We start from the raw sequence: 56720 nt of genomic DNA, 5'->3' as shown, positions 1-56720 counted from the left end.
AACTCAGTTCTCCCGTGGGGGTGGCCACCTGGGCAGCATCAAAATCGCGAGCCGCTAGAACCAGACTCACCACAACCAAAATCAGCATCGCAGGCACTGCTAGCCGACTGAGCCAATCAATAGCCCGGTAGCCAATATAGGCCGTAGCGCAAAAGCCATAGTTAAAAATCAGCACCAAAAGGCCATAGAGCCAAGGACTATCAGGCAGATTGAGCAGCTCTACCAAGACTTGAACCACAACGGCTGTCGCAAATGCGTACCAGCCGATTTGGGTAAACCCCATGACGAAATCTACCCAGCGTGAGCCAATATCCCCGAAACTAAAGCGAGCCATTAAAACCGTCGTTAAACCGCTTTTAGCCGCAATGTAACCCAAAGCAGCGCAATAAAGACCCAAAAGGGCATTGCCCAGCAAAATCACGCTGAGGATGCCCGAAAAGCTAAAAGCAGGGCCAATAGCACCGCCAGCAAACAGCGTTGTGGAAGTAAGCGCAAACCCTATGAGCAAAAGCGTTAGCGACCAGATTGGTTTACGCGCCTCGGTGGGAACGGCACTCAGGGGATAGTCTTGACCTGCTTGCGTGCGATCGACCAACTGAGCGTCTACGGTATACGTCATCGTGCAGTGCGTCCTTATCCTAAGTAAGCTTGTTTACTTAATAAGGCGCTTCCCCAATGGCGACAGTATCGTAGGTGACGAGGAATCTATTCAGGTTGGAACTTAACGCTAAGAAGGTTTGGTGAGCTGCCGATCCGGACAAGGAGAGGGGGACTGCCAGCCATAAGGATGCATGGCGCAAACCAGCAGGTGGCGACTCTCTTTGCTGGTACCGTAGCTGACGCCGTGATAGTTGAGACAGCCCAGGCAGGCTTTGGGCCGAGAAGAACCTGATTCAGTAAAACCCACTTGCGATCGCAAAATTTGTAGCTTACTTTGCAGCCGATGCCACTGAGCGTACCTTTTTTTTCTTAACAGGTAATTGGCTTTACTAAACACTTCGTCGGCATTCATTGTGGCTTCGCTCCCTGGCCTTGTAGTTCTAGCGTAACCAGGATTTGAGCGATCGCATAGAGCAGCTTCATGGGGGCAAAAATTTGCTCACAGACTGAGAACCTTGCGGAACCAAGCGATCGCCCTACCGACCCAAATCTGAAAACAGATATACCCCTTGAGAAAACTTAATTAATTGTTAACAGATATCTAGGCTGAGGATGTTTTGCTATATTCGGACACAGTTTAGGTCAGGGCTAGCTGAAGCTAAGTGAATGGCGGTTGACGTTTTCTCTAAAAATCAGCCGCTTCAGGCTCAATTTCACCCAAACTTAATGGGTTTGGATGGTTTATCCAAAAAATGGTTAACTTTCAGGAATTAGTCTGTGTTCCTCTGAATTAAGTCAAGAACATACCCATTTACTACTGAGATAGCGATGTTCGAACCGATTGCAGCAGGCATTGTCGCATTCGTATTGTTTGTCTGGTCTGTCGAAATGCTGGGCGGGGGCGAAAAACAAGGGAAACCCGGTTGGCTACCCTTGCCAACCTGGCTATTTAGCAAACCCAAAAAGCCACCTGCGACCGAAGAAGCCTTTGGCAAAGCCTTTAAAGCCATCATCAAAGAAGCAATCAACGATGCTAAAGGTGGCAAATAGAGTATGCGGCGGCTCCAGCCCCAAGCAGCCTCAAATATCAGGTTCAGCGCTGAAGCTTCATCAGCCTCAAGGTTTGCCAACACTGGCAATAGCCTGCTCTAGCTGAGCAAGCAAGGTTTGAAACTCTGCTTCAGTCTGTAGCCCCTTAACTTCGATCGCCTGAGTCTGATCTGCAATCAGCAGCATTGGCTCAGGCGATCGCAAATATAAGAGTGTGTCCACCTCAGCGGTTTTAAGCTGAGCCATTTGGCGGCGATTGAGGCAAAAAGACAGCCGTTTGGCATTGATATAGAAATGCTCTTCCTGACTAATTTCTAGCCCTTTCCCCAAAACTAAGCCAAAAGCGATCGCCACCTCTAACCAATCGAGCCACTCTGGGCTAAGCCCTCTCAAGGAGGGTAAGAAAATCACTACTGGCGAATTGGCTTGTAGCCAGATCTGATGCAGCAGTTCGCCTGTTTGCGCCATAAACTTGGTCGTCAGAACGACAAAAAGTAAAAATCCTGACTGTTGCAGCGCTTCTTTCAGCATGCGCCAAGCACTACCCAAATTCCAGCGGACGAAAATATGCCACTGCTGCTGCTGCTGCCGTTGATGAATAGTATTAGCGCTCTGCTGCGGTTGCAGCCGCGTCTGAGTGGTTAATGGCTCTGCCGCATATCTGCTTTGGCCTTGACTATGGGCAAAAATAACGGGGATATCGTGTAGATAGTGAGCCAGCTTGCGGGCTGCTTTCAAAGCGGTTAGCGCCGATTGTTTCTCAAAAACGAGGTACTGAGTGCGATCGCGTAAGACAATATTTCCCTGCCAGATATAAGTCAACGTTTCTTTAAAGGCACCCCCGCGAACCTGCTGCCGTTTGATCAAAATATAATCTACTTGCGATCGCCGAAACTTGGCTTGCTCAGCAGTTTGCTGACGCCTCTGCACAACAACTTCGAGTTCGTCGTCTGCCTTCTCAGCCACGGCAACTTGCTGGTAAGTTTGTCCGCAAAAGTACTGCTGCTTAGCAAAACCAACGTCAAACCACCACAACAATCCGAAGCCAATAAAAAGCCAGTGGTCAAAATCTCGCAGATAGTAAAACAGCAAAGATAAAACGGCAAAAATCAGCAAAAGCAGCAAACTGGTGAGTGTGTTGCTGTAGCGTCGTCCTTTTACCAACTCATCCCACATCAGCCCTAAAAGCAGGTCGTAAGCCAACTGAAAAACTCGTTTGACCTGAACTAAAGGCCAAATAAACTGAGCATAGGGCTGGCGTTCTAGCTGATACAGCCGCCCTTGCAAAATGGGTTTAGAAGAGGGGGCAGACATGAGGTGGGTGCCAAGACTTATGCTTAAGTTGCCCGCTAACTAGCGATCGCCTGACGACTGGCCAAAACTATTAAGCTTCTTTGAGAGTCAGCTTCACCTGAGCCGGGTCAAGCCTTAGCTGCAAATGGGTGCCGTAAGTAATATCAGGAATTTTTGGAGCCAGCACCTCAATCAAAGAAGCGGGTTGAAAATGCCGGACTTTAGTTTCGGGATGAGGATAGTAAACCAAGCCGCTGTAGACGTTTTCCGCAAAACTAAGCTGGCAATCGCAAAATGAAAAAGTTTCAGGCGGACACAGTTCCGTCCAGCGAACATGGGGAAACTGATAGGCCGGTGATTTCAGCGCTAAGTGATAGGGAGCAATCGAGAGGTTGAGCGTCGCCGGATGGTAAACGCTAATATCGAGGCCCCGTTCTTGAAAAGCTGGCGTTTGCAGCGCAATAGTACCGGCTGGATAAGGGCTATCAGTAGCCGCTCCAGAGGCAACCTGGTGTCCAGCAATGACAACCCCTTCAACCTGCAACCAGTTCATAGCTCAGCCATAGCGATTAGTCAAAAGATCCGGAAAGAGATGGCTTGACTTTGAAGCCAAATTTATTGGCAAAGCCAGTCTTTTATATTTTCTCAGAAATCTACCTATGGCTTACACCGCAGAAAGTATTCGGAGCCGCCGTCGCAATCGTTTGCGGCAAAAATCAGCCTATCGTCCCCCCAGCAATGGCAAGCCTGAACGCTTAGACTCTGGGGGAGGACGTTAAATCTTCACGGGCAGATCTCGTTACGCTCATACATTCACCGTAGGGTAGAGACTAGACGGAGATGATGAGCTGTCACGGCTAAAGGTCGCTCTGCTGGCTTAACAGCATTGGCGCTGCCAGCTAGTCGCACGCGTCTCTGACAACAGTTGACGACTAGATAGGTTTAGCAGCCATGACAATTGAATTTGGCCGAGAGATCTGTGGTTATCTACCAGCCGCAGAACGACGCGAGTGGTTGGTGACTAATGGCATAGGTGGCTATGCGGCTGGCACTGTGGCAGGGCTACTGACGCGACGTTACCACGGCCTTTTGGTAGCGGCGCTGAAGCCGCCTCTAGGTCGTACCTTGTTAGTGACCAAGGCCGATGAAACCATCCTTTATGACGGTCGCTTGTATCCGCTCTATGTCAATCGCTGGGGAGACGGTAGCCTTAATCCCCGTGGCGATCGCTTACTAGAAAGCTTTCATTTAGAAGGTACGCTTCCAGTTTGGCGATTTGCCTGTGGGGATGCTTTGCTCGACAAGCAAATCTGGATGCCACCAGGGGAAAATACAACCTATGTCCGCTATTGCTTACATCGAGCCAGTCAGCCCCTCACCCTATCGCTAAAAGTACTGGTAAACTACCGCGACTATCACGGAGATACGCAGGCCAAAGGCTGGCAGATGGCGATCGCACCTGTTTCTCATGGGCTAAGAATTCAAGCCTTCGCTACAGCCGTCCCCTTCTACCTCTTCTGCGATCGCGCTCATCTACAACCGACTCACCAATGGCACTATCGCTTTGACTTGGCTTTAGAGCGCTACCGGGGCTTGCGCGATCAAGAAGATCATTTACAGGTGGCAACAGTTGAGGTGCTTTTAGCGCCAAACGAGTCAATCACGCTCATTGCCAGTACGGCAGCCAATGCCTGCTTAGAAGCTGAAGCTGTTTTGGCTCAGCGTCGCACATACGAACAAAACCTCATTGATCGCTGGCAGAGCAGCTCATCGTCGAGCGCTCAATCAGCCCCGGATTGGATTGGTCAACTGGTGCTATCGGCGGATCAGTTTATCGTTGAGCGCTCGGCTGATAGCCCTGGTAGCGGCCAAACCCTAATCGCTGGCTATCCTTGGTTTGGGGATTGGGGACGCGACACAATGATTAGCTTACCCGGTCTGACGCTAACCACCGGACGCCCAGACGTAGCCGCAGCCATTTTGAGAACGTTTGCTCGCTATATCGATCAAGGCATGTTACCCAACCGCTTTCCCGATAGAGGAGAAACACCCGAATACAATACCGTTGATGCAACCCTTTGGTATTTTGAAGCGGTACGGCTTTACTACGAAGCAACGGCAGATGCGGCACTGCTTGAGCAGATCTTTCCGGTGCTGGCTGAAATTATTGACTGGCATTGCCGGGGCACACGCTACAACATCCATTTGGATACTGACGGTTTACTCTACGCTGGAGAAGAGGGTGTCCAGCTCACCTGGATGGACGCCAAGGTGGACGATTGGGTGGTTACGCCACGTATCGGTAAGCCAGTAGAAATCAACGCCCTGTGGTACAGCGCTGTGCAAACAATGGTTCAATTTGCCCAGGCTCTAGGCCAGCCAGCCAAAGATTATGCGGCGATCGCCACGCGTATTCAAGCCCAGTTCAACCGCTTTTGGCACGAATCTGGTGGGCACTGCTACGACTTGATTGATGGCCCTGATGGCGACGATGCCAGCCTCCGCCCCAATCAAATTTTTGCAGTGGCACTGCCGCTAGCAGCCGGACGCCATGTTCCCCCATTGTTAACAGCGGCTCGGCAGAAGCAGGTTGTTGATGCTTGTGGACGAGCTTTATTGACTTCCTACGGCCTGCGATCGCTGGCCCCCCATCACGCTAACTATCACGGACAATATGGCGGCGATCGCTATCAGCGAGATGGCGCTTACCACCAGGGTACTGTTTGGGGTTGGCTACTCGGACCTTTTGCCCTGGCTCACTTCAACGTATACGGCGATCGCCAGCAGGCACGAACTTTTTTAGAGCCAATGGCTCATCACCTGCATGACCACGGGATAGGTAGCCTGAGTGAAATTTTTGACGGCGATCCACCTTTTACTCCACGCGGTTGCCCCGCCCAGGCTTGGAGCGTAGCTGAGGTTTTGCGGGCTTGGTCTGCTTTAACCTAAGTATCTGGTTCAATCAGCTCGGCAAAACCTACAGAATACTTAGACGACTAGCAGCATATTCCAACACATAGGTAAGGTAAAAATACTTAAGCAAAAAATCCGTACTGATGCTGATAGGGCTTGAAGATATGGCTGTGCCAAACTCGTAGTGTTGTTGCATGGACTTGGTTGCAAATGTTACTTTACTTTACGCCTGCGTTGCTAACCTTTACAGTCGCATCTCAGGCGCTCTTAGCCGACGAAGAGTCCAAGTTTCAAGTTTCTAGCTGGATGTTTTTGGTTGCGATCGCTGTGTTGTGGCCAGTAACGCTGCCTTGCATTGTGCGAAAAAAGCTCAGCCAGCGATTCGCTAAGGTAGAAGAACAGGTTGAATATATGTGGATTCGGGTATCTGACAGCTCAGATCAAGCGTTTTTGTCAAGCGTAGATGAATGCTTGGAATGCAGCCAGTAGGCAAGCCTTGCTGGTGTTGAGCGATTGCCGCTACATTTGATAAATTTCGCCACTATCGGAATGAATGTCGTCAACCAGGCAGGCTGACGAGTTTGGCTAGCAACTTAAATATCTCAGCGAGAAAGCTTGGGGTTGCTACGACTTGCCTGGAGCGTTAGCTTTTAAGAGTCGTCTGGAAGAGAGCTAGCGGCTGTAAATTGTATAGCGGTAGCCGCTAGCGTTGAGACACTTCAATTGCTGCGAACTGTTGACAGAAAACCTTTCATTTTGTTTTCTGCCTTTAGCAATAGCGCCTGCGGCAATGCCTGCCAACAGGGCAATTGATAGAGACATCTCGGTTAAACCCAAGCCAAACTCAGGGCTAGGAAGCTGGTAAACCAGAAGGCGCTACCAGAAACACTATATCGATGGAGTTTATGAAACTGGAGTCACCTAAGCCCCCTAGCCCCCAAAACGGGCGATCGCCAGCAGCTTCTCCCCCCATCCTTTCCCTATTTAAAAAAATCACTTCGCCTGATGTGATCGCGCCCGTCGGGGTTGGCATCTGTGTTTTGCTGATTTGGGAAACCGTTGTGCAGGTAATGCAAATTCCGGCTTACCTGTTGCCGGGGCCGTTTTTGGTGCTGCAAACGCTGATTGCCGAATGGCCTCAGCTCTTTCCATCCCTGCTGATAACGCTGCAAATTACCGTCGTGGCTTTTATAGCAGCCGTTATTTCAGGTCTATTCATTGCTGTCCTATTTACCCAAAGTAAATGGATTGAGCGCAGCCTGTTTCCCTATGCTGTTGTTTTACAAACAACGCCTATTGTGGCGATCGCGCCGATTATTATCATCTGGTTCAAAAACAACACCTTCGCGGCTTTGGTAGTTTGTGCCTGGATTGTTGCTTTTTTCCCCATCGTTTCAAATACCACTTTAGGCTTAAACAGCGCCGATCATTCACTGCAAAACCTGTTTGAGCTTTATGGCGCTAATCGCTGGCAAACGCTATGGTACCTGCGATTGCCCAGTGCTATGCCCTATTTCCTCGGCGGTTTGCGTATCAGTGGCGGTTTGGCGTTAATTGGGGCTGTGGTTGCTGAATTTGTTGCGGGTACTGGGGGAGCCCGTTCGGGCATTGCCTATCAAATTTTGATGTCAAGCTACAACCTGCAAATTCCCCGTATGTTTGCCGCCCTACTGCTGACGACCGGGTTAGGCATCATCACGTTTGTCGGCCTGACGCTGTTGTCGGACAGCTTGCTAAGCCACTGGCACGAAAGTGCAACTAGTCGGGAAAACTAAGCTCGATCGGATTCAAAAGGCCAATAGCTTGTTGGCTCGTTGGGCAATTCAGGTTTTATAAAGATTCGTCAGGCGATCGCCGCAGCTTCAGTAAACTTGCTGATCCAGCTTTTCCGGTCGGTGGCTAAAACCTTGCCTAAAAGTTTGACTCTGAGTAAAACTTAGGTAAAGATACCGCCCCTTTTGGCCAGAAGAATCTGATTCAATGCACTTTAGAGACAGCCTGTGTAGTCTTATCGGCTATTCAGTAAGTGTTTTAACCTGATCTAGCTAGCATTCAGCCAACCCGTTTTACTTTATCTTCAAGACGCCAATGACTCATGTAACCAACCCAATGGACTATCAGCTCCATGTCCAGGGGTCAGCGTGCATTATTCGGCTACCCGTCTCCTTTACTGTCCTCAAAGCAGCGGCCTTCAAAAAATGGTTTCAAACGCTGCCTGAGCAATATCCTCAAACAGAGCAGATGGTGCTTGATCTTAGTGAAACGACATTTATTGATAGCAGTGGCATTGGGGCTTTGGTAATTTGCCGACGGCTTTGTCAAGCCCACAACAGTCGGTTAATTTTGAGGGACGTTTCAGCCCAAGTCATGATGGCCTTATCCGTTACCGATCTGGGCCAAATTTTCACCATAGAGAGCAGCGCTCCTCTGCAAAGCAAGCCTATATCTCTTCCTGCCTCTAGTCAGCTTCTAGCGACTCATCCTTCGGTGACATCGCGGGCCAAGCGGCTAATGGATATTGTAGGGGCGATCGTGGGTTTAGGGATTACAGCAGTCTTGTTTGTTCCCATTGCGATCGCCATCAAGCTAGACAACAACGGCCCAATTTTCTTCGGCCAGGTGCGCTGTTCCTGGATGGGGAAGCGATTTCGTATCTGGAAGTTTCGCTCGATGGTGACGAACGCGGAAGCGCTCAAGCATCAGGTCAAAAATCAGTTAGAAGGCCCTTTATTCAAAAACGAAAACGACCCGCGCATCACTCGGGTTGGTCGGTTTTTGCGCAAGACGAGCTTAGATGAGCTACCTCAGTTCTGGAATGTGCTGAAAGGAGAAATGAGTTTGGTCGGTACGCGCCCGCCCACACCAGATGAGTTAGAAAATTACGAAGTTCCAGAATGGCAGCGTTTAGATGTTAAACCAGGCATGACGGGAGAATGGCAGGTCAACGGCAGATCTAGCATCAAAAAATTTGAAGACGTCATTCGTCTGGATTTGCGCTATCAGGAAAACTGGAGCTTGCTGTACGATGTCAAGCTGATTTTGAAGACAGTTTTGGTTTTGTTTTCTAAAAAAGCAGGGGCTTCCTAACAGCCAAATCTTTTTGCTCCATCCAAACCAATACGCCAGAGGTTGTCCCTTTAGCGTACTGGCTTGAACCAGATCTCAACAGCAGTCAAGCTGGCTGGCGGTTACAGGCAGTTATAGCTATAAGCACCAGCGTTGAGACACTGCAACTAGCTAAAAGCCACTAAACAGAAAAGCTTTCTATCTGCCCTTAGCTACAGCAGTCAGCCCTCTATCTGGCCAGGGTTGGCAGTGTCGCTAGCCTAGTTCTCTGACATCGGCAACACATCCATTGATCGCCGCTGTAACCACCATAGCCGGACTCATCAGCAAAGTTCTGCCAGAGGAAGAACCCTGACGTCCCTTAAAATTTCGGTTAGAAGAAGAAGCGCTCAGTTGCCGTCCCTGCAGCTTGTCAGGATTCATCGCCAAACACATCGAACAGCCAGGTTCACGCCACTCAAACCCAGCCGCCAAAAAGACTTGGTCTAGCCCTTCGGCTTCGGCTTGTTGCTTCACTCTTTCTGAACCTGGTACCACAAAAGCTTTAACGCCTGCAGCCACATGCCGCCCTTGAGCAAACCTAGCAGCTTCTCTTAAATCGCTGATGCGACCATTGGTGCAACTCCCGACAAAGCAAACATCTACAGGGGTTCCCTTAATCGGCTGACCTGGCTGCAAATCCATGTAGCGATAGGCTTCTTCTGCAATCGGGCGTTCATCTTGCGGTAATTCTGTTAGCGTGGGGACGAATTCATTCACCGCAATCCCTTGTCCAGGCGTGATCCCCCACGTTACCGTTGGGGCAATTTCGGCGGCATCAAATACCACAACATCGTCATACTCAGCATCAACGTCACTCCGTAAACTGCGCCACCAGTCAACAGCTTGTTGCCAGTCGGTGCCTTTAGGAGCAAAATCACGCCCTTCTAAATAAGCAAAAGTTACTTCATCAGGGTTGATATAACCACAACGAGCGCCACCCTCGATCGCCATGTTACAGACGGTCATGCGCTCTTCCATCGACATTTGCTCAAAGGTGGTGCCTGCAAATTCATAGGCATAGCCTACGCCACCTTTTACCCCTAATTTGCGGATGATGTGTAAAACGACATCCTTGGCATAAACGCCGGGGCTTAATGCGCCATTGACCTCAACTCGTCGCACCTTTAGTTTGGCGAGCGCTAGGGTTTGAGAGGCCAGAACGTCGCGTACTTGGCTGGTACCAATGCCAAAAGCGATCGCGCCAAAAGCTCCGTGGGTAGACGTATGGCTATCGCCACAGGCAATCGTCATTCCTGGCTGAGTTAGCCCCTGTTCGGGAGCAATCACATGGACAATACCTTGATTACCAGAACCAACGTTGTAAAAGGTAATCTGATTTTCCTGACTGTTGCGCTCAAGGGCTACCATCATTTCTTCTGCCAACGTATCGGCAAAAGGACGAGCCTGATTCTCGGTAGGAACAATGTGATCAACCGTGGCAACAGTGCGCTCTGGAAATAACACCTTGAGACCCCGCTCTCTCAGCATGGCAAAGGCTTGAGGGCTGGTGACTTCATGAATTAAGTGAAGTCCAATAAATAGCTGTGTTTGTCCGGATGGCAGTTGACTGACCGTATGAAGATGCCAAACCTTATCGAAGAGAGTGCCTTTGCTCATAATCAAACGTAAGAGCGGTAACCTGTGCTACTTTGCAAATTTTTATTGTAGCCCAAAGGTTTAGAGGTTATTCAGCAAGACAGCTTACTGGCTCAGTTGCCGTTGACCTTGCTGATACCACTTGTCGAACAAGGCTTCTAGCGGGGGGTGAGTGCCGCGAATTTGATCGACGACCTGCTTGGCCCAGTTGAGATAGGCTAACTGCCGCTCCCTCGACCAGGTGCTTGGCGGGGCGATCGCGATATCTCGGATATTGGCAATTTTATCGGCTAGCTTGATTAGCTTAGCGCGATCGCTGAGTGCAGCAGCATGATCTATCTGCTGTTGTTTACGTTCGCTTTTTGGCAAAGATTTATTGTCCGTCACCTCGGCCACTATCTGCCGTACCCCTGCCCCAAAGACTTGCTCAATTTCATCGAGCGTTGTGTCGGTATCTTCAACCGTATCGTGCAGTAAAGCCGCTATAACCACTACCGGATCGCAGATCTGAGCCTCGCACCACAGCAATTTTGCTAGCGCTAATGGATGATTAATGTAGGGTGTTTGAGCCGGGTCTTTGCGTCGCTGAGAGCGATGTTTGTAGGCCGCAAACTCAGCAGCTTGCAAAATCAGTGAAATATCACAAGCGGAAAATTGAGCGGCAACGGATGGCTGTAACACCGCTTAATTCTCCGTAACGTCTTGAGTTTGAGACTGATTGAACAGGTCAAAAACTTCCTGGCAGCACTGTTTTAGCTGTTGTCCGGCGGTCACTTCGGGGCAGTCTGTGCCTACAAATTCCCAGCGTTCAATAGTGGATAAAGCCCACTGTTTGCCCCGATAGCTAAAACCAGCTATATCAATACCAATCACCCGCCGACTCGCTTCAATCGGGTCGTGGTAAAAGCGAATTTGCACCAACAAGCTGCGACACTTAAACGCACGGCTGACGCCCGGAAAGTGAAATCCCAAGTCAATGGAATCTGGATCAACCCAGGCTTGCGTGTCTTGATCGGGTGTCCAGGGTTTGAGATCGACCCTTAAATCCGGAAAATGGGTTTTGAAAATGCGAACTGCCGTCGCGATTTTGCTGGCAAATTCGACACTGGTGGCTTGTTCAGCTGCATTCACGCGTTGTCATCTCTAGCATTCATCGATAGGATAAAACAGCCCTCGGCAAGCGGCAGTTAACTAGGTAACTTCCAGTTTAATCTGAATGCTTTTGATGGTCGCCTATGAACCTATTGCCAAACCTGCTCCTGATGATCGGCTTTACAGGTGGCCAAAACTTCGCGGTCAAGATCGCTCAATTCAGCTAAACGATAAAATCCTTCGAGATCAAACTGCAACGGCGCGGCTCCCTGACTATCAGCGATCGCATCTTGCTGCTGTAAAGCCAGGTTGTAGCTAAATGTCTCGCGACTGTAGCTATCTACCACAGTCAAAGCTGCTTGGTTAGCCTGAAGAGGCCCATAAAAGCAATCAAAAGAAGAATTGGGCATGTAAAATGCACCAATTGTCATGCCATCTCGGGCTTCAAAAACCATGTAGGCAGCCCCCAACTGCTCGGGTTGAGGCGATTGCCCGTATAGATAAACGCCATCAATCGCTAAGGGCGAACCAGTTGAAGATTCAGCAGCCTGAGACAAACTAGGGGTAAACTGGGGTGTTTGAGATGCTGGCTCAACGGCCTGGGCAGCTAAGGTTTGAGCCGCCATTAAGCCACTGCCTATCCCAGCCGAAAGCATGAACAACTGGGTTAGTTTTTTCTGCTGGCCTACCTTTGCCAACTGAGAGATAGCCGTTTTTAATTTATTGGAGCAAGTTGAGGCAAACACTTCAGCTATTCCTATACGTCATTAATTTTCTAAATAAGAGCTATATGAACCTATGCATATAACTCCACTGTAATTGACCCGATCCTAAGGTCGAACCTAGCAGCCAGTCCCTGTAATATCTCTTTGCCTAGAGTCTGCTTAAGAGCTTTATGACAGCGAGCCGCGCAAAATATTACCGCAAGCGTTTGATGAGCCTTCAAGGAACTCGATCTAAATGTAGCTACACTTTGCCGAAGTCCAGTTTCGCAAAAGTAGGTCTTTAATCGCCTGCTTGCTTTATTACACCTGTTAGTGTCTCAAACTGTCTTCTACAAAAAGTTAGAGACTGTGCCAGAAAACTAACTGTGCTACGTTCGCCAAATCAACAGATTGGCTGACTGCTGATTCTCAGAACGAGATAGGCTATTAAAAGGCGGGCGCTGTTAGGGATCGCTGAGTCTAAAAGCCTGAGAATGAAATATGTCACATCCGGTAAATCAAACTGAAGCTCCTATCAAGCTCCTTCTTTTTACCGACAAGCGGCCCAACTCAGGAGAGCAGATTCGTCAAATTCGCACTCACCTGAAGCAACTTCAGGGAAAACACGCCCATTATCTGGAAGTGGCTGATGTAACTGAGCAGCCTTACTTAGCAGAACATTTCAAGCTAGTGGCTACGCCTGCCTTAATCAAAATTGCACCTTTGCCGCAGCAAACCCTTACTGGCAGCGATATTGTGCCTCAGCTAGACCACTGGTGGCCCCAATGGCAGCAGGAGGTAGAGTACATAGACAGAGCAGCCCTGGTTGAGGCTGAGCAAAATGGTGCTAAATCCAACGATTTAGTTCAGCCCGCTTTTAGCTCTGTGACTCATTCTGCCAATTTAATTGAGCTATCAGACGAAATTTTTCGCCTCAAGCAAACCAACGAGGCGCTTATGGCTCAACTTCAGTTTAAAGATCGCATCATTGCCATGATGGCTCATGATTTGCGCAATCCTTTAACAGCAGCTTCAATCGCCATTGAAACGCTGGAGATGGGCTACGGTAATCCAGAACGGGCTTCTCAGCTTACGCCCAAATTAACAACACAGCTTTTATGTCATGCCAAGACTCAGATTCGAGCGATCGATCGCATGATTACCGATATTTTGCAGGCAGCACGAGGGGCTTCAGCCGAGTTGCAAATGCAGCCTCAACCTCTGCAGTTAAAGGGACTGTGTTTGGAAGTAGTGGAATCTTTGAGCAACAAACTTGAGGCGAAAGCTCAAAGCATGACCACCGACATTCCCCAAGATTTACCCCGAGTTTATGCCGATCGGTTACAGATACGACGGGTGATCGTCAATTTACTGGACAATGCCATTAAATATACGCCTGCTGGGGGTCGCATTGACGTGTCGGCGCTTCACCGCACTACCCAAAAAGTTCAAATCAGTATTCAAGATACTGGCCCCGGTATTCCCCGCGAAAACCGGGAGAAAATTTTTGAAGAAAGTTTTCGACTACAGCGCGACTATGCTCAGGATGGATATGGCTTGGGCTTAGCGTTGTGCCAACGAATTATTCGCGCTCACTACGGCCAAATTTGGGTTGACTCGCTGCCTCGTCAGGGCAGTTCTTTTCACTTTACGTTGCCTGTTTACCGCGAGTAAGGTTTGTTCAACCTTAAATGCGATCTTCTTCGGCTGGGGGCAAATTGGCCTGCTCACTCCCTGTTATCATGCGCGACTTCATGGCAGCTAATTCAGCATCCACATCGTTTCCCCCTTCAAGAGCGGCAAACTGCGCTTCTAGGCTGTCGGCATTAAGTTCTGCGATCGCATCCGACTGGGCTTCAAGCTGATGCACCCTATCTTCCATCCGCTCAAAAGCTGCGATCGCCCCACTAGAGGTATTTTGCCCCAGCATCTCATTGATCTTTTGCGAAGCTTGGGCGGAACGGGCTCTAGCGATATACATATCTTTCTTAGTACGGGCTTCTGCCAGCTTGCTTTCTAGCGTTCGCATATTGTCTTTAAGCTGGCTGACAATACCCGCCTGCTGTTCGAGCTGCTGCTTCATTGAGTTAGCCGTTTCAAGATAAGCTTTACGCCGGGTCAAGGCTTCACGAGCCAGTCCATCCTCTCCCTTTTGTAAAGCTAACTGGGCACGGTTGTACCATTCACGGGCGGTTGCATCTGCCTGGGATTGTTGCCGTTCGGTGCGCTTTTGAGTCGCGATCGCTTGAGCAACCGCTTGACGCAGTTGAATCAAATCTTCCTGCATGTCAGCGACTGCCTGCTCCAGCATTTTTTCTGGATCTTCCGCGCCGCCAATCCAGCTGTTTAAGTTGGCGCGAATCACCCGGCTCATGCGATCCAGCAAACCCATTGGCTTCTTCTCCAAAAACTGAAAGCCCCTACTGCATAGAAGCATAGCAAGGAGACATTCGACTTGACAGAGCCTAAGAGAGATTAATCTTCTCGTACATTTGCTGAAATACCTTGCGACTGTAAATCTTCAGCCAGTTTTTCGGCGGCTTCGGCGCTGTTAAAAGCCCCCATCTGAATTCGGGCTCCTTCAGAAAAATTGCGCACATAGGCATCTTCTACCACTGTTCGCGCGGCTGAAAGTGACTGATCGCCTGTGTAATCAGCAACGACATAATAGTTAACTGCCGCTGGGGGGCTGCTGGCGGCGGGGGTTGGAGCCGCCGCTGGGGCAGGCGTCGCGGCGGCGGGAGCGGGGGGAGTTGGACGAGCACTCGGCGATCGCGCAGGAGCCGAGCGCGAAATGGGGGGAGGAGACGGTCGGCTAACGGCTGGGCTAGGTGGCTGGCTGGCTGGCGCTGAAGCAGTCGGCGGGGTTGAAGTTGAGCGGGCTGCGGCAACGGGTACCGGGGGAGAGGCGGTTTCGGGGGTTGAGGTTGTCGGAGCGACGGGCGTGGTTGTGGCGGTGCTGGGGCTGGTTGCCTGAGAGGTTGCCGTAGAAGGCAGAGGGCTAAGGGGGGTTAGTCGTTTGAGTTCTAAGGTACTCAGGGTGTTTAGGTTTAGCTCTACAAATTCTTGGGATGACAGATCAGGCCCCAACGAGTAAAAAGTTGAGTCAGCGGCGTTAGAACCATCACCGTCTGCTTCTAGAGAAGCTGATTCAGAGGTTGGAGCTGGCGCTTTTGCCAAACGCCCCAGTAAGGGAACCTGACTGAGGGCAGCCGGATTGGTCAAGACATAGCCAAGTCCGGCGCTGCCGACTAACAACAATAAGAGCGAACCCAAGCCCAACGGGGTAGACCAGCTATCTAACCATCGGCTAGAAGAGGGTTCTAAGGTGGACGCGTCGGTGGAAGTATCGTCGTCTGCCAGACTCTGCAAGAGAGCCTCTGAAGAAGCTAAATAATTTTCTGGGCTGAGATCAGCCTGTGTCGCCAAGGCAGTTACCACCGTGGGGCTATTGTCAGACCCTTCAGGGGGAATCACTTGAGTAGCATCACCGTTTGCGATCGCTGGTGGCTCCACACCTCCTAGATTGGGGTTGTAGGGTGGAGGGGGTGGCGGTGGAATGTGTACTGCCCCCGAAACAGTAGGTGAGAGGTCTGATGACGGGCTGCTTCCTGGCGACTTAACCGTAATGAGATCTAGCGGCCTTTGGTTTTTTACTTTCAATCGGCGGGGCGGCGGTGCCGGATGCCCCTGCCGCTGTCGTCGATAGCGGGTTAGTTCTTCTTCAAGGGTAATATTGAGGCTACTTAAAGCACTTTTGAGGGGTGCCTTAAGCTCGGTAGCTGAATTCTCAAGCCCAGACTGGCTGGTTGAGGAGCGGTTTTGCATCAGATGTGAACCTCCCATTGATTGGCTTCACTTGCAGACTATAGCCGAATTCAGCAAGTGAACTATCCCAAACGACCATTAGCACCCGGACTACAGCATAGGCTATATCACTTTATTTCACACACGCCAACTTTTCTATGAATAAATTTAGCGGTTTCTCTTTAAACTAAGTGGGCGATCGCTGCTTTAAACAGAGCCTTAGAAAACCTTGTTGCCTGGGTGAAGCTAAGCTCGAACTCAAACTGCTGCGGTTTAAGCGATGGCACCTCGTTAAAAGCGCCATCGATTTCTGAGGCTTGGGTTTACTGAATCATTTTGCTCAATATTCTTGCTCGATATCATGACTTTGCAGCCGCTCAATCAACTTGTTGGTCAATTACAGCAGCAAGAAAACTGGCGATCGCAGCAGCAGTTTAAGCGATTAGCCGAAATCTGGCCAGACATTGTTGGGGAGGCTGTGGCTCGTCAAACCTGTCCCACAGGGCTAAAACAACAAGTTCTGTGGGTTGCCACCTCAACAGCCGCCTGGTCACAAACGCTTATGTTTGAACGCCACCGTATTCTGCGAAAGCTCAACCAGCAACTTACGCTCAATCTGACAGATATTCGATTTTCGCCAGTACAGTGGCGACTGGCAAAGCGCTCACCTGCGATCGCAGCACCTTCTGAGTTACTCCAGCAGCACCCCAGTTTTATCAACGTCGATAGTGATATAGAGGCTTTGCTAGAAACCAAGGCTCTAGAGACATATACAACAGCTTTTGAGCGCTGGGCTTACTTAAGACGGCAGCAAACCCAGCATTATCCCCTTTGCCCAGAATGCCAGTGCCCTACTCCACCGGGTGAGTTAAAACGCTGGGCAACCTGTGCGCTCTGTGCGGCTAAGCGCTGGTAAGCCAGATCAACTTTACTGATGATTGATATAAGTTGAAACCCCGCCTGCCCTAAAAAGAATAGGGATCGACCAGCAAAATAGCTAAATTTAGCAGGCTAAAGACAGAAATCAGCATGAAAGCTTTTCGGTAAGCGGCTTTCAGCAGTCTATGCGTTTCAACACCAGCAGCAACAGCGATCTCATTTAACAAGAACCCGTCAGTAAACTTAAAGCATTAGTTATTCACTAAATCTTGGTCTTACAAAAAGCATTTTGTCGCTCTTTACGGCTACGTAACCTAAGTCAAATAAGCTCAAAAATAGTGCTAAAGATGCTGATTTAAGAAAATGTCAAAAATTTCCTCTGCCCTAGGGAAGAAGCGAGGATCCTTTCCTGGACTCTGTTACGCCGTCTTTTTAGATCAATATATCCGTGATCCCCGATCTTCGTAAATATTCTTTGATCCCCAAAAAGAGGGAAGCCATAGTGTTTGGTAAAGCAAGCTTACGAAAACATAAAGAAACTCTAAAGGTAAAGCTTTGATTAAAGCTTGTTCAAGCACTTTACCAATAAAGGTTTGCGGCTGCTTGGATCAAAAAACAGGCCAAACTGATTTAGTTGAGAATAGCTTCCAGAACTCACTTTTGTAGGTGTTATATGAGAACCGCGAGAATTGGAACGTCTAGTTGCTGCTGCTGTCGGTTTTACACGCCTGAAGGACGACGCGGCGGGCAATGCGGCAAGCTTAATGTTCCTGTACGTAGTTCTTGGAAAGCCTGCTGCTTGGCGATCCCTGCTTTTGCGACTGAAATTCCTCTAAAGCAGCAAATTGAGCTTTGGTCGCAAGACTTTTTGCTGGCACCTGCCGAAATCTCTGAGCTAGATCAATTAGACAAGTCTTATTCTTCTACCTGCTCTTAGGTAATTTAATATTTTGATCCCCAGCGCTACTGACTAAGTCAGTAGCGCTAATTTTTTGGTGAATCTCTGCTTAAAAAACATGTTTAGGGCAACCAGGGATACTGGCTAAAATCTGGGGATCGCTTTTCTAAAAAAGCCTTTTTCCCTTCAGCGCCTTCCTCAGTTAAGTAGTACAACAGCGTTGCATTGCCAGCTAGCTCTTGTAACCCGGCTTGGCCGTCACAGTCGGCGTTAAAAGCTGACTTGAGGCAACGAATAGCAATGGGACTTTTCTGTAAAATCTCATTTGCCCACTGTATCCCTTCCGTCTCTAATTGTTCGACCGGGACAACACAGTTTACTAACCCCATTTCAAGCGCCTCTTGGGCAGAATATTGGCGGCAGAGAAACCAAATTTCTCGGGCTTTTTTTTGCCCCACACTTCGGGCTAAATAGCTAGCGCCAAATCCACCATCAAAGCTGCCAACTTTGGGGCCCGTCTGGCCGAAAATAGCATTGTCCGCTGCAATTGTGAGGTCACAAACAACATGCAAAACCTGTCCCCCACCAATGGCATAGCCTGCTACTAAAGCAATCACAACTTTAGGAATGGAGCGAATCAGCCGCTGTAGGTCGAGTACATTCAACCGTGGTATGCCGTCTTCTCCGACATAACCTGCTTTACCACGGACGCTTTGATCTCCGCCTGCACAGAAAGCATATTTCCCGTCAGTATGGGGACCAGCCCCCGTTAGTAATATCACTCCAATGCGAGTATCTTCACGCGCATCGCAAAAGGCATCGTACATTTCAAAGACGGTTTGAGGTCGAAATGCGTTCCGTTTGTGAGGACGATTGATCGTGATTTTGGCAATACCTGATGTCTTTTCATACAGAATGTCTTCGTAAGATTTGGCAGTTTGCCAGTTAGCTTCCATAAGAGTTGCGATCGCAAAATTGAGCTGAAGGGTGGTTGCACGACTGCTTTGCTTATCCGCAGCGTTGAGTCTCCGTCAAAGCCTTATCTCAGGTAGCCTAGTAACCCTAGACGATCTGTTTTAGGCAGTTGCGCTGTCCAATAGGGTACACCACTGTCTCGGTGGGTTCAGAAAGGCGACGGACGCTTTTCTTTGTAACGTTTTTCTGATTTTTGTTTTTTTAGAACAACGAGCTGGTAAAGGATTGAGCTACTCAAGTCAAAAATTAGCCAACTGCTTCTAAACATTAAGATTCACTTCAAATCAGGCAAGGGCTGCTTCACAATAGATGTTGTCTCTCACTTGCCTATTCAAATCGCTTTTTACAGCACTCCACAATAAACACCTATGGCTTACTACTGGTTTAAAGCGTTTCACATTATCGGCGTCGTCGTTTGGTTTGCAGGGTTGTTTTACTTAGTGCGCCTTTTCATCTACCACGTTGAAGCCCAAGCAGAACCTGAACCCGCTCGCAGCATTCTCAAGCAGCAATACCAGTTGATGGAGAAGCGCCTCTACCACATCATTACAATGCCTGGAATGGTGGTGACAGTGGCAATGGCTGCAGGCATGTTGATTCTACAGCCAGCCTTGCTACAGGATGGATGGCTGCATGCAAAGCTTGGTTTAGTTGCGTTGTTGTTGGTCTATCACTTTTACTGTGGTCGCCTTTTGAAGCAGCTAGAACAGGGAGAGTGTCGTTGGTCTGGTCAGCAGCTTAGAGGGTTAAACGAAGCACCGACCTTGTTGTTAGTAATTATTGTCATGCTGGCTGTCTTTAAGAACAGCTTTCCGACCAATGCAGCTACCTGGCTAATTGTGGGGCTAGTGGTCTTTATGTTGGCAACCATTCAGCTCTATGCTAAGAAGCGCCGTCTAGACAAAGAACGGCAACAATCTGAGGCGATCGCGGCTCCTCGCGCTGACCAAGCTTTGCAAAACTAACTGGCGTAAGCACTGACCCTTGCTCACAACAGAGGGTAAACAATCGCCGCTCAGCCCCTAAATCAGGGGCTTTTTTCTGCTGATCGCTTCAAATATCGCTGTAGGCCCCAGCCTTGAGACGCTTCAATGGCTTAGCGATCGCTTGAACTGTGGCGATCGCCGTCAGAGCATAATTTATCCATCATTAAATTGATTCAATGATGGATCGCCCAAAAGACTGATTGCAACTTCAAAAAAAGTTAGTTACGATTTATTTACAAGGACTTGACTGAAGTCCGAATCAATGGAGTATCAGAGGTCACAGTCATGGAAGAGCAACAAAAGTTTGGTTTTACTCAGTTCGCCGAAGTTTGGAATGGCCGTCTAGCTATGCTGGGCTTCACCATCGGCATCATTGTTGAGCTAGTGACAGGTCAAGGAATTTTGTCTCAAATTGGCCTCATGTAGTCAGTTAGGCAAAGTTGACCTTAAGCCAAAAGCTGCTCAACCTCGCGAGGTAGAGACTGGTTAAGGTTAGCATCTGGTCGCTCATCAGTTTCAATTTAAGGCTAACGTTCAAGGTGAGCATTGCTCACCTTTTTTTGTTTAGTTTGTTAAAAGGGTTCTGACTCTAAACTCTGCCAGGTAGAGACAGTTCTGAGCTGCTGCGGAATGCTGGCTTCAGGCGAAAACTCTAAAGCGGTTTCGCGATAACCCAAATAGCCAGATTCGGCAAACGAAGTCAGCATCCGTACCAAGGCTAGCCAGACTTGCTCTTCATATTCCCACTCTTGATCACGATAAGCCCGGTCCGCGATAGAGCGCAAAGCCCAAAAGTAAGTGTTGCGAACTACGCTACCTTGTTTTTTATATTGAGGAACGTCCGCTTTATGTAGGTAAATGACTTGATTGCTAATTCTAGCTCTCATAATTTAGTTGCAAGCAAACTTTAAAGCTACTGAAAAAAGATAGTCTCTATAAGAAAAGAACTCAGATCTATGGTCTGATCGAAAGATTGCTATATCAAAACTGCTATGACTGCCGCTGTTTCGCTTCAAAATGTGCATAAGGTCTACAACAACGTTCACGTTGTCAACGATCTGTCGCTAACGATTCATTCAGGCGAGATTTTTGGTCTGCTAGGGCCAAACGGAGCAGGTAAGTCCACTACAATTCGCATGTTAACAACCCTAACTCAACCAACGCAGGGGGATATTGTAGTTGCAGGTTACGATGTCAGTCGCCAACCCAGAGAGGTACGACGCCAAATTGGCGTGGTTTTGCAGCAAACCAGCGTCGATGGCGATCTCTCAGTTTGGGAAAACATGGAATTTCATGGACGGATGCACCATATTCCTAATCCCCAGCGTCGCCAAGGCATTCAGCAGTGGCTTGATTATGTTGAACTCAGCGATCGCCGTGATAATAAAGTCAAAACGCTTTCAGGTGGCATGAAACGCCGCTTGCAAATTGCCCGGGCATTACTGCATCAGCCTAAAATACTGTTTTTGGACGAGCCAACTGTGGGGCTAGATCCGCAAACGCGTAGGCGCTTGTGGGAAATTATCAAAGGCTTGAACACTCAGCAGGGAATCACCCTATTGCTAACTACCCACTACATGGAAGAAGTGGAATATCTCTGCGATCGCATCAGCATTATGGATAATGGCTGTTTAATCGAAACTGGAACGCTCAGCGAACTGCGGCAACGGCATGGGCAGGGAATTGTGATGAAAAAAGAAGGCGATCGCTGGCAGTATCAGTTTTTTCCAACCCTAGAAATGGCTAACGCGCATCTCAACCAGCAGAGTGACAAAACAGGCATGATGGCAAGAGCCTCTAACTTAGAAGATATTTTTGTAGAGCTAACCGGACACAATTTAGACTAACTTAGATGCTAAATTTTGCTCATTTAGCTGAATCTCGGCCTTATGTCTCGGCTTGCTAACAAAATCGAAGCTATTCTCTATCTCAAAGGGCAGCCGCTGACAATCGCCCAGATTGCCGAGTATGCCGCCTGTGAAAAAAAAGAGGCTGAAGAAGGGCTGATCGAGCTAATGGCAGACTATGCTCACCGCGACAGCGCTTTAGAAATTGCTGAAACTGAATCGGGTTACAGCCTACAGCTACGACAAAATTTCAAGTATCTCGTTGACACCCTCATTCCGCTTGACATTGGTGTAGGAGCCTTAAGGACACTAGCAGCGATCGCTTTGAAAGGCCCCCTTAGCCAAACCGACCTGGTTGAGCTAAGAGGATCGGGCGTCTACCAGCAGGTGCCAGATCTCGTTAGTCTTGGCTTGGTTCGCAAGCGTCGCCAGTCAGATGGGCGTTCATTTTGGTTACAGGTGACCGACAAATTTTATCGCTACTTCGAGATTGACCAGTTGCCTTCAGTTCAACGGCGAGTCCCCCCGTCAGATTTAGCGGTTAGCGAAACAGTCGCGGCTGATGGAGTCGCAGACTCTTGAGAATTTGGCACACTTCACCCAGCCCTCACCAAAGCATTAAGGTATGATTAATCTCCATAGGCTTAAGTAAGAGCCAGCCAGGTTCCGGGCCACCCTGAAAAAAAGAAGTTGCCTTTTTGCTAGGGCTTCTTTCGGAAGCGGTGGATCAAAACCCCGTATCGGATCTAAGGTAGAGAAGAAAGTTAACCAAAGTTTCTATGGTCTTCAACCCTGAAAACGCCGATTTCATGAGTGTCAACGCCGAAAGCACACAAGCTAATCAACTGTTGAAGTATCTTCAGCATCAGCCACCTGAAGTCTTAACGCGTGTTGCCCAATCGGTTAGCTCTGAAATCAAGCAAATTATCTCTCAGAATGTTCAGGGCTTGGTTGGCGTTCTGCCGTCCGAGGGCTTCAACGTTCAAGTCACAACCGATCGAGAAAATTTGGCTGGTTTGTTAGCCTCGGCGATGATGACAGGCTACTTTCTGCGCCAGATGGAACAGCGCATGGAGCTAGAAGAAAGTTTGGCTTCTTCTCTTTCTATCGGCGAATTTGATCAAGATTAAGCAACCTTTAATCGCGCAGGTCTTGGGGTAAAGAGGTGGGCTTAACCTCTATCGACTCTTCTCGGCCATCTCGATAAATCACTACAGTCAAAGGTTCGCCGATTTCACTGGTTTCAACCTGGGTTTGTACCTCAGTCGCATTGCTGACAGGTTGACCGTTAACGCGCTTGATGACGTCTCCGCGCTCAAGCCCTGCTGCTTCGGCGGGGGTTCCTTCCATTACCCGCACGATAATTACCCCTTCATCTTGGTCTACTTCTATCCCCAATTCTTCGTCTTCGTTGATACGCTGTCGCATCTCAGGCGTTAAGTTGACCATCTGAACACCTAGGTAAGGATGCTGAACTTCTCCGGTGTTAAATAGCTCATCAGCAATTCGCTTGGCCGTTTCGATAGGAATAGCAAACCCTAACCCTTGAGCATTAGCCCGAATTGCGGTATTGATGCCGATGACTTGCCCTCGGTCATTCAACAGAGGGCCGCCTGAGTTGCCTGGGTTAATCGCAGCGTCGGTTTGAATAAACTGCACGCGCTTACCCGGAACGCCAACCTGATAGCTCGTTCGGCCAATCGCGCTGATAATGCCAGCGGTTACAGTATTGTCTAGCCCTAGCGGGTTACCAATCGCGATCGCCCATTGCCCAGGGATAAGATCTTCAGTACTCCCCAAGGTCACGGTGGGCAAGTCAGCCGCTTCAATTTTGATGACCGCCACATCCGTCACCGAATCAGCCCCCACGACCTCACCTTCAAAGGCTCGCCCATCTTTGAGCGTCACGGTAACTTCGGTTGCCCCCTCCACTACGTGCGCATTGGTAATAATCTCTCCGTCTCGGCTCAAAATAAACCCAGAACCAGTACCTTGTTCAACCCGTTCTGGTAAAGAAGACGGCGGGGGCATATCCTCGCCAAAAAAACGCCTAAAGAGAGGATGTTGAAAAGTTTCTGGAAGTTCGCTAGAAATGGGCCGAGCAGCATCGATTCGTACCACGGCTGGGCCAATCCTCTGTACAGCCTCAGCAATAAAGTTAGGATTGCCTTGGGTTGGAATCAACGGAATAGCCGCTTGAGCGGTCGATTCTAGCGGCGACTGCAAAGCAGCAGGAACGGTGCTAGGTGCCGTGATGGCTGCGGATTCCGCTGACGATTGACTTTCGGCCAGATAATAGTGGCCGACAAAGCCCACGCCACAGCCTACCCCCAAAAGGGTGGTATACAGACCTAACTGCTGAAATGAGGAACTCATATTGATTTCCCTACTGCAAAAGAGTAACTCCAAGAGGCTCTTATAAAAGCCCAACCTTACTTTAGCGAATTCAACCTAAACAATCCTGGCAGGCCAACGTCCTTTTATAAACAGCCCATTAAATCGTGCGGAAAGCTAGATCGAGTGGATGAATCTTTAAAAAAACGCTTAGATCATCATTGTAAAGGAGCGACTGTTTTCGGTTAACTGGTAAACCTGCGCAGATCTTGAGATTGATGTCCCTAACCTTAAAAAAAGCACGTCGGCAAAGACGGGTGGCAGTTCTAGCAAGTTTAGCGATGGCTAGCGCCTTTTCTCCGGCGATCGCCGCCGCTCAAACAGCGCCTGAGTCGCTCTGTCGTCCGCCAGCCCTTGAGCGGCTGGTGCAGCACCGTATTGCTGCGGGTGAGACGCTAGAAACTATCGCGCAGCAATATAATTTGATTCCAGAAACGCTGCTAGGGTTGAATCCGAATTTGCGGCAGGGTCGTTTGCCAGTGGGAACTGAAATTCGCATCCCCCCTTTCAACGGCATTCAGGTACAAACTGCTGCAGGTCAAGACTGGCAAGCTGTGGCTGAAGCTTACGGGGTGCGGGCGGATGTTTTGTTTGAGGTCAATGGGTGTCAAGCTCAGGTACCGCGAAACCTTTTTATTCCAGGGATAAATTGGTTTCCGGGGTTGAGTGCGGCTACCTTATCATCTGCTATCAGCCGTGAGCACGACTTGCAAGGGTATCCTTTGCCGAATCAAGCCCGGGTGATTATGAGTTATGGTTGGCAACCTGATGCTGAACGCGAAGACCTGATATTTAGCAACGGAATTGCCTTAGCGGCAGCACCAAACACGCCCGTTTTGGCGGTGGGTGACGGCGTAGTCGCCTTTGTTGGTCAACAAGCAGGTTATGGCAACCTCGTCGTTATCAACCATCGTCAAGGTCTGCAAACTCGCTACGCCCACCTCAATACGTTTTCAGTTTCAGTCGGAGAGCAGATTCAGCAGGGTGACGAAATTGCTACGATTGCAGCAGCAGAGGTAGCCGATGAGACATCTTACCTTTATTTTGAGGTACGCTTGAATTCTCAAGCAGGCTGGGTAGCTCAAGATCCAAACCGCTATCTTTCATTGGTTGATCTGCGGCAATAAAAGTGTGTTGCTTTTAGCAGAAGCGCCTACAATTTTTGTAGCCGTTGTCTGTGGCAGCGCTGCTGAGGCTCAGAAAACGTTATGACACAGAATCAGCGTCACAATTCCGCCTATCCGGGTCTGGATTTATTCCCGTCAGAGGCTGCAAAGGCGTCTTTAGAAACATCTGCCAATCTTGAGCGTTTCATTCGCTTCGTTTTGCGCTATCCGCTAGGGCTGCTCGGCGGGATTTGGCTGATATCTGTGCTGATTGCGATTTTGGCCTTGGGGGGCTTGATGGATCCAGGTGTCGATCGCTCTCCTCAAACCGCTCAATCTTCCCCATCAGAGCCATCGGCAACGGCTTCGCCATCTACTTCTCAACGCCGAACTACTGCGGTAGAACCAGCAGCCCCAATTGAATCAGACAGAGCGATCGCCGTTGCTGCTCAAAGTACGACAGCAGAATTACCAGGCTGGTCACTGCTGTTTTTGGTGGGAGCCTGTGCTGGGGGCTGCTTTGTGCTGTCACGTTATCTACAACGGCCTACCGCCAGTGGCACCGGGCTTGTTAACCGTAAATCTTCTCGTAAACCACCATCGACTAAGCGTTCTACTCCTCTCGTTAGTGGCCCCAAGCGCCTTAAACCCTTTGAGCCAAACGCCCCTCAGCCTCAACCGTTAACGGCACAGGAGACACTTTCGCCCCAGTTTAGCGCGACGACTCCACCCCTACATACAAACGTTGCGGCATCAAAATCGCTATCGACCGCATCTACAGGAGAGCCAACCGCTTATGAAGCAGCGGCTGTTGTCACAGTCTTGCCCGAACAAGCCGATCATCCGCTAGATTGGCCGGAGGGAAGTTTGGCTCATCAGCTAGATATTCGTCAACAGCGATCGCTCTCTTCTTTGCTCTAAGGTCAGCTTGAACGGTTTACCCGTTGTTTACCACCCGGACTATGTTGTGCCTCTGCCAGTTGGGCACCGTTTTCCAATGGCAAAATTTGGTTTGCTTTGCGAACAGTTGTTGGCCGAAAGGGTCATTACATCAGCGCAGATTTATCAACCTGGCCCACCTCCCTTAGACTGGATTGAACTGGTACATACGCCAGCCTATGTTCAGGCATACCAGCAGGGAACTTTGTCTGCTAAAGCCCAGCGCCGGATTGGTTTGCCTTGGAGTCCGGCCTTGGTCAAGCGCACCTGTACAGCCGTGGGCGGTACGATTTTGACCGCCAAGTTGGCGCTGCAATTTGGTCTAGCGTGCAATACCGCAGGCGGCACTCACCATGCCTTCGCTGACTATGGATCGGGCTTTTGCATTTTTAACGATTTAGCGATCGCCGCTCGCCTTTTACAAAAACAAGGATTGGTGCGGCAAGTGCTAATTGTAGACTTAGACGTACACCAGGGAGATGGAACCGCCCACATTTTTCACGATGATGCCAGTGTTTTTACTTTTTCAATGCATTGCGAGGTCAATTTTCCAGGCCGTAAACAGCAAAGCGATCTTGATGTTCCGTTAGCAGAAAGACTCGAAGATGAGGCTTATCTCACCTGCCTTAAAACTTATTTGCCGGATTTACTTAATCAGGTGAAGCCAGACCTGGTTTTGTTTGATGCTGGAGCTGATACGCACAAAGGCGATCGCCTGGGTAAACTAGCGCTCAGCAACGCTGGCTTGTACCAGCGAGAATACTATGTTTTAAACACCTGTTTGCAAGCCGGATATCCAGTTGCCAGCGTGATTGGCGGAGGATACGCTGAAGATATGAGGGCACTGGTTGATCGGCACGCAATGCTGCATCGAGCCGCCGCTCAGGTCTATCGCCAGAATCGACTATAGTGAAAAATCTGTCACGGTTGCAGTTGCGTTTATGACGGTTGTTGCTACTTTTTATCAGTTCGTTTCGCTGCCTGACTGCACAGACCTACAAAAAAAGCTGCTCAGTCAAGGCCAACACCATGCTATTAAAGGTACCTTGCTGCTGGCTGAGGAAGGTCTTAATGCGACGATAGCAGGCTCTCGGCAGGGAATGGATGCTTTTTTGGCCTTTCTTCAAAAAGACCCTCGCTTTAAAGGGCTAGAAATTCGCGAATCGTTAGCCCCTAGCCCGCCGTTTGAGCGGCTAAAAGTCAAAATTAAGCGAGAGATTGTGACTTTTGACCACCCCGTAGCCGATCCTACCCGGCAAGTGGGTACCTACGTCGAACCTCACGACTGGAATCAGATCATTTGCGATCCAGACACGCTGGTAATTGATACCCGCAATGACTACGAAGTGTCGATTGGTACCTTTCAAAGTGCCCAAAACCCTCAAACACGCTCTTTTCGAGAGTTTCCTAAATATGTGCAAACCCACCTCGATCCGCAAAAGCATACTCGTGTAGCGATGTTTTGTACGGGCGGAATCCGCTGCGAAAAAGCTTCAGCCTACTTGCTCGATCAAGGCTTTCAGCAGGTTTATCACCTCAAGGGGGGGATTCTAAAATACCTTGAACAGATACCAGCTGAAGAAAGTTTGTGGCAAGGAGAATGCTTTGTTTTTGATGAGCGGGTCGCCGTACGCCACGGTTTGGAGCCTGGTAGCTATGACATGTGTCAGGCTTGTGGCCACCCCCTCGACCAGACAGCCCAATCAGCGCCGCAATTTGAAGCGGGCATTTCTTGCCCCGCCTGCTATGATCGCCTCACACCAGAACGACGCGATCGCTTGCGGCAACGCCGTCTTCAACAAGCTCAAGCTCATCGAGCCAGTCCTTAGCAAATCTGCGTGTTAAGCTATCAGATCAAAGGTACTTATTTAACTCAGGGATACAGGCATGGAGAAAGCTGCCACAATTAGCTATGAGGCCGGAATTGCGGCTTTAGTCGGAGCCGGAATTGTGCTGGCTGGCTTTGCCTTTGCAGGTCACAAGTTAATTGGAGAAACGGCTTTTGCACCACGTTCTAGTAAGTTTCAGCAGCAGTGGAGCCAGGTACACAAAGCGATCGCCGTTTGGGATATGCAAACAGCCAAAGCTAATTTAGTGCCTCTTAGCCAAAGCCGAGACAAGTGCGTTGCTGAGTTTGCTAAACGCCTCAATAATCAGCTCAGCGAAGAGGGAGCAGAAGCTTTTCGCTCGGTTAACCCCCTCAAGCGATCGCTGAACGGAGATTGGGGTTGCGATTTAGAAGTCGTACCTTATGAGTTTTCTCCTTAGCTAAGCGACGGCAAATCGAATTTTTAAGTAGTCATTTTCTATCTTTGCTCCAGATGGCTGCAGCGCCGCTAGCGCCTGAGGAAGCACTAAATTACGACGATGATTGCCAATGCGAATATTGAGTTCGTCTGCCGTTTTACTCAATTCAACCTGATCTTTAGGAATACCCGGTAAGTAAACTTCTAAGCTATAGTGGTCAGCCTCTTGAACCACGCGCAACGTTGTTTCTTTGTAGTAAACCTGGGTTGGATCTTCTTCCGCGTAAAGTTCAGTCTTCAAACGCTGTAGCGCTGCTAGACCACACATCTCCTCAGAAAAGAGCGGTATTTCTTTGACGGGCAAAGGGCGAAAATTTTCGTGAATCTCGTGACGATAAGCTTGCTGCTGGTCTTTCCAACGTTGAAAGAAAGGATCCTGCACACTATCTGGAATGATACGGTTAGCAATAACTAAATCGGTGCCGACGTTATAAAGACTGAGATAAGCATGCGCCCGCAAAGACTCTTTGATCACCATTTTTTCAGGGTTAGTCACCAGCCTAACGGAGGTAGTCGCTGCATCGGTTAGCACTTTTTCGAGAGCCTCTAGCTGTTCGTAAAATTCATAGGGGGCATCCATGACTTCGGTTGTCGGTAATGAAAAACCAGCGACCGGACGAAAGAGCGGCTCTACCAAAGGACGCAGCGCTGCTGAAACGGCCTGAAACGGCTTGTAGAGGCGACGCATGTACCAGCCTGCCACTTCCGGCAAACTGAGCAATCGTAAAGCTGTACCCGTAGGGGCAGAGTCGATGATCAAAACGTCGTATTCGCCCTCGTCGTAGTGGCGTTTCATGCGAACAAGGCTAAAAATTTCGTCCATCCCAGGCAAAATAGCCAGTTCTTCGGCTTCAACGCCCTGTAAACCTCGCGCTTGCAAAACTTCGGTGATGTAGCGCTTAACGGCTCCCCAATTACCTTCAAGCTCCATCAGGGCATCTAGTTCTGCTCCCCACAGGTTAGGCTGAACCTGCTGAGGAGCATGCCCTAGCTCTAAATCAAAGCTATCTGCCAGAGAATGAGCCGGATCGGTGCTGAGAACTAGCGTCTTGTAGCCTAACTCAGCGCAGCGTAAACCCGTTGCCGCTGCAACAGAGGTTTTGCCTACACCTCCTTTTCCAGTCATGAGGATGACGCGCATAAAAGTTCTAGCCCTATCTCATAAACGTTACATTCTTTTACTTTATCGGTTTTATTGGGAAACTGGGCAAGATTTTGGCGCTTGTAACGTTTTTTCTCGATTTGAGAATTTACTTTTCTTGAAGCGATCGCTAGAGGTGATTAGCTGTCTTGTTTATATAGCGGGATTTGCCCTTAGCTGCACCGGGTTGAGCAACGGGGTCAAAACGGCTTACCTAATTCTCGTAGCTTCTAACACCTAGGCGGAATTGAGTAAAGCTTATGATAGATGAAACTTATATCATTTGCCTGATTAATTTTTCACAGCCTCAAAATATAATCAAAGAGCGTCTAGCTATTTAAGCAATGCTTACACTGCCCAATCAAAAAGTAAACCTTCCTGTTGCTGTCAAAGAAAAAAAGATGGCAGCAGAACGTATGCACGATGTGCATTTGATTTTGGAAAATCTTTTTATGCGGGAAGAGGCTAGCGTCAAGCTAATCTTAGATTGTCTTTACGATATCGGTTCCATCAACTTAATCAACGAAAGGTTTGCCAATCGCCCTTTGAATCGGGTGATGAAGCTAATTGCCAAAATGACAAAACCGGCTTTTCGATTTTTTGCAGTCCGCTGGTTTCAAAAGAACTGCCCTCGCCTCATTGCTGACTGGCTTTATACGCAGGTTGTTTTCTCTGGCGATTTCTTAAAAGCTTCTCCCATTCCAACACCGGATCCCGAAAGCTAGGCTGGTAGCTAAGCAAAGCAGATTGAGCAAAAATCTTATAGTCTTTTGAACTGACTCAAATACTTAAAGCTGATCAATATACTCTCGCCAATAAACGATTTTTCGCTGGCTGTTCAGCTCAATGATGATGGCATCTTCAGCCCGTTTTTGCTGACCTGTTTGGCGATTCGTTTCTTGCCACTGCCATTCGACTGCGATCGCATTGTTTTGCACTACAATTCTTTGAATCGTTATCTCAACTTGATGAGCGGCCGCAAAAAAGGCATTCGCTGATTGATAAACTTGCGATCGCCCTTGTAGTTGTTGACCCGGCACAACAAAGCGGCAGTCCTCAGCAAAATCAGCCACAATTTGTTCAGCATTAGCCGTTTCCCAGGCTTTTGCTTGGCGGCTGACCAGTGCTTGAGCATCGGTTGGAGAAAGAGGCATAGCAGCAGCTCAGCAATGAAAGGTCTACCCGTATTTGACAAAACAATCTGCTTATTCGGCCAGCCATTTCCAGCAACACATCCGCAAATAGCGATTGCCAGTAAGCAGGTGCCGATCCTTAACCAGACAAAACTAACCATATCGGGTTTTCTTAAAGCAAATGGGGACATGCAGCGCACATCCCCATCAAAGTTGGATAGCTTTTAAGGAAAATTACCCTTCTAGGACGACCTTACCAACCATACCCGCTCCCCGGTGAGGTGCGCAGTAGTAGCTGTACTCACCAGTGGGCATATCATCGGTGAAAGTGGTGGAATAAGACTCACCAGGAGCAAAGGTAAGCTGCTCGTGAGAAATCTTATCAGCCAAAGCTTTATCACCAGGGCTGTTTTTTTCGTCAAAGATAACGTTATGGGGGGCCATTTTATTGTTGACCCAGGTAACGGTATCACCAGGCTTAACGCTGATGCTGGCGGGTTCAAAAACCAGCAAACCTGCGTCAGATCCCATTTTTACTTCATAATTTTCTGCAGCAGCAGGCGCAGCACTCAGAAAAACAGTGCCTGCCACGATAGCGATCGCCGCGAGGGCAATGCTAAGGCTGCGGGAAATCCGGGCAATTAATTTCATGTTGACCTCTAAAGGTTGCATCTCAAAGGTTCTCCAAGGCAATATTCTATCTTGGATTCTAATAATTACCTTAACGAATCTATGGATTGAGACGGCGTTTGCAATTCAATTCCTAGAAAATTTAGCCGTTTTAATGATCAAAGCTGATGCCAGTCAACGCTGACTGGCACTGCGGTAGGCTAGCCTCTTCAGGTAGCGGGCTGCTTACTGGCAAAAACCAACTCCTCAATGAAAAGGTTGCTACCGCAGACACTGGCTGAACAACGCTAGATAGCCTCTGTTTCTTCTACTACTGCAGGTGCCGAATAACGGGCTTTGCCACCACCCCACATATCGCCAATAACCTTAGGCTGTAGCAGAATATGACCAGCGATCGCCACTAGATCATCTTCCGTGAGGCTGCGCATCTTGGGATAGATATCAGTACTCTTCAAGCTGGGGTGAATTTCTGAAATTTCCTCTAACCCGTCGTAGGTAGTGGGGTTCTTTAAGTAGTCCACAATTGCTTCAAGATTGTTGCGAGGCGGCAGAGCGCCCGCTAAAGCTTCAGGATCTAGGCCAACGTCAGGATTAGTTTTGGTAATGCCCGCAACGTGGCACGATCCACAAGCATAGTTAAACTGTCGGCGACCCCGGTTCACTTCCTCTAAGCTTAAAACGTAGGTATCCCCTTGCTCGTTAAGCTTCACAGTACGAGTCGCTTCATCTAGCTCAGCGGCAATTGCACTTGCGGAAAATAGGTGACCTGAGAAAAATAAAACAGCCGCAAGAAGCCAAATGCATCTTTTAAACATGGTTCTCCTCAAAGTGGCTCGGTTATCGTTATGCATCATTCAACACAGCGTGACCCATTGGTTAAGAGCTGTTTTCTGACAGCCAGCTAAGTGAGTTTGATCAATTTTCAAACCAAGATTTAGCTGCTCTATCGGATTTTGCTCTGCCAACTACCCAGTGATTTCTGTCCCAAAGTCTACAGGCAGGGCTGCACTGGGCGCTAACTGAGTCATTCCAGTATCACTATCATGCCACTGAAAGGGTCATTCCCAAAGTGTTCTGTTCGTTTTCGAGCAGAGCCACTATCTGCTGCAAACGTGTTTTTGATCTCGGCAGTTAAGCCAATCTTTCACCTAGCTGCTGCTAGCCAAAGTGAATAGAGGGCTGAATGCTAACCTGGTCAAAATGAACCGTCTCTTCTAGCGAAACTGACTCAGATGAACTGACAAAGGGTTGATGCAGGCGAATAAGCTGTGCCAAGGTTTGCTTAAGCTGGGTGCGCGGCACAATGATATCGACAAATCCATGCTTCAGCAGGTACTCAGCTGTTTGAAAATCGTCTGGTAACTTTTCTCTTAGAGTTTGCTCAACCACACGCCGACCCGCAAAACCAATCGTAGCTTGGGGTTCAGCAATAATAATGTCCCCCAGCATCGCAAAGCTAGCCGTCACCCCTCCAGTTGTTGGATGCGAAAGGACAGGAACATAAAGTAAACGCTGCGAACGATGTCGCTCTAGCGCAGCCGAAATTTTAGCCATTTGCATCAGGCTTAGCATCCCTTCCTGCATCCGAGCGCCACCAGAAGCGCAGACAATAATGACCGGGAGGCGATCGCGGGTGCCGTGTTCAATCAGTCGGGTTAGTTTTTCACCCACCACTGACCCCATGCTGCCGCCCATAAAGCGAAAGTCCATCACCCCTAGAGCAAAAGGCAACCCTTCGATTTCGCCAACTCCGGTTTGTACGGCGTCATTCAGGCCCGTCTTGCTTTGCATATCACGTAGGCGATCGCGATAAGCCTTGCGATCGCGAAACTTGAGCGGATCTTGCGGCCAAATATGATTATCCAATGGCTGCCAGGTAGTCGCATCGCTTAGCTGCTGAATCCGCTCATCGCTAAAGATACGATGATGATGACCACATTCTGGACAAACTTTTTGGTTGGTCTGGAGATCTTTGGTGTAGGTCAAAACACCGCAAGCCTCGCACTTTGTCCATAGACCGTCGGCAATTTCGCGCTCTTGGCGCTCCTTGCTGATAGGACCTGACTTTCTTCGATTTGCAAACCAGTCGAACAGGGACATGAAATCTTCTACCCTACTGCGATCACTGAAGCTCTATCTTCTATTTGCGGAAATTTCCCCTCAATCCGTAATAGAACTCTGATTTTAATCCTAATGGTTTCGATCCACGATATTGATCGATATCACAATTTTTGTTGCAGACCTGTAGGGTCAATCCCTACACATCTAAAAACCAAAAGACCTTTATGATAAGGGCTTACGCATAGTTTGTAAAAAATAGTAAACTTCTGGCCGTTGTCATCTCCTAATGCCCATAGCAACATTAGCTGTCAGCAGGGCAATAGGCTTTGGGGAGTAGGTGCCCGCTCAAGCCATTTAGGTAACCAGCGGAACACCCGGCATTCCACGGACAGGAGCCTGTAGCAGTAAAAACCTAAGTGATTATTGCGAGGCATTCTAGCAGCGGCTTGTTTATGCTTCAAGAAAGCAAATAGGGTGAGATCGATCTACCAAGATGACTTCTTTAAAGTTAGCAAGCTCCTCTGAATATGAGGCGATCGCGGATGACTCTCTTAAAGACGAGGACAATGCGGCTTGGTTAGTGCATCTAACGCCAGACGTTCAACAGGCATGGATAAAGCGCTTATACTGGCTGCGATGGATTGACCGACTAGCCGAACAAGATCAGCTACTGCAGCATGGCTCAGACTTTGAAACTTTTTATCAAGCTTGGAAGCACTTACTGCAAACAGGGCAAGTAACTAGCAGCCACCAACACTGGCAAATTCTCAACTATTTAGCTCAATTTGAGCCGCTAGAGACCGCTAAACAGAGCGCTACCTTGCAAGTTTGGGATCGCTATATCGAAGCCATGCGGGACTATCATCAGCCCAACCTAGCGATTAAAACCCTGCAAGACTATGAGCAAATGCTTGAACGGATAGCAGGCTCTTTCTTTCAATGTTTTCCCTTTGTCTCTGTTCAGCATCGACAGGCTATTTGCTACTTTGGCTTAGTCGATCAGTTTTACAATAACCTGCGCGACCTGCGTGAAGATGCCCTGCAAGGGGTTTGCTATTTTCCCGAAGAAGTCTTGACCAGTTTTAATGTTCAGCGGTCAGACATTGTATCCATGACCTGCTTCGACGATCCTAATTACTTTCGGATGATGCAGTTTTGGGTAGAAGAATATCTACCAACAGTTCGCCGCAAGACTTTAAGTTTGACCTTGGCAAAAGATTTGCATCCATCATGGGAATTGCTGAGGGACTGGTGTATTCACCGCTACAACCGGGTAGAGCGTGTCTTACAAAGCTGTCGCTACAATTTTCAGCAATTTCCGGAGCGATACTGGCCGGAAGTCCGGCAAGACTTAGCCAACCGCGCAGTTCCGCCGGCTGCTCAAAGAATTCAACGCGCTTACAGGCTCTCAGAAGTTTCTCGCTTTCTGCGATTAAGTCCTGTTGTGATTAAGACCATGCAAGCAGGGTTGCAAATTTTGGAACAGTGGCCTCTTAAAGAGACAGCTAATCGCTTTTCACAAGTAAGAGCTACTTCTCATACTTTGACGAAAGGCTCATCACAACTCTCTTTGACGCTAGTATTGAAATCTCAAAAAGCATGGGAAATGGTTTCCCATGCGGCTCAAACTAGAGGTTAAATCATTAGCTATCCCAAAATGGTTTGTAAGCGCTGGCGAAACTCACCCTTAGGATGCCCGCCTTTAACTTCACCCAAAATATGAAAGTCTGACTCTGGATTTTCGCAAATTAGATAGGTGGGCCAGCCCATTTCAGATTTGTCAGGATACTGAGTCAGTAAAATTTTTCGATATTTGCGATAGGTTGCCGTATCTTGCATTTTGATATCAACGAAGTCGAGTCCTAGTTCTTGAGCGACTTTCTGATCGTAAAAAGACATTTTGTGGCATATGCCACAGTCTTCAGAAGAAAACTTGAGAACGGTTAAAGTCATAGTGCCATCGGGTATGGAATCACAATTGATTCTATATAACTTCAGCAAACGTCTGCTGGTCAGAGGTTTTGTGAATTTTTATCCGTCCAATCTCAATTTAGGCTTGAGCGTTGAATTGGCGCTGCAACGCTACCAGGGCTGGGCTTGGTTGCGCCGTTTGCAGCTTTTCGGGCTTGCTCCAGCTAAAGGGGGCTTTTTTGGCCGCCGATAGCCAAAGTAAGCGTTTGGCCCGTGTCATGGCTACGTAAAGTAAACGAAATTCTTCAGCTTGCTTAAGCTGTATAGCGTTTTGCCAAGCCGCTTGCAGGTTAAGTGAAGGCTTTCCTGCAGAAACCCATTGGGCATGGAGATGAGTTCGAATTTGCGATCGCGCAACTTCAGCAAAGCCAAATTCGCCCAGAAACTTTGTTTGTGGCGGTACCCAAGGCTGACCAGGGATCGTCTGTTCGTGCAAAAAAGGAATAAAAACAGCATCCCAGTCTAGACCTTTCGCTTTGTGCATAGTCATTAGGGTTAGCTGCCTGGGTCGAGTATAGATAGAGTCGATGTCTTCCGTTTCAACTGCCTCAAAGCGTTCAGAGTCAACAATTTCTTGTAGCGCCTGAAGCATAGCTGTAAGACTATTCTCGCCAAAGGTCTGCTGCACCAGGCGAGTCGCTAGCTTGTCAGCAGTAGCCAACTCACTTTGGTTGTACTGTAACGTTAGCCCCAAAAAAGGAATTAGATGATAGGAAGGGAGTTCTAAGCGAGCCCGCAAAATTGCACGGCAATAGCGTCGGGCTTGCTGAGCAGCTTCACTGTTCAAATCAGCGTCAAGCGGCCCCGGATAAAGAAACTGCTCTGGCTGACTGACAAGCTGATTGAGATCTTGAGTGGGAAGGCACTGCCGTTTGACTAAAATTTGCAGACCAGCTTTGAGGCGGGTAGATGAGTGAGGACGTTCTAAAAGCTTCAGCATTGCCAGCATTTCGACAGGAATATCAGACTGGCGATCGCGTTCACCTACATCATACAAACGGATACCTAGACGTTCTAGGTCTACACCTAGCATTGCCGGATCTTGCAGTAAGCGACGAATAAAGCGACCTTGCCGATACTCGCGCACCAAGATAGCAGCGTTGCCCTCCGGATTGGCTGACATCAAATCGACAACGCGCTGGCCTATCAGCTTAACGGTTTGCTCAATATTCTCAGGGCGATAAATTTCTACACCTCGACCAATCGCCGCTGGATTGGCGTTGGGCTGTGGATCACCAGGAGCAACCGCTTTAATCTGCTGGTATCGAAAGGGGGTTGGTTCTGCTGGGTAGGTTTGGTTGACCCAAAGCAATAAATTATTAGCGGCTCGCATAATGGCTACAGCACTGCGACCCGCTTGCTCAATTGTCGCTAGCCGACTTTGCTGCTGACAGGCTTGACAAAACTGATTGAAAAAGACGGGATCAGCAGGGGTAAAGGTTGAGTTGATGGCCTGGTTCGGATCGCCAACTCGGACTAAGTTGGGCGCTTGATCTGGCGCTTGGGCATTACTAGCCAAAATTTCTAAAAGCCGGGTTTGCAAAGGTGAAGAATCTTGAGCTTCATCTTCAAACACCGCAAAAAATCGAGTTTGCCAAAACTCGCGGGTGGCTGTATCTTCCAACACCCTTAGGGCTGATAAAACCATGTCGTCATAGTCAATTAGCTGGCGTTGCTGCAATAGGGCTTGATAGGTTTCATATAGCCCAGCCGCAACGGTCAAAATAGGGTAATCTGCACTACCTTCAGACAGCTCTTTTGTTAGCTGGGTATTAATTTGAGCTAAGGCCAATGGTGTCAAACCAGAACTTTTGGCTTCGTGGATAACAGTGCTGGCGAGTTCAGGCAAGACCTCTGTGCGGAGAACAGACTGCCGCCTCAAGCGCTCGGTTTCTTCGCCATCAAACTGCTGTCCTTCGATTAGCTGCTGATAAAGCCTGGGATGATTGACAATCCACTGCTCGACGCTAGCGCGAATCAGCCGATGCCCGCGACTGGGAGAAACCAAATTGAGAGTGTCTAGATAAATGCCTGATAAGTCAGGATTGCGAGTGGCAATATTCAGCGCGAGTCCGTGCAGAGTAAAAACAACAAAGCTGTTTTGTGGCAGTGCTAACTTTTTGAGGTAGTAGCGAACTTTGGCTTTGAGGTTGGCGGCAGCCGAGCGCGTAAATGTTACCAACACAAGCTGCTGACGAGCATGAAGCTGATAGCGGGCGATCGCGATCGCGGCACCGACAGCCATACCTGTTGATTTGCCGGAACCCGGAACAGCCGAGACTGCCAATGGGCCACCTTGCCAGTCGGCCAGAGCTTGTTGCCCCGGACGCAGCGCTGCTCGGAGTTGGGCAAGGGTAGATTGGCGATCTTCAAGACTGATAGACATAAAGCAGCAAGTATGAGCTAAAGAGTAGCGATCGCGCTGGCAAGAAATTGCTTACATGTTAGGAAGGTCTTTTTCGCTACGGGGCGAATTCACAGATTGGGAACTTTGTTTAGCAAAAAGCTGAGGATACGCTCGCCAAACTTGCTGGATAAAGTGACGCAAGTGCTGGAGACTCAGCTGATGACGGCGACTATCCGGCGGTAAAGCTTGCGCTTGACCTAGCAATGTTAGAACCTCAACATCTAAAGCAGGTTGAAACAGGTCAACGGGCCAGAGTAAATCAGGCCCTTCTTGCAGCGGATACAGTTCTAGCGCAGCCTCAGGCGTCAACCAATCCCGTTCTTCGCCAGAAGGCCCCGTGACTAGCAGCAAAGGTCTAGCCCAGCAAAGACGCCGAGCCGGAACCACATCGATTGCTTCCGCATAGAGGCGATTGACCTGATGTTCTAAAACAATAATTTGATGAGGACGAATTGACACAGCGTTTTCACCAGTCATGCACAATAGTAGCTAAAGACCTCCTAAGCTCAGAATTGGGGAGTGAAATAATAGCCGAAAGCCTCTCTATCCCAGTATGCGTTGAGGCATTAATGATTGTGGTTGTCAGGAACTGATTTCTTCGTTTAGCCTGAAGAGAAAGTCAACTAATATCGATCAGCAGGAAAGTCTGTTTCTGCCTGAAGCAGGATTCTTGCAGCGTAAACCTAATCAAGCTAATCAAGGAAGGGGTATAAACAGTGTCTGTTGAAACGATCGAAAAGCGTTCAACGACTCGCAAGCTAGCACCGCGCTATCGCGTCCTGCTGCATAACGACGACTATAACTCAATGGAGCATGTTGTCGAAGCTCTGATGAAGACGGTTTCTAGCCTGACAATGCCTCAGGCGGTTGATATTATGATGCAGGCTCATACCAAGGGCGTGGCACTGGTGATTACCTGTGCGTTAGAACATGCTGAGTTTTACTGCGAAGGGCTGCGAGGGCAGGGTTTAACCAGTACGATTGAGCCAGAAGAGTAGGAAGATAAGGATTGAAAATTAACTGGCTAGCGATCGCCCGCCAAAGTGCGCCAGTCAGAATTGGGCTTTTTCTGGCTATCTTGTTGTTGATTTGGGGGCCGATTGCGATCGCAATGGCTCTGCTTGCTAGCTGGTATCAGTCTGAGCGCATTTTTATTGTTGCTCTGATTTTGCTGTATTTGATTTTTTTGGGGCTACTGCGGGGCTGGGGACGACAAGCTTACGGCTTGCTCCGTCCCCTGTCCTACTATGGTTTGACGTTTTCGGTTCGCACCGCTTTTTGGTTTTTGATCACTTTTTTAGTTGGGGCGACCGGGGTAGGCATTTTGTTCACGTTAGAGGTTGGGCTAGGTTGGGCTGAATTAGTGCCAACCAGCCACCTAGAGCGAATTGCGCTGGAAGGTTTAGTGACAGCGATTGGCGTCGGGTGGGCGGAGGAGATTTTTTTTCGGGGCTGGCTGCTGGGTGAGCTAGAGAAAGATTACTCACCCGCGATCGCGCTTTTTAGCAGTAGCTTAATATTTGCGCTGGCTCATTTTATCCGGCCCATTTCAGCGATTCTAGCTACGTGGCCCCAGTTTTTCGGCCTGCTAGTTTTGGGGATGGCTTTGGTTTGGGCCAAGCGGGCTACGACTAATCGATCTCACCTGCCAGCCGGAGATCTAGCTGCTCCGGCTGGCTTACATGCCGGACTAGTTTGGGCTTATTACGTGGTCGATGTGAGCGACTGGATCGTTTCCTCAAACCAAGTTCCGGATTGGATTACCGGAATTGGCGGCAATCCGCTTGCAGGAGGCTTAGGGTTACTATTGCTGAGTGCGATCGCTTTGAGCTTTCGCAGTATTCGCTGGCAGGGGATGCAGCCCTGAGAATCAACGCATAGCTTCGTCAACCAAGCTATAATCGTTAACAATTGTTAACTTTTCCAAGCACTATGACGCCACCCCAAAAACCCACCTATCGCCTTGGTTTTACCCCGGCTGCAGAGAGACTCAATGGTCGTTTAGCCATGCTCGGCTTTGTCACCGCTGTCGTCATCGAACTGGTTTCCGGCGAGGGCGTTCTCCAGTTTCTAGGCATCCTTTAAAAACTCGACTGCTTTATCACTTCGTTTTTGTTTTGCTTAAAGCGAAAGCACTCCTGTTAGCAAGCAGTTGACCGAACCGTCAGCCAAACTTCAAGTAGGCACTTCAAACTCCACCTAGCAAGGCAGCTAATAAGGCTTTTTGAGCATGTAAGCGGTTCTCAGCTTGATCCCAGATGCGAGATTGAGAGCCTTCGATGACTTCTTCAGTGATTTCTTCTCCCCGGTGAGCAGGTAGACAATGCAAAACGATCGCATTTGGGTCAGCCTGCTTAATCAAATGGCTATTAATTTGATAAGCCTGGAAAAGGGGAATGCGGGCATCAGCGGAGTCTTCTTGGCCCATACTTGCCCAAACATCGGTATAAAGGACTTGAGCCTTGGCTACAGCCGCTTCAGCATCCTGTGTTACCAAAACTTGACTGCGATCGCCAGCGATCGCTTTGGCTTGCTGAGTAACACTTTCATCCGGCTGATAGCCTATCGGCGTAGCCACAATCACATTCATACCTACTAGCGCACAGCCAAGCATAAGGGAGTGAGCAACATTGTTACCATCTCCTAGGTAAGTCAACGTTAACCCTGCCAAATCGTCGAAGTTTTCCTGAATTGTCAGTAAGTCAGCCAAAATCTGACAGGGATGTTCGAGATCTGTTAGAGCATTAATGACGGGAATATCCGCATACTGAGCAAACTTGGCTAGTTCTGTCTGCTCGAAGGTGCGTATAGCCAAAACATCTAGATAGCGATCCAGCACTCTAGCAGTATCAATAGTGGGTTCTCCACGGCTGATTTGGGTAACGCTGGCATTCAGGTCAATCACCTGCCCTCCCAATTGATACATAGCGGCTGAAAAGCTTACACGAGTACGCGTAGATGCTTTTTGAAATAGCAAACCCAGTACTTTGCGGGGGCACCTTAGCTCGATACTGCCGCTTTTTAAGTTCGCCGCTAATCCGAGTAGCGATTTGATCTCGGTTGCGCTTAAATCAGCAATGCTCAACAGGTCTCGCCCTTTCAAAGACTCCATATTTGTCCCTGACGCCAATAGTAAAAATTAAAACCTACCAGATTTCAGCAAAATAAGCCTAGCCATCTACAAGTTTTGCTTCAGAAGACGACCCATCGAACCTTGACAAAAGCTAGCAAAAGTCGTCATAGTAATTAATTGTCTGTTTAATTTTGACTCGGATCAGGTATCACTCAAAAAGCTGCAATTGAGAGCTACTTTTAGGACAGCTACCTGTACGGCAAGGAGATTATATTTCAGCATGGCTTACGCAATTATTGAGACGGGTGGCAAACAACTGCGAGTAGAACCCGGTCGCTTCTATGACGTCGATCGCTTGCCGATTGAGGCAGATGAGCAACTTACCATCGATCGCGTTCTTTTTGTTGCTTATGATGACGGCGTAAGTATTGGCCAGCCTGTGGTTGAGAACGCAACCGTTGCCGCTACCGTCATGAGCCATCTAAGAGGCCGCAAGGTCATCGTATACAAAATGCGTCCCAAGAAAAAGACGCGCAAAAAGCAAGGGCATCGTCAAGAGTTGACTCGTCTGATGATTGATTCCATCAGCGTTAATGGCCAAACGTTTTCAGCAGAAGCGGCAGAGGCTACAGCAGATAGTGATGAGTCTGAAGAGTAAACTCAAAACGAACGCTTGAGTGGGTAGCGCTAGCGTTAACCGCTAAAATTGAGTTCTAAGCAAAAGGGGATAATATGGCTCATAAGAAAGGAACCGGAAGTACTCGAAACGGTCGCGACTCAAATGCCCAGCGACTAGGCGTTAAGCGCTTTGGTGGTCAAGCCGTGCGGGCAGGCAATATTTTGATTCGCCAGCGAGGTACCAAGTACCATCCTGGTAATAATGTTGGTCGGGGTGGCGATGACACCCTATTTGCGCTCATTGACGGCGTCGTTACTTTTGAGCGTAAAGGCCGCAGTGGTAAAAAAGTAAGCGTTTATCCGGCTGCCTAAGCTACGTGCGCCAGCACTGGGTTGCTCAAATTCAAGGCAACAAAAAGGTGAGTAAGCTCTTTTGTCTTACTCACCTTTTTAGTAACGAAATTTAGTTCAATCTAGGCTAATCAAGATAGCCCATCAAGGCAGCTGGATCTTCATCAATATCGTTAGAAGCAATCGGACGATTACCAGGCAACATGCCAATATCAGAAATCACCAGCTTGCTGACACCTACAGGACGATGGCCCGGTAAGGTGTCAATACTAGCAATTTCAAAAGTATCTTCCATGACAGGCCGTCTGCCCGCTGCTGACAACATATGAGCAACGTGGAGGTTAGAAGCAGTAATAGGGCGATTGTTGGGCAGGGTGTTGGTTGAGAGTAGCCGAGTATTATCGGCTAAAACAACCATTTCTTCGTGCTTGATGTCGGCTCTGACCAAGCCACCCTTAGTCTCTTTACCTTTGTCTTGGTTGGGTTCAGGTTTTCCGTTAGTTTCTGTATCGGTTGCGTTACTCATGCGCTAATCCCCCCAGCTATGATGATGGTTATGCTTTTCAGTAAAAAAGTTGTCTTTTAAGATTGAGTTTACAAGACCCTGTCTACTAGCGATCTGCGAGTTGAGATTTGGCTAGCAAGGATGAAGCTTAAGAAAATATTATAGGTGAAAACCTTCCCTATTTACTTTACGAAAGCTAATCTCAGCGATAACTTACGGCTTATGGCCGCGATCGGGGTTTAGCTTAGCCACCTCAGCGACAGGCAAAGCTAGCGCTAGCTGATAAACTTCTTGACGAGAGAGATGACTTTGTTGGGCAACTTGGCGACTGGCTTGCGATCGCGACAAACCTTGAGCAATCAATTCACTTAAGGCAGCTTTTATATCTGCCTCACTAGCTATGGGATAGCTGGGTGCTGAAGCACCTGCTATCACAAGGGTAAATTCTCCCTTTGGGGGGGTTGCGGCGTAATGGGCGATCGCTTCATTGATCGTTCCTGACCAAAATTCCTCATAGCGCTTAGTCAATTCACGAGCCGTGACCATGAGGCGATCGCTCCCTAATATCTCGGCTAGATCAGCTAATGTCTTTTCGATCCGGTGGGGAGCTTCGTAAACAATCAGAGTGCGCGTTTCGGCTTGCAGGGCTTGCAGGCGATCGCGCCTAGCTTTACCCTTCACAGGCAAGAAACCTTCAAACACAAAGCGATCGGTGGGCAAGCCAGAAGCAGCGATTGCGGTTATGGCTGCGGTCGCTGCTGGAATGGGAATGACGGGTAAGTTTTGCTGGCGACAGGCTTTGACCAATTCGTAGCCGGGATCTGAAATTCCGGGCATCCCGGCATCAGAAACTAAGGCAACGGCCTTGCCCTGCTGGAGTTGCTGCAAAATCTCAGGAATCCGCTGCGGCTGGTTATGTTCGTGATAGCTGATCTGGGGCGTTTTAATCTGGTAGTGGTGCAGCAGTTTACCCGTATGCCGGGTATCTTCAGCGGCTATCAGCGCCACCCCACTGAGGACGCGCACTGCTCGAAAGGTCATGTCTTCTAAATTGCCGATGGGCGTTCCGACAATATAGAGCGCTCCTGGCATTAAATCAGCGTTCACAAGGTTAGTTAAATGAGTGAACAGTCTAAACAGGGTCTTTTCGTCGGCTTGACAACCCTCGACTTAATCTATCAGGTTCCTCAGGTACCGCAGGCAAATCAGAAGCTAGTGGCTCAAGCTAGTTTGATTGCTGCCGGAGGGCCAGCTACCAATGCAGCGATCGCCTTTCAAGCTTTGGGCAATACAGCCTGTCTAGTCAGCAGGCTAGGTCTACATGCCTTGGCAGCATTGCTGAAGCAAGACCTCCAGCAATGGCAAATTCAGTTACTCGATCTGATGCCACAGTCTGCGCAGATGCCGCCCGTTTCTTCTATCTTAGTGACGGCTGCGACAGGCGATCGCGCAGTGATTTCTCGTAATGCCGTAAGTTTGCAGGTAGAGGCGCGTCATTTACTCCCCCTACCTTCAGCCGATATTGTGCTGATTGACGGGCACCAGATGGCGGTGAGTCAGGCCATAGCGCAGCAAGCCCAACGTCAGCAAATTCCAGTGGTCATTGACGGCGGCAGTTGGAAACCGGGCTTTGAGCGGGTCTTGCCTTATGCTACCTACGTCATCTGCTCAGAAAACTTTCGTCCCCCCGATTGTCATACCACAACGGATGTTGTGGCCTATCTGCGCGAGTTAGGTCTTGCAAAAGTTGCCATAACTCACGGCGATCGCCCGATTGAATTTTGGCAAGACTCAACTCAAGGTAGCCTTGCCGTTCCATCGGTTAGCGTGGTAGATACGCTAGGAGCAGGGGACATTTTTCACGGAGCCTTTTGCCATTGGATTTTGCAGCCTCAAATCTCCTTTAGCCAAGCCTTAAAGCAAGCTGCCCAAGTGGCTGCTTTTTGCTGCCAATTTTGGGGCACCCGCGAGGGACTGATTCGTCTCCAACAGACGGGCGGCCAGAGCTTAAAGTTTGAGTAAAAAAGATGCAGAAATCTACGGCTAATCTATCAGCCCGACAGTAGACTAGAGCAGAAAACTACTCCACTGATATAGCTGCATGGTCTACGACACCGAAAAACAAGTTGCGATTAAAGCCGCGATCGCGGCTGCTAAGCTCTGTCAGCAAGTCCGACAGCAGGAGATCACGCCAGAGGCTATCCAAAAGAAAGATCGCAGCCCAGTGACGATCGCTGATTTTGGTGCGCAGGCACTCATCTGTCAGGCGTTGGCAGCCGCTTTTCCTAGCGATCCAGTGGTGGGCGAAGAAGACGCGGCCACATTACGCCAAGCCGAGATGAGCGATCAGTTAGCCAAGGTGACGCAATATGTGCAGGCCATCGAGCCAACGGCAACACCTGAAACGGTAGTAGATTGGATTGATCACGGCAATGGTCAAGTGACCTCCCGTTATTGGACACTAGATCCAATTGACGGCACCAAGGGCTTTTTGCGTGGCGATCAGTATGCGGTGGCCTTGGCTTTGATCGAAGCGGGAGACATCAAGGTGGGGGTGCTGGCTTGTCCTGCGCTAGAAATGAGCGGACAGCAAGGCGTAGTTTTGGTTGCGGTTCGCGGCCAGGGTACCGAGCTGCTAACGATGGCAGGTCAGCCTGTAAAGTCCGTGCAGGTAGCTAGCCCTGAGGATAAAGAGCGGCTGAGGTTTGTAGAAAGTGTCGAGTCGGGCCACGGTGATCAATCACAGCAATCAGCGGTGGCTAAAGCGGTTGGCATCACAGCAGACTCGATCCGCATGGACAGTCAGGCCAAGTACGCGGCTGTGGCAATGGGCGAAGCCGGGTTATATCTGCGCTTGCCATCGCCCAAGTCGCCTGATTACCGCGAAAAAATTTGGGATCACGCCGCAGGCGTTTTAGTGGTAGAAGAAGCCGGAGGCCGCGTTAGCGATATGAACGGCAAGCCGTTAAATTTTGCTCAAAGCGATCGCATGCAAGATAACCGTGGTGTAGTAGTGAGCAATGGTACCATTCATGACACGGTTTTAAAGGCTTTAGCTGCTAGCCCTTAGTTTTCTCCTGGTTGCTGCCTCCGATGGATTACAGCTAAGTTAGAAAGCTAAGGGCAGAAGAAAAGCTTTGCTGTCAGAGGCTTGCAGCCATTTGAGTCTCTTAACGCTGGCGGCTACAGCTATAGCCTTTTTTTCCAGACTGGAAAAAATCCAGCGAGTTTACGCTCTGAGCCGACGACAAATCAAAGGGTTGTCCCCCAGTTTGATAGAAGGGGGAGAGAACTGATTCACGCAAAATCCCCAGCCGCAGAGACTGGGGACAAATAGCCTTGTGGATTTTTTTGCTTACAGGGCACCGCTAAAAGAGCTTTCAGCCTTGCTGCCATCAGCAACTGTGGGAATGTGGCCTTCGGCAGAAAAATCTCCCTATAATCCCTCTCCGGTCAAAAGTGACCAGAGAGGAATCAAGCCTCAACAACCTTCCAAGTCCTATAGATAGCGTACCTGGGTTGCTTTGAACTTACCAACGTTAGCATCAGCCGCTAGACAAGCGATCGCAACCAGCTATCTAGGGAAGTTGAGTGCTATCTACTTGCACCCGAAAACGTACATATCCATAAGAGTTGTTAGGGTTGCCTGCACTGGTAGCATTCGGCAAAGTAGCAGGGGCTTCCACAAGAGTGAATACAACTGCGCCGTTATCGTTAGTAGGATTAGGGCAAGGAATGCTAGGCAAATTACCGCTCGTGAAGAATTCTCCCGCATCCGTATCCAAGCCCGTATCAGACAATGATGTTGCACTCGGATCGCTACCCAATTGCAATGTCATAGAGCCTGGTACATAAGTAGTGTAGGTTGGCACCATGTCACAAATATTCAGGTTTGTCAGAGGGGCATCACCATTAGAGAGGAAGTAAATTGTATATTCCAACTCATCACCCGGCTGGATGTCACTACGACTAATATCTCCAGCTAAATAAGTGCTGATATTGGTAGAACCATCAAGCGGGGCTGGCCAATAGGGATGGTTATCAAATTGTGACTCGTCTGCTGCAGTTGTGGCAGGGTTGTCATAGACATCATCCACGGTGCTGGAGATGGGTATACCATTGATAGCCGTCAGCCGTTTCACCAGAGTTAAAGCTGGATTACTAGCGACCGGAGGTGTAATGATTGCGCCAAATTGGGAGGTGTAGTTATTGCTATCAGTAGTTGTCGCGGTAATGTTATTGGGATCTGTCAGCCCCAGCGTGCCCGCATTGCTAAAGCTACAGCTAAACAAGCCATTACCATCAGCGAGGCAGCTCCCCAGGTAGGTGCGGCCTTCGCCGTGAGGCACATTCAATCCATCGCCCACAACGACTTCACCGTCTTGATCAGCCGGATCGTTATCGGCAATAAAGAATTCCAGCAAAGTATTGGCAAAAGTGGGGCTACCAGCCGGATTGCTACCCACAAAGCCCTCAACCTGTAGCGTACCTGCACTTAACGTAGTAGAAGTGATAACCGGATAGTCGATCGCATCGTTTCCTGGGCCATCTTGAACACTCACATAAGCGCCATCATTTGCTCCGGCATCTAGATCAATTCCTAGTCCGCCATTGTCATAGATAGAGTTACGAGTGATGGTAAATCCGCGCAGACGAGTAATACCAATGCCAGGGCCATCATTCTCTTTGATAACGTTGTTTTGAATTGTCACAGCATTATCGTGAGGGTTAGGCGTTTTGAATGTATAGCCACAGATGCCATTCCAGTTGTCACTAAAGGTATTATCAATGACCGTCATTGAGGCATTGGTAGTGCCGTTAAACTCAAGACCGCAGTCAGCCCCCTCAATTCCAGCAGAATGCCCGGTAATCAAGTTGCCACTGATGATGCCCTGTGGACTGGTGACAGTACCCGCGGGTACACCAAAGTTTCCAGCAAAGCTAGTAAACTCAATCCCTCCGCCTTCATAGTTGAGAGTGCGGTTATTGCTCAGAATTTCGTTACCAGTAATAGTCGTAACAACGTTGGCAGATTCGGTACTAAAAATACCTCGGCGACCACTGTAGGCAATGATGTTGTTTTGAATCGTAGATTCAGAGTTGGCATTGAGATAGACATGGGCTGCATTAGAACGGGTACCTGCACCTGGGTCACTTAGACTCGTTGCCGGCGTACCAATTAAGTTGTCTTCAATCAAAGCTCCTGTACCACGTACAACAATGTCTCCAGCTAAGGGGCCTGTACTGTCTCCATAGCCGTAAATTGAGATGCCTCTTATGGTTTCGTTGTTGCCTTGTAAGTCAAGACCAATGGCTCTGGAGTTTTGACCTCTAATTTCAACTTCAGGTCTATTAAGTCCCGATAGCGTGGGTTCATCGCCTGTGCCTTCGATGTTGTCAGCCCCCGTTCCAACAGGGCCGATGTAGCCAAAGCTGCCAGCGTTACTATCGCCGATGTTGCTAGTCTGGGTAGTGCCATCAATGGTCGTGTCATCATCAGTGATGGCGCTAAAGTTAGCCGTAGGCTGGATAACCGCAACTCCATTGGTAAGTTGGGCTGTCGGAATCATGAAAATAGAGACTTCTTTTCCGGCTGTTTGCCCTGCTTGCACCAGGTTGGTATTATCCAGTTCGTTGCTATTACGAATGAACTGCTCTAGGCTACCTTGACCACTGGTTCTTGTGTTGACAACCGTGTCAAAGTTAAAGCCAAAGTCGATCCCACTGACACCCCCCGTAGCAGGCATACGAACAATAGACCAAGACTGTGTTGTCTGTCCGCCAGGTGTAGCATCAAAGTTGTAGGCTGGAGTATCTTGGTCGGCAGGAAAACGTCCACCGACTTCGTTGGTAATGGCTGTCAGACTACCCGTACCGCTAGGGGACTCTGTACGGAAAGTTTGCACCGGAATAATTTGTTGCCCTGTACTGTTGCTGGGGCGATTAGACTTAACCGTGTCATTGACAACCCGAATACAGTAGGCAGTGTTAGGTTGTAGAGAACCAGAATACAGACCTGTAAAACTAAAAGCACCTGTGGTGGCATTGGCTGTAACGGGGTTGCTGATAACATTGCTACCGCAATTCGTTCCGTCAGAATCACGCAGTTCGATTGTGGCTTGAGTACCTACGTCTGCTGCGCTGTAAGCGGCGTTAGCCGTAGTATAGTTACGACCTGCGCCGCCCCCATAGTTGATATCTTCGAAGATGCGACCGCTGATGATAGGGGTAGAGGAATTTATAGTGATTTGATAGTCTTCGACTTCACCTGCGCTGGCAGCCCCGGTAGGGCCAAGTCCTGTATCTGTGCCATATCGGAAGCGAGCATAAGTTTCGCCAAGGCTAGCATTACTGGGGACATTGACGCTTAGCTCAATAACATTGTTAGCCGTGCCATCAGCATCATTAGCCCCACCGTCAGTGATATCGAGGGCGATCGCTTCACCACTTTCAAAGGTACCGTTGGCATTCCAATCGACCCAGGCACTGAGATTGCCGCTACCTGTGGTAGCAATGTCTAAGGTAACAGTAGAACCAGCGGTGAATACCTGCCCTTGCAAGTCACTCCCACTACGGGTAACACCGTCATCATCGTCAGTGCCATCTGTGTCATCCCCATCGGCACCAACCCCACCATCACCCCCTAACTGGGTGTCGCTTTCGCCATCCGGTAAGGTACTACCTAGATAAACGGTGGGTGTATTAGGTAGAGTGTGGCTAGCATCGCCGTAGCTGTCAGGCGCATCACCATAGTCAGAGACAGCAACTGCTGTAGCTCCTACGGTCAAATCTTGGCTAGCGCTTGCTTCCCGCTCTCCGTTGATTGGAGCATTAGCTGTTTCTTGCTCAACGGTGGCTGTGGCGGGGATATCTACCGTGTCACCATTTTGGTTGTCTTGTGTATAAACGTCACGATTAACACCTCCATCGCTGTAAGGTTGGTTTTGATCACCTACTGGGGTGGTGTCGCCAATAACAACAGTGACCGTATCACCAGCATTCAAGGTTGAATTCAGTTTTACTGGCACACGAATCGTCACCGTTCCACCTGGAGGAATTGAACCATTCGGTAGCCCTAGAGCAGCCGCATCACCCGTACTCACACCCCCTGAGGGAACGCTGATAGGGGAACCGCTCAGATCGGTTGCGGCTGTAGCTCCATTGGCACCATCAGGGTCATAAGCAACAATTTCGATGGCTCCTTGCTGGGTGCCGCCACTGATAGAAGCTGGTGCATCTGGAATGAAAAACTGAGTAGGATCATTACCTACGTTGGTGAGGGTGTAGGTAAAGTACACTACATCTTCAGGGTTAAACGTTCCATCTCCCTGGCTAGGCCCTGCTCCGGTGACACCACTAGCCGCTTCAACCGTACCTGTGCTCGTTACCGTAATACCGGCCACTTCAGCCACAGTGACAATAACTTCGTTAGAAGTGACCTGCTGAAGATTACCCGGATTGTTAGGGTCTTCGAATGAACCTACAGCCGTGTTGCGAATTTCAACCCCTGCTAATGTTCCAGCTAGAGCAGGGAGCATTCCTAGTAAGGTACCACCTGTGAAAAGACTTAGCAGTAGGAACAAACGGGTGTAGCGGTTGAGCCGTGTTTTACGGGAAGATGCCTCTTGAGTTGAATTCATTGGATATCACCACAAATCTAGTAACTAATTGCAGGGCAGTGTTAAGGGCTAAAAGAATTTGTCAGCGCACAAGTTCGGCTTACGGTTAAGGAGCCATTAGCTAACTGACTGGGTTTTGAAAAACTGTAATTACAGGCGATCGCAGAATCTAGAGCTTGTTAGTGGGCGATCGCGCTAAGAAAATGCCTTTATTCTTAATTTTCCCGGCTTTTATAGCTTATTACTCGTAAAAATTGCCGAATTATGAAGGACTTTAAACCTGTAAAAGGCTGCAAATATTACATAGAGCAGGCGTGAGTAATGACGCGGAAAACACGCAAAGCTTAAATAGCTCATGGCTGAAACTTAGTCTACTGTGACTCGAAAACGGATATAACCATAAACTCCAGCCGACAGAGGCGTATTAATTTTATCCACTTGTACCCACAACGCTCCATTACTGTTTTCAGTGCTGGGAAAATCCTGGCCGCTGTTACGATCAGCCCGACAAATCCCAACCCCAGGCACATCAGAGTGCGCCACAGTTGTGTTAGGGGCAAAGTATTCCCCTTCGTCAGTATTGCGGCTGTCATCCCATGAGACTGGCGCATTGGTGCCAAAGGTGAGTTCACCGCTGCCTGCCACGTAAGTAGTGTACGTAGGTACCAAATCACAGATATTCACTTTTCTAATATCAGTGGTACCGCTTGACAGAAAATAGATGGTGTACTCCAGTTCATCATCTGGCTTGACCACACCTGCATTGATTTGGCCTAACAAGAAGCCGCTAGGCCAACCCGGATCGTCATCATCAGCACTGTTAGGATCAGCAACAACCGTGTTGAGGGGAGTGCTGTCGTTGGGATTTTGGCTGCGATCGCCGTTGATCGCTGTAATCCGCTTCACCAGTCGTAAGCCAGGGTCAGTAGCAGGAGGAGCTGCCTCATAGCAGTATTGAAAAGTATGCAGACCAATCGTAGCTGTACTATTGTTACCGACCTCATCCTTACCTGAAATAATGGTGATGTTATCGACAGGGACGGAAATCGTCAGGGTGTAGGTATTGGAATTGACATCCGTGCCCCCAGTTGTACTACTGCTGACGACTGTGTCACTTTGGCCATCGCCATTGGTATCTTTGAGCGTCATACCAGGACTGAGGTTGCTGAAGTTTGCTGCCGTAATTTGAATGGGAGTGCCTTGATAGCTAGCAAAAATAGTAGTCCCGTCGCTGCTATTCAAACCACTGCCTATCATTGAAAAGCTGGTTAGCGGCGTGGGAAAGGATAAAACGTAGGTAGCCTCATTGTTGGTAGGAATATAGTCAGGCACAGTTTGCGGTTGTAAGTATAGGTAGTCACCGATGAAGCCATCAGCCTGTACCTGTACGCCATTAGCCCAAGTACCACTCCCACTCAGAAAAGCACTGAAATTCATAGTGCCGTTGAAAAATGACAGCGGCTGCGAATTCTGGAGCGGCGTGTTGTAAGAATAGTTAGCAGTATTGAACGTAGATGACGAAGGCGATATACAGACTGAACCACCCGTTGAAGGTGAAGGTGCGATCGCAACCTGATAGTCTTCCACCTCACCATCGCTAGCAGCCCCACCGGGTGTATTAGCATTGAGGCTAGGGTCGGAAGTGAAGCGAAAACGGGCATAGGTGATGCTATCGGGGCTACCATTGACGACGATACCACTCCAGGTCAAATCGCCTGCTGGCGTCCCTGCATTGATGGCAACACTTTTATACTCACCCGATTCAAAAGTGTTGTTATTGTTAAAGTCCACCCAGGCATGGAGTGTCCCCGTTCCTGTAGCCACAATCCTGTTTGCAGGAAGAGTGTAACTCGTGTCTCCATCTGTGAGGGTTGGTAGGGTAATGCCATCATCTTCAGCGCCATCCCCACTACCGTCTAGCGGCTTAGCAGCATCAGCCTCGCGGTCGGGCGGGGTAGTTCCCAAATAGATACCGCTGACAACTGTATGACTGGGGCCAACCGGGTCGCTGTTACCACTGTTACCTGCCAATTTGTCGGTACCATAACTGTCAGGAGCATCACCGTAGTCAAAGCAAGTATTAACACTTCCAGCAATACTTGTAGTCAAGTCTGTCAAACTAACTTGTTGAACAACCCCTGCAGTTCCAGCAGTCGCACCATTAGAAGTGTTGTTACGAGATCCGGTATTGTTGGTAACGATTCCTGACGAACCGCCACCTAAATTAGCAGTAATACCGCCTGTCGCATAAACGACACCACCGCCGCCGCCACCGCCTGGGCCATCCAGCTCGACAGTATTATTCTCATTTAAGTCGCCACCAACGCCACCCGCCGCATTAACTGTTAAACCACCGACATTGCCAGAGGCAGTTGCCACTAAGACAGTACCGCCAGCTCCGCCCCCACCGCCAGCATCTGGCAAAGAACCTGCAGGACTATCAATACCGTCTGCGCCTCTAGCATTGACCACACCATTGCCACTAATGCTGCCAGCGCGGATGATCACCATGCCGCCACCCCCACCCCCAGCACCAGAAGGTTTAGCCTGGTCGTTAGTATCACCTGCGCCGCCGCCGCCGCCTAACATCAGGCGCAAAGGGTCAGCTGACAAGGCTTTACCACCAAAGCCGCCTACATAGACATCATACTGAGGCGGTGTTCTACCAGCTTGAGCGTGACCATTATAGGATCTGCCGCCTCTACCGCCATTACCGCCATTAGCGCCTCCACCTCCACCAGAGTTGTGTTCGTTGCCGCCGCCGCCAGCATTGCCGGGTGCTCCCCTGCCTTCATCGCCATTGGGGTAGTTAGCCGCACCCAGATCAGTAGTGACTGTGGATGAACGTACATTAAACGCCCCAAAAGGCTGTATTGAAACGATTCGGGGTGTACCCGCAATTCCTTCGCCCTTAGGGGCATCAATCCCCTGATTCAAACCCTGACTGGTTGTGCGGAAGGGAGAGGGAGATTGAGAACCTCCGTTGTCGTTATCAGCATCACCATTAGGGTTAGAACCGCCTCCCCGAAACCCTAACCCGTTCACATCAACCACACTACCAGGGGCGAATGTGAGCTGCTGGGCCACATCGACAGCCACAATACCGCCAGAGGCACCGTTCCATTGAGCAGCCGTAGTTAGCGTGCCTGTTACCGTAGCACTCGAATACTGAGGTACACGAACAACTTGGTAAGTGCGCTGTCCGTGGGTAGCCGTAGCTGTCTGGTTTCGGTATGAGTACTGGGTAGTCCCTTGAATGGGTATTGACCCACCGCTTATCGGCCCATCTGCAATCACATATTCGTACAGCCCAGTGTTGTTCAAGCTGGTGTAGCCACTTGCCCCTAAAGCTGGTGGTGCGATACTGGTATCGCTAGACACATCTCCACCCACTCCATCTCCATAAGCATCCGTGTTGGTAGAGTTGATGTCAGCATCCTGCATTTGAATGACGATCAACAGGTCGCCTTTTTGGATCGGCGTTTGGTTGCCATTGGGATTAATAGCCCCTACAGGGATGGAAGTTACACCAGCAGCAACAACAGTTTCTGAAGCTCCTGCATAATAGGTGTTGACAATACCACTAATCGTACCTGTCCCGTCTTTGCCGACTACTGGACAAGCAGATGCGTCTTGGGCATAGGCTGTCTGTATGGGGAACAACAGCTGCGAAGGAATCAGACTCCCAGAAACTAAGAGAGTTCCGGCTAGGCTCAGCGCTTTTTTCACTACGATAAATTTAGACTGCTGGCGATGGTTAGTTCCCTGTAAGTCTTTAAATAGAGATTGCATAGGTCTTTTAGGGATGAAGGGACTAAACAGCGGTTTTGACAAAATTTTCCTCATGGGCGATCGCAGAGCAAATTACCAAGCCAGTTCCCTTAGGGAGGAGACACGGCTCAATTAGTAATCGGCTGTACCCAGCTCGGCCAAAAGCCGTATGGTTGCATTGCGAGCAGGTTCTGACGTGCCATAGCGAGGGTCAGTGGCAATGGCGCTAAAGGTATCGCCTGGTTGTAGATTGGTAGCGGTGTAGCTAAAACGCCCTTGTTCATCGGTTTGGATAGTGGCCACAGGTTCGCTCAACGGCCCAAAATCCTCAGTTGTACCCTGACTAAGGTAGAGTTCTATTACTGAGCCGGGGTCAGCAACACCGTCCAAGATCACTTGCCCGTTGCGAATGAGAAAGTCTCTACTCAAAAATTGAGGAGCATTGATTGCATTGTTAGCGGTATCTTGCCGACGGTTGCGGGAATTGCGAAGTGGATTGGGGCCATCACCCCGCTGATAGTGGGTTTCTCCCGTTTGGCGACGGGCTGTGAGGTCAATACTAAGCCCCTTAATAGCCTCAAAGCGATTGTGGAGAATCTGATTGCGATCGCTTTGGGGATAAGCGGCAACGACCACCCCCGGCCCATTTTGCTGACGAATCACGTTATCAATCACCTGATGATCGTTACCCATAAGGTAGATGGCCGCTTGCTCTAGTCGCTGGCCGTTCGCTTCTAGCTGATTGGCCTGAATCGTGACGGCACCGCTCGTCTTAAACAGAAAAACACCGCTGCCATAGCTGCGATAAATTTCGTTTTGCCTGATCTGAGTTCCGGCTACTTCCCCTTCTAGCCGAATTGCATCTGGCATTCCCCGCGACCCATTATCAGTAAATTGATTTTCAGAAATTTCCAGCCCAGTTGCTCGCACCGAAGTAATCACACCGCTGCCACTATGGGCGGCAATGAAGTTCTGCTGCACCACTGTATCGATACCTTGCAGAATGTATACGCCAAAAGCTGAAGGAATCGTAGCGGGTTCTCCAGTCGGCGATATGCCTAGCCAATTTTGCTCAATGACGACTCCTTGAGGTGGAATATTCTCGTCGTTAAATGGTGAATCGCTATTGGGCAGGTACTGTGTGCTTGTATCAGGAGGGGGCAGGCGATGGGCAACCAAAATATCTGCTGGCAAAATTGCTTCATCGCCCCAGTTCTGGGTTGTAAAACCATAGAGACTCAGTCCTCGTACCGTGACGTTGTCAGCCACGATTGTCAACCCTCGAAATACGCCTGAGGTTGCCGCTGTTGTAATGGCTACTGCTGGAGGTGGGGTGTTTGCCTCAACTGCCCCTGACCCATAACCTGGCTGGGTGCTGCCGTCAATTAGTAAGGTGGGTCGTGTAATTTCAGGCAACAGATCGGTTAGCGTAATCGGTGTCGTGGTAGGAAGGTTAAAAGTAATTTCAGGGCGATCGCCAGCCGCTAACCTTTCAACTTGAGCTTTTTCGGCAGCGCTGAGCTGTTCAAGTGTCAGTATTCCATTGCTGAGGCTGATAGCTTCTCGCAATGTCAGTTCGGCATCAGCAGCAACTGGGCCATCCGATGAGCTATTCACTGTTACACGCAGTACGGGTAAATCTTCCGTAGAGCTGACATTGTCGGCGATCGCCAGCGGTGTTGCCAATCCTGTAGCCAAACCAGCTAAAAGTAACGTTTTTAATAGTTGAAACCGTTTCATAGTTTTGCGTTTGAGGGAATGCGCAGAAGTCAGGTGAGTTGCTTGTTTCGGTAACAGCGCTAGATTTGGTTATTCATTGGTAGCGGTTTCAACGGCAGAAACAGGTTGGATGACGGGCTGTGAACCAAAACCATCAAACAAGTTATTAAGCTTGGCTGTAATACCCACATAAAGACCGCTAGCTGAGCGATCGCTGCCAGTAAAATCGCGATCGTTGGCTCCACCAAAGCTATAGCCCGTGTAGAGACGGAGATCTGGCGTCATGTAATACCCCAATTCCAAAGCTCCACCAAATTCGCTATAACCACTGCTGCCAATCCAGCGTGCTTCAGCCGTCAAATCCCAGTCGTAGCCAAAGCGATAAGTGGCTCGTATCTGTGCCAAGTGCACAGCGTTAGTAGAACTAAATTCATCGACTACGACATCTCCTACAGCACCACCAATACGGGTTGAACTATTACGGAAGGCATACTTGCCATAAAGCTCCCACTGCCAGTTGGGGGCATAGATGGCCTCAGCCGAAAGCAAGTGTTCCTCAGAGTTAATGTCGGAGCCGAAAAGAAGATTCGTAGGCAAGCTAGAAGGATTGATCCGATGCTCGTAGCGCAACAAAGCATTAAAGCGATCGTCGTTCGGATCGCGATAAGCCAGCCCTAGCTTGAGGGTGCTAGAACCATTAAGTCCCTCAAGCCCTTGATTAGCAGCACTAGCCCACTCGTAGTTGAAGAGAGCGCTAACGGCAGGGGTCAGGCGGCCTAAAGCAGAAGCTGTGAAGACTGTGTTTGATCCTTGAGATGAGGTGCGGTGTTCTAGGCGGGCATTAGCTTGATAATCCGGGTTGTCTGTATAAGCCAGACCAATGCTGAAGCTATCGCCGTTAGTTAGCTGAAGGGCAGAAGCTCCAGAGCCGACTGCAAAGGGTTGGGCAAAGGTAGCTCCGGCCGCAGTAGAACCATAGAGATTATTAAAGATATGCTCGTAAGCCAAATCTAAACGCAGACCAGGAGCCAATGTAAAGCCTTGGTCAAACCCTATAGCACCACCAATTTGCTGCCCTTCAATCACCGAAAAGCGACCGTGAATGGTTGTATCCGCGCTTAAGTTGTATTCGCCTGAGAGGTCAACCGTCGTAATAGAGTCGCGATAGTTTAGACCGCCATCGCCAAAGAAAATTTGATTGACACCCAACGAAATTCCTGGCATTAGC

General features: G+C 49.2%; 56 protein-coding genes (2 of these 56 only partly in view). 27 read left to right on the top strand and 29 right to left on the bottom strand.

The features are described 5' to 3' along the window. A protein-coding gene (codB, locus tag ACTS3T_RS15335) for a cytosine permease (protein ID WP_377966060.1) crosses the window boundary here: on the bottom strand, window positions 1-619 show its beginning. The gene continues 677 nt to the left of window position 1, outside the view; the window shows 619 of its 1296 coding nt (coding positions 1-619); the start codon lies at window positions 617-619; its stop codon lies beyond the left edge, outside the window. 108 nt (window positions 620-727) lie between these two features. Next, window positions 728-1012, bottom strand: a complete 285-nt coding sequence (locus ACTS3T_RS15330) for a hypothetical protein (RefSeq protein ID WP_377966062.1) — start codon at window positions 1010-1012, stop codon at window positions 728-730. Window positions 1013-1428: 416 nt separating this feature from the next. Here ACTS3T_RS15330 and ACTS3T_RS15325 point away from each other — a divergent pair, with 416 nt between their 5' ends. Then, a complete protein-coding gene (locus ACTS3T_RS15325) occupies window positions 1429-1650 on the top strand; it encodes a hypothetical protein (RefSeq protein ID WP_377966064.1) in 222 nt (73 codons plus the stop codon). A 66-nt stretch (window positions 1651-1716) separates the two neighbouring features. Here ACTS3T_RS15325 and ACTS3T_RS15320 read toward each other — a convergent pair whose 3' ends face one another. Together ACTS3T_RS15320 and ACTS3T_RS15315 are read right to left on the bottom strand one after the other, a co-directional pair. After that, window positions 1717-2964 (bottom strand): hypothetical protein, encoded by a 1248-nt coding sequence (locus ACTS3T_RS15320; protein ID WP_377966066.1) that lies wholly within the window; start codon window positions 2962-2964, stop codon window positions 1717-1719. Window positions 2965-3034: 70 nt separating this feature from the next. Then, window positions 3035-3496 (bottom strand): hypothetical protein, encoded by a 462-nt coding sequence (locus ACTS3T_RS15315; RefSeq protein ID WP_377966068.1) that lies wholly within the window; start codon window positions 3494-3496, stop codon window positions 3035-3037. A gap of 398 nt (window positions 3497-3894) precedes the next feature. On the opposite strand from ACTS3T_RS15315, the gene ACTS3T_RS15310 reads away from it, so the two are divergent. Then, a complete protein-coding gene (locus ACTS3T_RS15310) occupies window positions 3895-5892 on the top strand; it encodes an amylo-alpha-1,6-glucosidase (protein WP_377966070.1) in 1998 nt (665 codons plus the stop codon). Between the two features lie 174 nt (window positions 5893-6066). Continuing rightward, window positions 6067-6345, top strand: coding sequence for a hypothetical protein (locus ACTS3T_RS15305; RefSeq protein WP_377966072.1), 279 nt, complete (start codon window positions 6067-6069; stop codon window positions 6343-6345). A 183-nt stretch (window positions 6346-6528) separates the two neighbouring features. Here ACTS3T_RS15305 and ACTS3T_RS15300 read toward each other — a convergent pair whose 3' ends face one another. Next, a complete protein-coding gene (locus tag ACTS3T_RS15300; RefSeq protein ID WP_377966074.1) occupies window positions 6529-6678 on the bottom strand; it encodes a hypothetical protein in 150 nt (49 codons plus the stop codon). Between the two features lie 83 nt (window positions 6679-6761). Here ACTS3T_RS15300 and ACTS3T_RS15295 point away from each other — a divergent pair, with 83 nt between their 5' ends. After that, the gene (locus tag ACTS3T_RS15295; protein ID WP_377966076.1) at window positions 6762-7631 is read left to right on the top strand and encodes an ABC transporter permease; all 870 of its coding nucleotides are present in this window, start codon (window positions 6762-6764) and stop codon (window positions 7629-7631) included. Window positions 7632-7944: 313 nt separating this feature from the next. Next, window positions 7945-8943, top strand: a complete 999-nt coding sequence (locus ACTS3T_RS15290) for a sugar transferase (protein ID WP_377966078.1) — start codon at window positions 7945-7947, stop codon at window positions 8941-8943. A 234-nt stretch (window positions 8944-9177) separates the two neighbouring features. Here ACTS3T_RS15290 and leuC read toward each other — a convergent pair whose 3' ends face one another. The 4 genes from leuC to ACTS3T_RS15270 all read right to left on the bottom strand — a co-directional run bounded on the left by leuC (window position 9178) and on the right by ACTS3T_RS15270 (window position 12398). Next, on the bottom strand, window positions 9178-10581 hold the full coding sequence (leuC, locus tag ACTS3T_RS15285; RefSeq protein ID WP_377966080.1) for a 3-isopropylmalate dehydratase large subunit: 1404 nt from the start codon (window positions 10579-10581) through the stop codon (window positions 9178-9180). A gap of 84 nt (window positions 10582-10665) precedes the next feature. Then, window positions 10666-11199 (bottom strand): HD domain-containing protein, encoded by a 534-nt coding sequence (locus ACTS3T_RS15280; protein ID WP_377966222.1) that lies wholly within the window; start codon window positions 11197-11199, stop codon window positions 10666-10668. 45 nt (window positions 11200-11244) lie between these two features. Next, window positions 11245-11691, bottom strand: a complete 447-nt coding sequence (locus ACTS3T_RS15275) for a hypothetical protein (RefSeq protein ID WP_377966082.1) — start codon at window positions 11689-11691, stop codon at window positions 11245-11247. A gap of 110 nt (window positions 11692-11801) precedes the next feature. Next, the gene (locus ACTS3T_RS15270) at window positions 11802-12398 is read right to left on the bottom strand and encodes a hypothetical protein (RefSeq protein ID WP_377966084.1); all 597 of its coding nucleotides are present in this window, start codon (window positions 12396-12398) and stop codon (window positions 11802-11804) included. Between the two features lie 459 nt (window positions 12399-12857). Here ACTS3T_RS15270 and ACTS3T_RS15265 point away from each other — a divergent pair, with 459 nt between their 5' ends. Continuing rightward, window positions 12858-14030 (top strand): histidine kinase, encoded by a 1173-nt coding sequence (locus tag ACTS3T_RS15265; protein WP_377966086.1) that lies wholly within the window; start codon window positions 12858-12860, stop codon window positions 14028-14030. A 13-nt stretch (window positions 14031-14043) separates the two neighbouring features. On the opposite strand, the gene ACTS3T_RS15260 is transcribed toward ACTS3T_RS15265, so the two are convergent. Both ACTS3T_RS15260 and ACTS3T_RS15255 read right to left on the bottom strand, forming a co-directional pair. Then, on the bottom strand, window positions 14044-14748 hold the full coding sequence (locus ACTS3T_RS15260) for a PspA/IM30 family protein (protein ID WP_377966088.1): 705 nt from the start codon (window positions 14746-14748) through the stop codon (window positions 14044-14046). An 83-nt stretch (window positions 14749-14831) separates the two neighbouring features. After that, a complete protein-coding gene (locus tag ACTS3T_RS15255; RefSeq protein ID WP_377966090.1) occupies window positions 14832-16184 on the bottom strand; it encodes an SPOR domain-containing protein in 1353 nt (450 codons plus the stop codon). Between the two features lie 340 nt (window positions 16185-16524). Between ACTS3T_RS15255 and ACTS3T_RS15250 the strand changes: the two genes are divergently transcribed. Together ACTS3T_RS15250 and ACTS3T_RS15245 are read left to right on the top strand one after the other, a co-directional pair. Next, complete coding sequence (locus tag ACTS3T_RS15250; RefSeq protein ID WP_377966091.1) at window positions 16525-17079, top strand: DciA family protein; 555 nt, start codon at window positions 16525-16527, stop codon at window positions 17077-17079. A 636-nt stretch (window positions 17080-17715) separates the two neighbouring features. Next, a complete protein-coding gene (locus ACTS3T_RS15245; protein ID WP_377966093.1) occupies window positions 17716-17979 on the top strand; it encodes a hypothetical protein in 264 nt (87 codons plus the stop codon). An 83-nt stretch (window positions 17980-18062) separates the two neighbouring features. On the opposite strand, the gene menB is transcribed toward ACTS3T_RS15245, so the two are convergent. After that, entirely contained in the window at window positions 18063-18896 is an 834-nt protein-coding gene (gene menB, locus ACTS3T_RS15240; RefSeq protein WP_377966095.1) for a 1,4-dihydroxy-2-naphthoyl-CoA synthase, read from the bottom strand. A gap of 387 nt (window positions 18897-19283) precedes the next feature. Between menB and hemJ the strand changes: the two genes are divergently transcribed. Together hemJ and ACTS3T_RS15230 are read left to right on the top strand one after the other, a co-directional pair. Next, window positions 19284-19880 carry a protoporphyrinogen oxidase HemJ gene (hemJ, locus tag ACTS3T_RS15235; RefSeq protein ID WP_377966097.1) on the top strand — a complete coding sequence of 199 codons (597 nt, stop codon included), beginning with the start codon at window positions 19284-19286 and terminating at the stop codon, window positions 19878-19880. A 306-nt stretch (window positions 19881-20186) separates the two neighbouring features. Next, on the top strand, window positions 20187-20327 hold the full coding sequence (locus ACTS3T_RS15230; RefSeq protein ID WP_377966099.1) for a chlorophyll a/b-binding protein: 141 nt from the start codon (window positions 20187-20189) through the stop codon (window positions 20325-20327). A gap of 146 nt (window positions 20328-20473) precedes the next feature. On the opposite strand, the gene ACTS3T_RS15225 is transcribed toward ACTS3T_RS15230, so the two are convergent. Then, the gene (locus ACTS3T_RS15225; RefSeq protein WP_377966101.1) at window positions 20474-20788 is read right to left on the bottom strand and encodes a hypothetical protein; all 315 of its coding nucleotides are present in this window, start codon (window positions 20786-20788) and stop codon (window positions 20474-20476) included. A 105-nt stretch (window positions 20789-20893) separates the two neighbouring features. On the opposite strand from ACTS3T_RS15225, the gene ACTS3T_RS15220 reads away from it, so the two are divergent. From ACTS3T_RS15220 to ACTS3T_RS15210, 3 genes are all read left to right on the top strand, one after another. Then, window positions 20894-21748 carry an ABC transporter ATP-binding protein gene (locus tag ACTS3T_RS15220; RefSeq protein WP_377966103.1) on the top strand — a complete coding sequence of 285 codons (855 nt, stop codon included), beginning with the start codon at window positions 20894-20896 and terminating at the stop codon, window positions 21746-21748. A 42-nt stretch (window positions 21749-21790) separates the two neighbouring features. Then, window positions 21791-22330, top strand: a complete 540-nt coding sequence (gene scpB, locus ACTS3T_RS15215) for an SMC-Scp complex subunit ScpB (RefSeq protein WP_377966105.1) — start codon at window positions 21791-21793, stop codon at window positions 22328-22330. 197 nt (window positions 22331-22527) lie between these two features. Continuing rightward, window positions 22528-22878, top strand: coding sequence for a DUF760 domain-containing protein (locus ACTS3T_RS15210; RefSeq protein ID WP_377966107.1), 351 nt, complete (start codon window positions 22528-22530; stop codon window positions 22876-22878). A gap of 7 nt (window positions 22879-22885) precedes the next feature. On the opposite strand, the gene ACTS3T_RS15205 is transcribed toward ACTS3T_RS15210, so the two are convergent. After that, window positions 22886-24124, bottom strand: coding sequence for an HhoA/HhoB/HtrA family serine endopeptidase (locus tag ACTS3T_RS15205; RefSeq protein WP_377966109.1), 1239 nt, complete (start codon window positions 24122-24124; stop codon window positions 22886-22888). 299 nt (window positions 24125-24423) lie between these two features. Here ACTS3T_RS15205 and ACTS3T_RS15200 point away from each other — a divergent pair, with 299 nt between their 5' ends. The 5 genes from ACTS3T_RS15200 (at window position 24424) to ACTS3T_RS15180 (ending at window position 28455) form a co-directional block, all read left to right on the top strand. Continuing rightward, window positions 24424-25269, top strand: coding sequence for a LysM peptidoglycan-binding domain-containing M23 family metallopeptidase (locus tag ACTS3T_RS15200; RefSeq protein WP_462935242.1), 846 nt, complete (start codon window positions 24424-24426; stop codon window positions 25267-25269). A gap of 81 nt (window positions 25270-25350) precedes the next feature. After that, complete coding sequence (locus ACTS3T_RS15195; protein ID WP_377966113.1) at window positions 25351-26169, top strand: hypothetical protein; 819 nt, start codon at window positions 25351-25353, stop codon at window positions 26167-26169. 7 nt (window positions 26170-26176) lie between these two features. Next, window positions 26177-27097, top strand: coding sequence for a histone deacetylase family protein (locus tag ACTS3T_RS15190; protein WP_377966115.1), 921 nt, complete (start codon window positions 26177-26179; stop codon window positions 27095-27097). Window positions 27098-27128: 31 nt separating this feature from the next. Next, on the top strand, window positions 27129-28016 hold the full coding sequence (gene trhO, locus ACTS3T_RS15185; RefSeq protein WP_377966117.1) for an oxygen-dependent tRNA uridine(34) hydroxylase TrhO: 888 nt from the start codon (window positions 27129-27131) through the stop codon (window positions 28014-28016). Window positions 28017-28074: 58 nt separating this feature from the next. Next, window positions 28075-28455, top strand: coding sequence for a hypothetical protein (locus ACTS3T_RS15180; RefSeq protein ID WP_377966119.1), 381 nt, complete (start codon window positions 28075-28077; stop codon window positions 28453-28455). On the opposite strand, the gene ACTS3T_RS15175 is transcribed toward ACTS3T_RS15180, so the two are convergent. Then, complete coding sequence (locus tag ACTS3T_RS15175; protein WP_377966121.1) at window positions 28456-29634, bottom strand: TRC40/GET3/ArsA family transport-energizing ATPase; 1179 nt, start codon at window positions 29632-29634, stop codon at window positions 28456-28458. It lies immediately after the preceding gene. 401 nt (window positions 29635-30035) lie between these two features. Between ACTS3T_RS15175 and ACTS3T_RS15170 the strand changes: the two genes are divergently transcribed. Continuing rightward, on the top strand, window positions 30036-30359 hold the full coding sequence (locus tag ACTS3T_RS15170) for a hypothetical protein (protein ID WP_377966123.1): 324 nt from the start codon (window positions 30036-30038) through the stop codon (window positions 30357-30359). A gap of 63 nt (window positions 30360-30422) precedes the next feature. On the opposite strand, the gene ACTS3T_RS15165 is transcribed toward ACTS3T_RS15170, so the two are convergent. The 4 genes from ACTS3T_RS15165 to accD form a co-directional block, all read right to left on the bottom strand. After that, on the bottom strand, window positions 30423-30788 hold the full coding sequence (locus tag ACTS3T_RS15165) for a nuclear transport factor 2 family protein (RefSeq protein ID WP_377966125.1): 366 nt from the start codon (window positions 30786-30788) through the stop codon (window positions 30423-30425). Between the two features lie 213 nt (window positions 30789-31001). After that, a complete protein-coding gene (gene petE / locus ACTS3T_RS15160; RefSeq protein ID WP_377966127.1) occupies window positions 31002-31418 on the bottom strand; it encodes a plastocyanin in 417 nt (138 codons plus the stop codon). A gap of 266 nt (window positions 31419-31684) precedes the next feature. Beyond that, the gene (gene psbV / locus ACTS3T_RS15155; RefSeq protein ID WP_377966129.1) at window positions 31685-32212 is read right to left on the bottom strand and encodes a photosystem II cytochrome c-550; all 528 of its coding nucleotides are present in this window, start codon (window positions 32210-32212) and stop codon (window positions 31685-31687) included. A gap of 343 nt (window positions 32213-32555) precedes the next feature. Beyond that, on the bottom strand, window positions 32556-33497 hold the full coding sequence (gene accD / locus ACTS3T_RS15150) for an acetyl-CoA carboxylase, carboxyltransferase subunit beta (RefSeq protein WP_377966131.1): 942 nt from the start codon (window positions 33495-33497) through the stop codon (window positions 32556-32558). 454 nt (window positions 33498-33951) lie between these two features. Between accD and ACTS3T_RS15145 the strand changes: the two genes are divergently transcribed. Further along, the gene (locus ACTS3T_RS15145) at window positions 33952-35097 is read left to right on the top strand and encodes a squalene/phytoene synthase family protein (RefSeq protein WP_377966133.1); all 1146 of its coding nucleotides are present in this window, start codon (window positions 33952-33954) and stop codon (window positions 35095-35097) included. Window positions 35098-35105: 8 nt separating this feature from the next. Here ACTS3T_RS15145 and ACTS3T_RS15140 read toward each other — a convergent pair whose 3' ends face one another. From ACTS3T_RS15140 to ACTS3T_RS15130, 3 genes are all read right to left on the bottom strand, one after another. Then, window positions 35106-35411 carry a thioredoxin domain-containing protein gene (locus tag ACTS3T_RS15140; RefSeq protein WP_377966135.1) on the bottom strand — a complete coding sequence of 102 codons (306 nt, stop codon included), beginning with the start codon at window positions 35409-35411 and terminating at the stop codon, window positions 35106-35108. Window positions 35412-35508: 97 nt separating this feature from the next. Further along, the gene (locus tag ACTS3T_RS15135) at window positions 35509-37815 is read right to left on the bottom strand and encodes an ATP-dependent helicase (protein ID WP_377966137.1); all 2307 of its coding nucleotides are present in this window, start codon (window positions 37813-37815) and stop codon (window positions 35509-35511) included. A gap of 51 nt (window positions 37816-37866) precedes the next feature. Next, window positions 37867-38295, bottom strand: coding sequence for a hypothetical protein (locus tag ACTS3T_RS15130; protein ID WP_462935241.1), 429 nt, complete (start codon window positions 38293-38295; stop codon window positions 37867-37869). 257 nt (window positions 38296-38552) lie between these two features. Here ACTS3T_RS15130 and clpS point away from each other — a divergent pair, with 257 nt between their 5' ends. The 3 genes from clpS (at window position 38553) to ACTS3T_RS15115 (ending at window position 39921) form a co-directional block, all read left to right on the top strand. Further along, window positions 38553-38834, top strand: a complete 282-nt coding sequence (clpS, locus tag ACTS3T_RS15125) for an ATP-dependent Clp protease adapter ClpS (protein WP_377966141.1) — start codon at window positions 38553-38555, stop codon at window positions 38832-38834. A gap of 11 nt (window positions 38835-38845) precedes the next feature. Further along, on the top strand, window positions 38846-39703 hold the full coding sequence (locus ACTS3T_RS15120) for a CPBP family intramembrane glutamic endopeptidase (RefSeq protein WP_377966143.1): 858 nt from the start codon (window positions 38846-38848) through the stop codon (window positions 39701-39703). A 65-nt stretch (window positions 39704-39768) separates the two neighbouring features. Then, complete coding sequence (locus ACTS3T_RS15115; protein ID WP_377966145.1) at window positions 39769-39921, top strand: chlorophyll a/b-binding protein; 153 nt, start codon at window positions 39769-39771, stop codon at window positions 39919-39921. A 103-nt stretch (window positions 39922-40024) separates the two neighbouring features. Here ACTS3T_RS15115 and argF read toward each other — a convergent pair whose 3' ends face one another. Beyond that, window positions 40025-40948 (bottom strand): ornithine carbamoyltransferase, encoded by a 924-nt coding sequence (argF, locus tag ACTS3T_RS15110; RefSeq protein WP_377966147.1) that lies wholly within the window; start codon window positions 40946-40948, stop codon window positions 40025-40027. Window positions 40949-41189: 241 nt separating this feature from the next. On the opposite strand from argF, the gene rplU reads away from it, so the two are divergent. Both rplU and rpmA read left to right on the top strand, forming a co-directional pair. Continuing rightward, on the top strand, window positions 41190-41567 hold the full coding sequence (rplU, locus tag ACTS3T_RS15105) for a 50S ribosomal protein L21 (RefSeq protein ID WP_377966149.1): 378 nt from the start codon (window positions 41190-41192) through the stop codon (window positions 41565-41567). A gap of 74 nt (window positions 41568-41641) precedes the next feature. Beyond that, window positions 41642-41899, top strand: a complete 258-nt coding sequence (gene rpmA, locus ACTS3T_RS15100; protein WP_377966151.1) for a 50S ribosomal protein L27 — start codon at window positions 41642-41644, stop codon at window positions 41897-41899. Between the two features lie 106 nt (window positions 41900-42005). On the opposite strand, the gene ACTS3T_RS15095 is transcribed toward rpmA, so the two are convergent. Next, a complete protein-coding gene (locus ACTS3T_RS15095; protein ID WP_377966153.1) occupies window positions 42006-42404 on the bottom strand; it encodes a hypothetical protein in 399 nt (132 codons plus the stop codon). A 192-nt stretch (window positions 42405-42596) separates the two neighbouring features. Beyond that, window positions 42597-43490: a 16S rRNA (cytidine(1402)-2'-O)-methyltransferase gene (gene rsmI / locus ACTS3T_RS15090; protein WP_377966155.1), complete on the bottom strand. Its 894-nt coding sequence runs from the start codon at window positions 43488-43490 to the stop codon at window positions 42597-42599. 12 nt (window positions 43491-43502) lie between these two features. On the opposite strand from rsmI, the gene ACTS3T_RS15085 reads away from it, so the two are divergent. Next, a complete protein-coding gene (locus tag ACTS3T_RS15085) occupies window positions 43503-44405 on the top strand; it encodes a PfkB family carbohydrate kinase (RefSeq protein WP_377966157.1) in 903 nt (300 codons plus the stop codon). A 79-nt stretch (window positions 44406-44484) separates the two neighbouring features. Further along, entirely contained in the window at window positions 44485-45453 is a 969-nt protein-coding gene (locus ACTS3T_RS15080) for a 3'(2'),5'-bisphosphate nucleotidase (RefSeq protein ID WP_377966159.1), read from the top strand. A 508-nt stretch (window positions 45454-45961) separates the two neighbouring features. Here the strand turns inward: ACTS3T_RS15080 and ACTS3T_RS15075 are convergent. From ACTS3T_RS15075 to ACTS3T_RS15060, 4 genes are all read right to left on the bottom strand, one after another. Continuing rightward, complete coding sequence (locus ACTS3T_RS15075; RefSeq protein WP_377966161.1) at window positions 45962-50023, bottom strand: beta strand repeat-containing protein; 4062 nt, start codon at window positions 50021-50023, stop codon at window positions 45962-45964. 345 nt (window positions 50024-50368) lie between these two features. Beyond that, window positions 50369-53794, bottom strand: a complete 3426-nt coding sequence (locus tag ACTS3T_RS15070) for a beta strand repeat-containing protein (protein ID WP_377966163.1) — start codon at window positions 53792-53794, stop codon at window positions 50369-50371. A 111-nt stretch (window positions 53795-53905) separates the two neighbouring features. Continuing rightward, the gene (locus ACTS3T_RS15065; protein ID WP_377966165.1) at window positions 53906-55513 is read right to left on the bottom strand and encodes a right-handed parallel beta-helix repeat-containing protein; all 1608 of its coding nucleotides are present in this window, start codon (window positions 55511-55513) and stop codon (window positions 53906-53908) included. Between the two features lie 69 nt (window positions 55514-55582). Beyond that, on the bottom strand, window positions 55583-56720 hold the final stretch of the coding sequence (locus ACTS3T_RS15060) for a TonB-dependent receptor (protein WP_377966167.1). 2630 nt of this gene lie beyond the right edge of the window; the window shows 1138 of its 3768 coding nt (coding positions 2631-3768); its start codon lies off the right edge, out of view; its stop codon occupies window positions 55583-55585.

It is taken from the genome of Almyronema sp., assembly GCF_052168255.1.
In the GTDB taxonomy this organism is placed as follows: domain Bacteria; phylum Cyanobacteriota; class Cyanobacteriia; order Phormidesmidales; family Phormidesmidaceae; genus Sphaerothrix; species Sphaerothrix epifaneia.
This window is presented reverse-complemented; position numbering and strand designations above follow the sequence as displayed.

Excerpts from the sequence above, each read along its gene's own strand:
- ACTS3T_RS15145 (WP_377966133.1), top strand. The coding sequence starts at position 33,952 with ATGACTTCTTTAAAGTTAGCAAGCTCCTCTGAATATGAGGCGATCGCG.
- accD (WP_377966131.1), bottom strand. The coding sequence starts at position 33,497 with ATGTCCCTGTTCGACTGGTTTGCAAATCGAAGAAAGTCAGGTCCTATC.
- ACTS3T_RS15195 (WP_377966113.1), top strand. The coding sequence starts at position 25,351 with ATGACACAGAATCAGCGTCACAATTCCGCCTATCCGGGTCTGGATTTA.
- ACTS3T_RS15170 (WP_377966123.1), top strand. The coding sequence starts at position 30,036 with ATGGCAGCAGAACGTATGCACGATGTGCATTTGATTTTGGAAAATCTT.
- leuC (WP_377966080.1), bottom strand. The coding sequence starts at position 10,581 with ATGAGCAAAGGCACTCTCTTCGATAAGGTTTGGCATCTTCATACGGTC.
- menB (WP_377966095.1), bottom strand. The coding sequence starts at position 18,896 with ATGGAAGCTAACTGGCAAACTGCCAAATCTTACGAAGACATTCTGTAT.
- rpmA (WP_377966151.1), top strand. The coding sequence starts at position 41,642 with ATGGCTCATAAGAAAGGAACCGGAAGTACTCGAAACGGTCGCGACTCA.
- ACTS3T_RS15330 (WP_377966062.1), bottom strand. The coding sequence starts at position 1,012 with ATGAATGCCGACGAAGTGTTTAGTAAAGCCAATTACCTGTTAAGAAAA.
- ACTS3T_RS15180 (WP_377966119.1), top strand. The coding sequence starts at position 28,075 with ATGGAGAAAGCTGCCACAATTAGCTATGAGGCCGGAATTGCGGCTTTA.
- ACTS3T_RS15250 (WP_377966091.1), top strand. The coding sequence starts at position 16,525 with ATGACTTTGCAGCCGCTCAATCAACTTGTTGGTCAATTACAGCAGCAA.
- ACTS3T_RS15200 (WP_462935242.1), top strand. The coding sequence starts at position 24,424 with ATGGCTAGCGCCTTTTCTCCGGCGATCGCCGCCGCTCAAACAGCGCCT.
- psbV (WP_377966129.1), bottom strand. The coding sequence starts at position 32,212 with ATGTTTAAAAGATGCATTTGGCTTCTTGCGGCTGTTTTATTTTTCTCA.
- ACTS3T_RS15095 (WP_377966153.1), bottom strand. The coding sequence starts at position 42,404 with ATGAGTAACGCAACCGATACAGAAACTAACGGAAAACCTGAACCCAAC.
- ACTS3T_RS15175 (WP_377966121.1), bottom strand. The coding sequence starts at position 29,634 with ATGCGCGTCATCCTCATGACTGGAAAAGGAGGTGTAGGCAAAACCTCT.
- ACTS3T_RS15245 (WP_377966093.1), top strand. The coding sequence starts at position 17,716 with ATGAGAACCGCGAGAATTGGAACGTCTAGTTGCTGCTGCTGTCGGTTT.
- ACTS3T_RS15065 (WP_377966165.1), bottom strand. The coding sequence starts at position 55,513 with ATGAAACGGTTTCAACTATTAAAAACGTTACTTTTAGCTGGTTTGGCT.
- ACTS3T_RS15265 (WP_377966086.1), top strand. The coding sequence starts at position 12,858 with ATGTCACATCCGGTAAATCAAACTGAAGCTCCTATCAAGCTCCTTCTT.
- ACTS3T_RS15115 (WP_377966145.1), top strand. The coding sequence starts at position 39,769 with ATGACGCCACCCCAAAAACCCACCTATCGCCTTGGTTTTACCCCGGCT.
- ACTS3T_RS15315 (WP_377966068.1), bottom strand. The coding sequence starts at position 3,496 with ATGAACTGGTTGCAGGTTGAAGGGGTTGTCATTGCTGGACACCAGGTT.
- rplU (WP_377966149.1), top strand. The coding sequence starts at position 41,190 with ATGGCTTACGCAATTATTGAGACGGGTGGCAAACAACTGCGAGTAGAA.
- ACTS3T_RS15300 (WP_377966074.1), bottom strand. The coding sequence starts at position 6,678 with ATGTCTCTATCAATTGCCCTGTTGGCAGGCATTGCCGCAGGCGCTATT.
- ACTS3T_RS15225 (WP_377966101.1), bottom strand. The coding sequence starts at position 20,788 with ATGAGAGCTAGAATTAGCAATCAAGTCATTTACCTACATAAAGCGGAC.
- ACTS3T_RS15135 (WP_377966137.1), bottom strand. The coding sequence starts at position 37,815 with ATGTCTATCAGTCTTGAAGATCGCCAATCTACCCTTGCCCAACTCCGA.
- ACTS3T_RS15165 (WP_377966125.1), bottom strand. The coding sequence starts at position 30,788 with ATGCCTCTTTCTCCAACCGATGCTCAAGCACTGGTCAGCCGCCAAGCA.
- ACTS3T_RS15140 (WP_377966135.1), bottom strand. The coding sequence starts at position 35,411 with ATGACTTTAACCGTTCTCAAGTTTTCTTCTGAAGACTGTGGCATATGC.
- ACTS3T_RS15070 (WP_377966163.1), bottom strand. The coding sequence starts at position 53,794 with ATGCAATCTCTATTTAAAGACTTACAGGGAACTAACCATCGCCAGCAG.
- ACTS3T_RS15310 (WP_377966070.1), top strand. The coding sequence starts at position 3,895 with ATGACAATTGAATTTGGCCGAGAGATCTGTGGTTATCTACCAGCCGCA.
- ACTS3T_RS15230 (WP_377966099.1), top strand. The coding sequence starts at position 20,187 with ATGGAAGAGCAACAAAAGTTTGGTTTTACTCAGTTCGCCGAAGTTTGG.
- petE (WP_377966127.1), bottom strand. The coding sequence starts at position 31,418 with ATGAAATTAATTGCCCGGATTTCCCGCAGCCTTAGCATTGCCCTCGCG.
- ACTS3T_RS15325 (WP_377966064.1), top strand. The coding sequence starts at position 1,429 with ATGTTCGAACCGATTGCAGCAGGCATTGTCGCATTCGTATTGTTTGTC.
- ACTS3T_RS15290 (WP_377966078.1), top strand. The coding sequence starts at position 7,945 with ATGACTCATGTAACCAACCCAATGGACTATCAGCTCCATGTCCAGGGG.
- ACTS3T_RS15305 (WP_377966072.1), top strand. The coding sequence starts at position 6,067 with ATGTTACTTTACTTTACGCCTGCGTTGCTAACCTTTACAGTCGCATCT.
- ACTS3T_RS15260 (WP_377966088.1), bottom strand. The coding sequence starts at position 14,748 with ATGGGTTTGCTGGATCGCATGAGCCGGGTGATTCGCGCCAACTTAAAC.
- ACTS3T_RS15085 (WP_377966157.1), top strand. The coding sequence starts at position 43,503 with ATGAGTGAACAGTCTAAACAGGGTCTTTTCGTCGGCTTGACAACCCTC.
- ACTS3T_RS15220 (WP_377966103.1), top strand. The coding sequence starts at position 20,894 with ATGACTGCCGCTGTTTCGCTTCAAAATGTGCATAAGGTCTACAACAAC.
- ACTS3T_RS15205 (WP_377966109.1), bottom strand. The coding sequence starts at position 24,124 with ATGAGTTCCTCATTTCAGCAGTTAGGTCTGTATACCACCCTTTTGGGG.
- ACTS3T_RS15255 (WP_377966090.1), bottom strand. The coding sequence starts at position 16,184 with ATGCAAAACCGCTCCTCAACCAGCCAGTCTGGGCTTGAGAATTCAGCT.
- scpB (WP_377966105.1), top strand. The coding sequence starts at position 21,791 with ATGTCTCGGCTTGCTAACAAAATCGAAGCTATTCTCTATCTCAAAGGG.
- argF (WP_377966147.1), bottom strand. The coding sequence starts at position 40,948 with ATGGAGTCTTTGAAAGGGCGAGACCTGTTGAGCATTGCTGATTTAAGC.
- ACTS3T_RS15210 (WP_377966107.1), top strand. The coding sequence starts at position 22,528 with ATGGTCTTCAACCCTGAAAACGCCGATTTCATGAGTGTCAACGCCGAA.
- ACTS3T_RS15080 (WP_377966159.1), top strand. The coding sequence starts at position 44,485 with ATGGTCTACGACACCGAAAAACAAGTTGCGATTAAAGCCGCGATCGCG.
- ACTS3T_RS15295 (WP_377966076.1), top strand. The coding sequence starts at position 6,762 with ATGAAACTGGAGTCACCTAAGCCCCCTAGCCCCCAAAACGGGCGATCG.
- trhO (WP_377966117.1), top strand. The coding sequence starts at position 27,129 with ATGACGGTTGTTGCTACTTTTTATCAGTTCGTTTCGCTGCCTGACTGC.
- ACTS3T_RS15075 (WP_377966161.1), bottom strand. The coding sequence starts at position 50,023 with ATGAATTCAACTCAAGAGGCATCTTCCCGTAAAACACGGCTCAACCGC.
- ACTS3T_RS15320 (WP_377966066.1), bottom strand. The coding sequence starts at position 2,964 with ATGTCTGCCCCCTCTTCTAAACCCATTTTGCAAGGGCGGCTGTATCAG.
- hemJ (WP_377966097.1), top strand. The coding sequence starts at position 19,284 with ATGGCTTACTACTGGTTTAAAGCGTTTCACATTATCGGCGTCGTCGTT.